The sequence below is a fragment of the Bradyrhizobium sp. CFUWI genome (genome assembly GCF_056429085.1).
In genome coordinates this window covers 110388-167767 of the sequence record NZ_JBWJZE010000013.1, presented here as the reverse complement: position 1 = coordinate 167767, position 57380 = coordinate 110388, and the positions used below count along the sequence as shown (strand labels likewise).

General features: G+C 65.0%; 51 protein-coding genes (2 of these 51 cut by a window edge). 34 read left to right on the top strand and 17 right to left on the bottom strand.

The window, feature by feature from the left end:
* Window positions 1-418 carry the 5' end (the start) of a dicarboxylate/amino acid:cation symporter gene (locus AC066S_RS26545; protein ID WP_478271013.1) on the bottom strand. It extends 917 nt beyond the left edge of the window, so the window shows 418 of its 1335 coding nt (coding positions 1-418); its start codon is at window positions 416-418; its stop codon lies beyond the left edge, outside the window.
* Between the two features lie 349 nt (window positions 419-767).
* On the opposite strand from AC066S_RS26545, the gene AC066S_RS26540 reads away from it, so the two are divergent.
* From AC066S_RS26540 to AC066S_RS26500, 9 genes are all read left to right on the top strand, one after another.
* Window positions 768-1604, top strand: coding sequence for an SDR family oxidoreductase (locus tag AC066S_RS26540; RefSeq protein WP_478271012.1), 837 nt, complete (start codon window positions 768-770; stop codon window positions 1602-1604).
* 117 nt (window positions 1605-1721) lie between these two features.
* Window positions 1722-3524 carry a cation:proton antiporter domain-containing protein gene (locus AC066S_RS26535; protein WP_478271011.1) on the top strand — a complete coding sequence of 601 codons (1803 nt, stop codon included), beginning with the start codon at window positions 1722-1724 and terminating at the stop codon, window positions 3522-3524.
* 37 nt (window positions 3525-3561) lie between these two features.
* On the top strand, window positions 3562-4368 hold the full coding sequence (locus AC066S_RS26530) for an NAD-dependent protein deacetylase (RefSeq protein ID WP_478271010.1): 807 nt from the start codon (window positions 3562-3564) through the stop codon (window positions 4366-4368).
* A gap of 141 nt (window positions 4369-4509) precedes the next feature.
* Window positions 4510-6594 carry a hydantoinase/oxoprolinase family protein gene (locus AC066S_RS26525; protein WP_478271009.1) on the top strand — a complete coding sequence of 695 codons (2085 nt, stop codon included), beginning with the start codon at window positions 4510-4512 and terminating at the stop codon, window positions 6592-6594.
* 2 nt (window positions 6595-6596) lie between these two features.
* Window positions 6597-8255, top strand: coding sequence for a hydantoinase B/oxoprolinase family protein (locus AC066S_RS26520; RefSeq protein ID WP_478271008.1), 1659 nt, complete (start codon window positions 6597-6599; stop codon window positions 8253-8255).
* Window positions 8256-8289: 34 nt separating this feature from the next.
* Window positions 8290-9291 (top strand): TRAP transporter substrate-binding protein, encoded by a 1002-nt coding sequence (locus AC066S_RS26515; RefSeq protein ID WP_126258756.1) that lies wholly within the window; start codon window positions 8290-8292, stop codon window positions 9289-9291.
* A gap of 10 nt (window positions 9292-9301) precedes the next feature.
* Window positions 9302-9895: a TRAP transporter small permease subunit gene (locus tag AC066S_RS26510; RefSeq protein ID WP_135165601.1), complete on the top strand. Its 594-nt coding sequence runs from the start codon at window positions 9302-9304 to the stop codon at window positions 9893-9895.
* 31 nt (window positions 9896-9926) lie between these two features.
* A complete protein-coding gene (locus AC066S_RS26505; RefSeq protein ID WP_478271007.1) occupies window positions 9927-11231 on the top strand; it encodes a TRAP transporter large permease in 1305 nt (434 codons plus the stop codon).
* A gap of 262 nt (window positions 11232-11493) precedes the next feature.
* On the top strand, window positions 11494-13644 hold the full coding sequence (locus AC066S_RS26500) for a methyl-accepting chemotaxis protein (RefSeq protein WP_478271006.1): 2151 nt from the start codon (window positions 11494-11496) through the stop codon (window positions 13642-13644).
* Between the two features lie 116 nt (window positions 13645-13760).
* On the opposite strand, the gene AC066S_RS26495 is transcribed toward AC066S_RS26500, so the two are convergent.
* Window positions 13761-14405: a glutathione binding-like protein gene (locus tag AC066S_RS26495; RefSeq protein ID WP_478271005.1), complete on the bottom strand. Its 645-nt coding sequence runs from the start codon at window positions 14403-14405 to the stop codon at window positions 13761-13763.
* A gap of 103 nt (window positions 14406-14508) precedes the next feature.
* On the opposite strand from AC066S_RS26495, the gene AC066S_RS26490 reads away from it, so the two are divergent.
* On the top strand, window positions 14509-15153 hold the full coding sequence (locus AC066S_RS26490) for a TetR/AcrR family transcriptional regulator (RefSeq protein ID WP_478271004.1): 645 nt from the start codon (window positions 14509-14511) through the stop codon (window positions 15151-15153).
* A gap of 89 nt (window positions 15154-15242) precedes the next feature.
* On the opposite strand, the gene AC066S_RS26485 is transcribed toward AC066S_RS26490, so the two are convergent.
* Window positions 15243-17210, bottom strand: a complete 1968-nt coding sequence (locus tag AC066S_RS26485; RefSeq protein ID WP_164718745.1) for a methyl-accepting chemotaxis protein — start codon at window positions 17208-17210, stop codon at window positions 15243-15245.
* 223 nt (window positions 17211-17433) lie between these two features.
* Window positions 17434-18399 carry a 2-hydroxyacid dehydrogenase gene (locus AC066S_RS26480; RefSeq protein WP_126258761.1) on the bottom strand — a complete coding sequence of 322 codons (966 nt, stop codon included), beginning with the start codon at window positions 18397-18399 and terminating at the stop codon, window positions 17434-17436.
* A gap of 140 nt (window positions 18400-18539) precedes the next feature.
* Here AC066S_RS26480 and AC066S_RS26475 point away from each other — a divergent pair, with 140 nt between their 5' ends.
* The 4 genes from AC066S_RS26475 (at window position 18540) to AC066S_RS26460 (ending at window position 21355) form a co-directional block, all read left to right on the top strand.
* Window positions 18540-18908: a YciI family protein gene (locus tag AC066S_RS26475; RefSeq protein ID WP_028138414.1), complete on the top strand. Its 369-nt coding sequence runs from the start codon at window positions 18540-18542 to the stop codon at window positions 18906-18908.
* Entirely contained in the window at window positions 18905-20179 is a 1275-nt protein-coding gene (locus tag AC066S_RS26470) for an RNA polymerase sigma factor (RefSeq protein ID WP_126258762.1), read from the top strand. Before AC066S_RS26475 ends, AC066S_RS26470 begins: the two co-directional genes overlap by 4 nt.
* 195 nt (window positions 20180-20374) lie before the next feature.
* The gene (locus tag AC066S_RS26465; RefSeq protein ID WP_478271003.1) at window positions 20375-20914 is read left to right on the top strand and encodes an SRPBCC family protein; all 540 of its coding nucleotides are present in this window, start codon (window positions 20375-20377) and stop codon (window positions 20912-20914) included.
* Between the two features lie 30 nt (window positions 20915-20944).
* A complete protein-coding gene (locus AC066S_RS26460; RefSeq protein WP_126258764.1) occupies window positions 20945-21355 on the top strand; it encodes a VOC family protein in 411 nt (136 codons plus the stop codon).
* A 111-nt stretch (window positions 21356-21466) separates the two neighbouring features.
* On the opposite strand, the gene AC066S_RS26455 is transcribed toward AC066S_RS26460, so the two are convergent.
* The 3 genes from AC066S_RS26455 to AC066S_RS26445 form a co-directional block, all read right to left on the bottom strand.
* Entirely contained in the window at window positions 21467-21826 is a 360-nt protein-coding gene (locus tag AC066S_RS26455) for a hypothetical protein (protein ID WP_135170744.1), read from the bottom strand.
* A 538-nt stretch (window positions 21827-22364) separates the two neighbouring features.
* Window positions 22365-22802, bottom strand: a complete 438-nt coding sequence (locus AC066S_RS26450) for a hypothetical protein (protein ID WP_126258766.1) — start codon at window positions 22800-22802, stop codon at window positions 22365-22367.
* A 112-nt stretch (window positions 22803-22914) separates the two neighbouring features.
* Complete coding sequence (locus AC066S_RS26445; protein WP_478271002.1) at window positions 22915-23703, bottom strand: SDR family NAD(P)-dependent oxidoreductase; 789 nt, start codon at window positions 23701-23703, stop codon at window positions 22915-22917.
* Between the two features lie 268 nt (window positions 23704-23971).
* On the opposite strand from AC066S_RS26445, the gene AC066S_RS26440 reads away from it, so the two are divergent.
* The 4 genes from AC066S_RS26440 (at window position 23972) to AC066S_RS26425 (ending at window position 26329) form a co-directional block, all read left to right on the top strand.
* Window positions 23972-24376 (top strand): YciI family protein, encoded by a 405-nt coding sequence (locus AC066S_RS26440; protein ID WP_478271001.1) that lies wholly within the window; start codon window positions 23972-23974, stop codon window positions 24374-24376.
* A gap of 57 nt (window positions 24377-24433) precedes the next feature.
* A complete protein-coding gene (locus AC066S_RS26435) occupies window positions 24434-24799 on the top strand; it encodes a YciI family protein (RefSeq protein ID WP_126258769.1) in 366 nt (121 codons plus the stop codon).
* Window positions 24800-24976: 177 nt separating this feature from the next.
* A complete protein-coding gene (locus AC066S_RS26430) occupies window positions 24977-25717 on the top strand; it encodes a TetR/AcrR family transcriptional regulator (protein WP_126258770.1) in 741 nt (246 codons plus the stop codon).
* 120 nt (window positions 25718-25837) lie between these two features.
* Entirely contained in the window at window positions 25838-26329 is a 492-nt protein-coding gene (locus tag AC066S_RS26425; protein WP_126258771.1) for a DUF2852 domain-containing protein, read from the top strand.
* Window positions 26330-26490: 161 nt separating this feature from the next.
* Here the strand turns inward: AC066S_RS26425 and AC066S_RS26420 are convergent, their stop codons facing one another.
* On the bottom strand, window positions 26491-27654 hold the full coding sequence (locus AC066S_RS26420) for an acyl-CoA desaturase (RefSeq protein ID WP_478271000.1): 1164 nt from the start codon (window positions 27652-27654) through the stop codon (window positions 26491-26493).
* A gap of 319 nt (window positions 27655-27973) precedes the next feature.
* Between AC066S_RS26420 and AC066S_RS26415 the strand changes: the two genes are divergently transcribed.
* The gene (locus tag AC066S_RS26415) at window positions 27974-28741 is read left to right on the top strand and encodes a serine acetyltransferase domain-containing protein (protein ID WP_478270999.1); all 768 of its coding nucleotides are present in this window, start codon (window positions 27974-27976) and stop codon (window positions 28739-28741) included.
* A 111-nt stretch (window positions 28742-28852) separates the two neighbouring features.
* On the opposite strand, the gene AC066S_RS26410 is transcribed toward AC066S_RS26415, so the two are convergent.
* Entirely contained in the window at window positions 28853-29371 is a 519-nt protein-coding gene (locus tag AC066S_RS26410) for a DUF2231 domain-containing protein (protein ID WP_478270998.1), read from the bottom strand.
* Between the two features lie 485 nt (window positions 29372-29856).
* On the opposite strand from AC066S_RS26410, the gene tolQ reads away from it, so the two are divergent.
* The 11 genes from tolQ to AC066S_RS26355 all read left to right on the top strand — a co-directional run bounded on the left by tolQ (window position 29857) and on the right by AC066S_RS26355 (window position 43905).
* Window positions 29857-30573 (top strand): protein TolQ, encoded by a 717-nt coding sequence (tolQ, locus tag AC066S_RS26405; RefSeq protein WP_018641591.1) that lies wholly within the window; start codon window positions 29857-29859, stop codon window positions 30571-30573.
* Window positions 30574-30616: 43 nt separating this feature from the next.
* Window positions 30617-31066 (top strand): protein TolR, encoded by a 450-nt coding sequence (tolR, locus tag AC066S_RS26400; protein WP_126258775.1) that lies wholly within the window; start codon window positions 30617-30619, stop codon window positions 31064-31066.
* Between the two features lie 3 nt (window positions 31067-31069).
* Window positions 31070-32029, top strand: coding sequence for a protein TolA (locus AC066S_RS26395; RefSeq protein ID WP_478270997.1), 960 nt, complete (start codon window positions 31070-31072; stop codon window positions 32027-32029).
* Between the two features lie 23 nt (window positions 32030-32052).
* Window positions 32053-33417 (top strand): Tol-Pal system beta propeller repeat protein TolB, encoded by a 1365-nt coding sequence (gene tolB / locus AC066S_RS26390; protein ID WP_478270996.1) that lies wholly within the window; start codon window positions 32053-32055, stop codon window positions 33415-33417.
* Between the two features lie 239 nt (window positions 33418-33656).
* A complete protein-coding gene (locus AC066S_RS26385; protein ID WP_126258778.1) occupies window positions 33657-35987 on the top strand; it encodes a putative bifunctional diguanylate cyclase/phosphodiesterase in 2331 nt (776 codons plus the stop codon).
* A 144-nt stretch (window positions 35988-36131) separates the two neighbouring features.
* Entirely contained in the window at window positions 36132-36872 is a 741-nt protein-coding gene (locus tag AC066S_RS26380; protein ID WP_478270995.1) for an N-acyl amino acid synthase FeeM domain-containing protein, read from the top strand.
* 249 nt (window positions 36873-37121) lie between these two features.
* On the top strand, window positions 37122-37610 hold the full coding sequence (gene pal, locus AC066S_RS26375) for a peptidoglycan-associated lipoprotein Pal (protein WP_018317777.1): 489 nt from the start codon (window positions 37122-37124) through the stop codon (window positions 37608-37610).
* Between the two features lie 202 nt (window positions 37611-37812).
* The gene (gene ybgF / locus AC066S_RS26370; RefSeq protein WP_478270994.1) at window positions 37813-38928 is read left to right on the top strand and encodes a tol-pal system protein YbgF; all 1116 of its coding nucleotides are present in this window, start codon (window positions 37813-37815) and stop codon (window positions 38926-38928) included.
* Window positions 38929-39010: 82 nt separating this feature from the next.
* Window positions 39011-40069 (top strand): tRNA lysidine(34) synthetase TilS, encoded by a 1059-nt coding sequence (tilS, locus tag AC066S_RS26365; protein ID WP_478270993.1) that lies wholly within the window; start codon window positions 39011-39013, stop codon window positions 40067-40069.
* Between the two features lie 271 nt (window positions 40070-40340).
* Entirely contained in the window at window positions 40341-42266 is a 1926-nt protein-coding gene (gene ftsH / locus AC066S_RS26360; RefSeq protein ID WP_097659839.1) for an ATP-dependent zinc metalloprotease FtsH, read from the top strand.
* A 193-nt stretch (window positions 42267-42459) separates the two neighbouring features.
* Window positions 42460-43905 (top strand): hypothetical protein, encoded by a 1446-nt coding sequence (locus AC066S_RS26355; protein ID WP_478270992.1) that lies wholly within the window; start codon window positions 42460-42462, stop codon window positions 43903-43905.
* A 2-nt stretch (window positions 43906-43907) separates the two neighbouring features.
* On the opposite strand, the gene AC066S_RS26350 is transcribed toward AC066S_RS26355, so the two are convergent.
* From AC066S_RS26350 to AC066S_RS26335, 4 genes are all read right to left on the bottom strand, one after another.
* The gene (locus AC066S_RS26350) at window positions 43908-44591 is read right to left on the bottom strand and encodes a class I SAM-dependent methyltransferase (protein WP_164718746.1); all 684 of its coding nucleotides are present in this window, start codon (window positions 44589-44591) and stop codon (window positions 43908-43910) included.
* 8 nt (window positions 44592-44599) lie between these two features.
* Complete coding sequence (locus AC066S_RS26345) at window positions 44600-45595, bottom strand: glycosyltransferase family 2 protein (protein WP_478270991.1); 996 nt, start codon at window positions 45593-45595, stop codon at window positions 44600-44602.
* A gap of 161 nt (window positions 45596-45756) precedes the next feature.
* On the bottom strand, window positions 45757-47259 hold the full coding sequence (locus tag AC066S_RS26340) for a hypothetical protein (RefSeq protein WP_478270990.1): 1503 nt from the start codon (window positions 47257-47259) through the stop codon (window positions 45757-45759).
* Window positions 47260-47291: 32 nt separating this feature from the next.
* The gene (locus AC066S_RS26335; protein WP_478270989.1) at window positions 47292-48797 is read right to left on the bottom strand and encodes a hypothetical protein; all 1506 of its coding nucleotides are present in this window, start codon (window positions 48795-48797) and stop codon (window positions 47292-47294) included.
* 409 nt (window positions 48798-49206) lie between these two features.
* On the opposite strand from AC066S_RS26335, the gene AC066S_RS26330 reads away from it, so the two are divergent.
* Both AC066S_RS26330 and AC066S_RS26325 read left to right on the top strand, forming a co-directional pair.
* Window positions 49207-49371 carry a Flp family type IVb pilin gene (locus AC066S_RS26330; protein ID WP_126258786.1) on the top strand — a complete coding sequence of 55 codons (165 nt, stop codon included), beginning with the start codon at window positions 49207-49209 and terminating at the stop codon, window positions 49369-49371.
* Window positions 49372-49883: 512 nt separating this feature from the next.
* Window positions 49884-50564 (top strand): TetR family transcriptional regulator, encoded by a 681-nt coding sequence (locus tag AC066S_RS26325; RefSeq protein WP_478271028.1) that lies wholly within the window; start codon window positions 49884-49886, stop codon window positions 50562-50564.
* Between the two features lie 160 nt (window positions 50565-50724).
* Here the strand turns inward: AC066S_RS26325 and pyk are convergent, their stop codons facing one another.
* On the bottom strand, window positions 50725-52161 hold the full coding sequence (gene pyk / locus AC066S_RS26320; protein ID WP_126258789.1) for a pyruvate kinase: 1437 nt from the start codon (window positions 52159-52161) through the stop codon (window positions 50725-50727).
* The gene (locus tag AC066S_RS26315; protein WP_478270988.1) at window positions 52158-52739 is read right to left on the bottom strand and encodes a DUF1036 domain-containing protein; all 582 of its coding nucleotides are present in this window, start codon (window positions 52737-52739) and stop codon (window positions 52158-52160) included. The genes pyk and AC066S_RS26315 overlap by 4 nt, the downstream gene beginning before the upstream one ends.
* 177 nt (window positions 52740-52916) lie before the next feature.
* Here AC066S_RS26315 and AC066S_RS26310 point away from each other — a divergent pair, with 177 nt between their 5' ends.
* Together AC066S_RS26310 and AC066S_RS26305 are read left to right on the top strand one after the other, a co-directional pair.
* Window positions 52917-53222, top strand: coding sequence for a DUF1244 domain-containing protein (locus tag AC066S_RS26310; protein ID WP_126258791.1), 306 nt, complete (start codon window positions 52917-52919; stop codon window positions 53220-53222).
* Window positions 53223-53411: 189 nt separating this feature from the next.
* Window positions 53412-53684 carry a DUF2312 domain-containing protein gene (locus AC066S_RS26305; protein WP_008546273.1) on the top strand — a complete coding sequence of 91 codons (273 nt, stop codon included), beginning with the start codon at window positions 53412-53414 and terminating at the stop codon, window positions 53682-53684.
* 142 nt (window positions 53685-53826) lie between these two features.
* On the opposite strand, the gene mepK is transcribed toward AC066S_RS26305, so the two are convergent.
* A complete protein-coding gene (mepK, locus tag AC066S_RS26300; protein WP_478270987.1) occupies window positions 53827-55452 on the bottom strand; it encodes a peptidoglycan L,D-endopeptidase MepK in 1626 nt (541 codons plus the stop codon).
* Between the two features lie 266 nt (window positions 55453-55718).
* Window positions 55719-57380 carry the 3' portion of a L,D-transpeptidase scaffold domain-containing protein gene (locus AC066S_RS26295; protein WP_478270986.1) on the bottom strand. 519 nt of this gene lie beyond the right edge of the window, so the window shows 1662 of its 2181 coding nt (coding positions 520-2181); the start codon falls outside the window, past its right edge — the gene reads right to left on this strand; the stop codon is at window positions 55719-55721.

Genomic DNA, 57380 nt, shown 5'->3' with positions numbered 1-57380 from the left:
CTTCCTCATTGGCCTTGGTGACGTAGGTCGCGACCGATTTGGGATCGATCGTGGCGGGGTCGATGTTGAAGCCGTGCCCGGGCTGGAGGATCTCGCCGACCAAGAGGCCAACCGCAAGCGCGACGGTCGAGACGGTCTCGAAATAGATCAGCGACTTCAGCCCGACCCGGCCGACGCGCTTGAGGTCACCCATCGAGGAGATGCCGTGCACGACGGTGCAGAAGATCACCGGCGCAATCATCATCTTGATCAGCGCGATGAAGCCGTCGCCGAGCGGCTTCAAGGCCTTGCCGAGATCGGGATAGGAATAGCCGATCAGCACCCCGAGCGCGATCGCGATCAGCACCTGGACGTAGAGGATCTTGTACCAGGGCTGGCGGCGGCGGAGGATGGCTGGCTGGATCGCGACTTGTGTCATAGAGTGGGCCCCGGAACGCATTGATCATGCATGATTTGAATCATGCATGACCTGCACCATGTGATGGCCGCCGCAGAAGTGACAATCACATTTTTGTCTGTTTGCACGAAGATCGATCGCGGAGTCGCAAGCGCGCTTGTTGTCGATCGCCTGCGGCGCTGCCTGCCGATCATCCTCGGTGCGATCGGCGGACGCCTCGGGTCCTTGGTGAACGGCCTCGCCTCGGCATGCCGATCGACTCCACCCGGCTGCCGGCCGCGCCGTGTGTCCAGGGATGCGTGCAGCGTATGCACAACCGGCTGGAACAAAACGCCGGTTCCATCCATGATGATGCATCTGGAGAGAACACATGCCGCAAACCGAACGTTCGACTTCGTTTCCCTCGCGCCTTGTCGGCCAATATGCGCTGGTGACCGGCGCCTCGCAGGGCATCGGCCGCGCCGTCGCCGTCAGGCTTGCGCAGGAAGGTGCGACCGTCGCCATCAATTATTTCGAGCACGAGGAGCGGGCGGAGGAGACGCTGGCACTCGCTCGGGCGGCTTCGAGCGACCGCGGCCACGGCGAGCCCGATCATTGTATCGTCAAGGCCAATGTCGCCGACGAGCAGGACATTGCTGCGATGTTCGAGGCGATCCTTTCGCGCTGGAAGCGCCTGGATTGTCTCGTGAACAATGCCGGCTTCCAGAAGGAATCGCCGAGCGAGGCGCTGGACGTCGAAACCTATCGCCGCATCATCGACGTCAATCTGAACGGCGCTGTGCTCTGCGCGCAGAGGGCACTTGCGCATTTCGTCAAGCGCGGCGGAGGCGGCAGCATCATCAACTGCTCCAGCGTGCACCAGATCATTCCCAAGCCCGGCTATCTCGCTTATTCGATCAGCAAGGGCGGCATGGCCAATTTGACCCGCACGCTGGCGCTCGAATTTGCCGGCCGCGGCATCCGCGTCAATGCTGTCGGGCCCGGCGCGATCGATACGCCGATCAATGCGGCCTGGACCGGCGACCCCGAAAAGCGCGGCGTCGTCACCAGCCACATTCCCATGGGGCGCGTCGGCACGCCGGAGGAGATCGCCGCCGTTTTCGCCTTCCTCGCCTCCGACGATGCGAGTTACATCACCGGGCAGACCCTCTATGCGTGCGGAGGCCTGACACTGTTCCCGGAATTCCGGGAGAATTGGGCAAGCTGAACGTCGGCTTCGGACCTCCGGGATGGTGGTCGCGACCGGGCAGGGGCCTGCGGCGCCGTGTGCTATCGACCCTCGACGACGCTACCGCTATTGCGGGTGCCGACACATGAAGGGCTCGTGACCACACCCATCAACATCAACGCTTACAGTGACGCACTGGTGGTCCTCGCGACCGCCGGCGTCGTGGTACCGATTGTCCGCCATTGGGGCATCAATCCCGTGCTGGGCTATCTCGGCGCCGGCGCCATTCTCGGTCCGCTCGGGCTCGGCTCGCTCGTTCGAGAAATACCGTTCCTGTACTGGTTTACGGTGACGGATGCGCAGAACGTCGAGGGTATCGCCAATCTCGGCATCGTATTCCTGCTCTTCCTGATCGGCCTCGAACTGTCTTTCCGGCGGCTCGTCACGATGCGGCGTCTGGTGTTCGGGCTCGGTGGCCTGCAGGTGCTGGTGACGTCCGCGATGATTTTCGGCGTGGCGCTTCTCTCCGGGCAGAGCTCCGATATGGCCGTCATCCTCGGCGCCAGTCTTGCGCTGTCCTCTACCGCGATCGTGCTCGAGCTTCTGTCCGGCGAGAAGCGGCTTGCGACCACGACCGGGCGTGCCAGCTTCGCGGTGCTGATTGCCCAGGATCTCGCGGTGGTTCCCATTCTGGTTTTCGTCTCGGTGCTCGGCGCAGACAGCGGCGGCTCCGTCCTGGCGCACATCTCCAGTGCAATTCTCAAGGCCGCGCTGGCGGTCGCTGTCCTCATTCTGCTCGGACGGCTGCTGATGCGTCCGCTCTTCCAGATGGTTGCGGGCACCCATTCGACCGAGTTGTTTGTCGCCGCGACCTTGTTCGTCATCGTCGGCGCAGGACTGGCCGCCCACCAAGCTGGCCTGTCGATGGCGCTCGGAGCCTTCGTTGCAGGACTGATGCTGGCGGAAACGGAGTATGGCAAAGCCATTGAGGCCACCGTTGAGCCGTTCAAGGGCCTGCTGCTCGGCATCTTCTTCTTCACCGTCGGCATGGCCATCGACTTTCGCGTGTTCTTGCGCGAGCCGGGTTGGCTGCTGGCCGCCGTTATCGGTATTCTCGCCGGCAAGGCGATCGTGCTCATCGTCCTGGGCCGCCTCTTCAGGCTGTCATGGTCCGCGGCGATCGAGATCGGATTCCTGCTGGGTCCAGTCGGCGAATTCGCTTTCGTCAGCATCGGAATGGCGGCAGCCGGCGGCCTGATCGAGCCTGGTGTGTCGAGCTTTGCCGTTGCCGTCACCGCCGTGACGATGGCATTGACGCCGCTCCTGGGCATGCTCGGGCAACGATTGGCCGCGAAGTTGGGTCGCGAGCGCACGCCAGATCCTGAACTGGCGGTTCGCCCGCCCGGCGACCGGGCGCAGGCCATCGTGGTCGGCTATGGCCGCGTTGGCAAGGTCGTCTGCTCGCTGCTGACCGGCCACGGCCTGAACTACATCGCGGTTGATCACGAGGCAATCGCCGTGGCACGCGACCGCCGCGACGGTCACAAGGTCTATTTTGGCGATGCGACGGAGCCGGGCTTCCTCGAAGCTTGCGGCCTGATGCAGACGACCGGCGTGATCATCACCATCCAGTCGCGGTCGGCGATCGACGCCGTCGTCGAGCGGGTTCGCGCGGTGCGCCCGGATGTGCTGATCGTCTCGCGTGCGCGGGATGCCGAGCATGCCCGCCACCTCTATGCGATCGGGGCAACCGATGCTGTGCCCGAAACCATCGAGGCAAGCCTGCAGCTTTCCGAAGCCGCGCTGATCGGCCTCGGAGTTGCGGTCGGGCCCGCGATAGCCTCGGTGCACGAGAAGCGGGACGAATTCCGGCTGACGCTGCAACAAGCCGCGCGCAAGGCAGACCCGGAGATATCCCGCCCATCCGCTATCGCAGGCCGCCACGATGGGCGGCATTGATCTGGCAAGACCGCGGCGCGCAGACTACATAGGGGCCATGTCAAACCCGCCGCTCCAGGACTTCATCGACCGGCACGACAAACTGTTCGTGCTGACCGGCGCCGGCTGCAGCACCAATTCGGGCATTCCTGATTATCGCGACAGCTTTGGCAAGTGGAAGCGGACCCAGCCGGTCAACTTCCAGTCCTTCATGTCGGACGAGCATACGCGGCGGCGCTATTGGGCACGCAGCCTGATCGGCTGGCGGCGGTTCGGCCAGGCCAAGCCGAACGACGCGCATCACGCGCTGGCCCGGCTCGAGGCGAACGGGCGGTGCGAGATGCTGCTGACCCAGAACGTCGATCGGCTGCATCAATCCGCCGGCCACCGCCAGGTGATCGACCTGCACGGCCGGCTCGACTTGGTTCGCTGCATGGGCTGCGGCCGCAAGACGCCGCGGAGCGAATTCCAGGATGCGCTCGGCCGCGCCAATGCGGAATGGCTGACACTCGATGCCGCCGATGCTCCCGATGGCGACGCCGATCTGGAGCACGAGGAATTCTCGTCCTTCCAGGTGCCTCCTTGCGAAGCCTGCGGCAGCATTCTCAAACCTGACGTCGTGTTCTTCGGGGAGAACGTCCCGCGCGACGTCGTCGCCACAGCGCAGGATCATCTGGCTAAGGCCGACGCCATGCTGATCGTCGGCTCGTCGCTGATGGTCTATTCCGGATTTCGGTTCGTACAGGCTGCAGCGCAACGCAGCATTCCGATTGCGGCCGTCAATCTCGGCCGCACCCGCGCCGACGATCTGCTGACGCTGAAAGTCGAGGAGCGCTGCGAGGCGGCGCTTGCATTCCTGCTCTGATCGCGCCAGTGCCGAACACGCCTTGCCTATTGCATAGGTGCCAAGCAGAATAGCCGGACGCGGCTTGGTCCTTGCCGTTCATGGCATGGAAATTGCTGCGTTTTCGACCGCAGTCTTGACGATCAGCACGGAGAATTTGGAATGCTTGAGGGAGCCGAAGTGCGGCTTGCCGTCGATATCGGTGGCACGTTCACCGACATCGTGCTGGACGTTGGCCTGGATCGCAAGACGCGCAAGGTGCTGACGACGCCGCAGCGGCCCGAGCAGGCGGTACTGGACGGCATGCGTCTCATCCTCGCCGATGCCCGCGCCCATATCAGCGACATCGATGTCTTCATTCACGGCACCACGCTGGCGACCAACGCGATCATCGAGCGCCGGGGTGCCAAGACTGCCCTGATTGCGACCGAAGGCTTTCGCGACGTGCTCGATATCGGCACCGAAAGCCGCTACGACCAGTACGATCTCAGTATCGACAAGCCCAGGCCTCTGGCGCCGCGCAGCCTTCGTTTTACCGTGCCCGAGCGCGTCGACGCCCACGGCGCCGTCCGCCTCCCGCTTGACGAAGCTTCAGTGCGCGCACTCGCGCCGAAATTGCGCGAGCTGGGCGTCGAGAGCGTCGCCATCGCCTTCCTGCACTCCTACGCCAATCCCGAGCATGAGCGACGTGCAGCTGCGATCCTGGCGGAGGAGATGCCAGGCGTCTCCGTGACCGTGTCCTCCGCCGTCTGTCCCGAGATCCGCGAGTATGAGCGTACATCGACTGCGGTCGCGAATGCCTATGTGCAACCCCTGATCGACGGTTATCTCGCCCGCATGGCCGACGCCTTGCAGGTCGAGCAATTCCGCGGCGCGATCTACCTGGTCACTTCAGGCGGCGGCGTCACGTCGATCGAGACCGCGCGGCGCTTTCCGGTGCGCCTCGTCGAATCCGGCCCCGCCGGCGGCGCGATCTTCGCGGCGCAGATCGCGGCAAGGCTCGGCGAGAGCAAGGTGCTGTCCTTCGATATGGGCGGCACCACCGCAAAGATCTGCCTGATCGAGAAATACCAGCCCGAGACCTCGCGCGTGTTCGAGGTCGACCGCGCCGCGCGCTTCCTCAAGGGCTCCGGCCTGCCGGTGCGCATTCCCGTGATCGAGATGGTCGAGATCGGCGCCGGCGGCGGTTCGATCGCGCATGTCGACGCGATGAAGCGTGTCACTGTCGGCCCGGAGAGTGCCTCGTCGGAGCCTGGCCCCGCCTGTTACGGTCGCGGCGGCCAGCGTCCGGCGGTAACGGATGCCGATGTTGCGCTGGGCATGATCGATCCCGATGCATTCGCGGCGGGCACGATCAAGCTCGACCCTGAGCTTTCGAAGCAGGCACTGCTGCGCGACGTCGGCGAGCCGCTCGGCCTGTCCGCGGAAACCGCGGCCTATGCGGTGCACGAGGTCGTCTGCGAGAACATGGCGAGTGCGGCGCGCGTCCATGCGGTCGAGCGCGGCGAGATCGTCGGCCAGCACACGCTGATCGCCTTTGGTGGTGCTGCGCCGCTGCATGCGGCGCGTGTCGCCGAGAAGATCGGCGTCTCCCGGGTGATCGTGCCTTCGAATGCCGGCGTCGGCTCGGCCGTCGGCTTCCTGGCCGCGCCGATCGCCTATGAGCTGGTGCGCAGCCGCCATGTCCGGCTCGACGATTTCGACACCGAGGCGGTCTCCGACCTGTTGCAGGACATGGTGACCGAAGCGCGCGCGCTGGTTGAGCCTGGCGCGGCCGGCGCGCCGGTGCGCGAGCGTCGTGCTGCCTTCATGCGCTATGTCGGTCAGGGCCATGAGATCTCCGTCGAGCTGCCGAACCGGCGGCTGACGGCGGCCGATCTCGCCGGTTTGCGCCGGAAGTTCGAGGCCGATTATGCAGCGATGTTCGAGCGGTCGATTCCGGGGGCGGCGATCGAGGTGTTGAGCTGGTCGGTGCTCGCGACCACCGAGGCGCGCAATCCGCCGACCGTTGCGGCCGTCGCGCGCAAGCCCGCCGGCAAGGCGGCCGGCAGCCGCAAATTCTTCGACGGCCGCGCCGGCGAGGTGATCGAGATCCCGCTCTATCGCCGCGAAGACATGGCGCCGGGCGCGACTATCGCGGGCCCTGCCGTGATCGCGGAGGATGAGACCTCCACCTTCGTCTCCACCAGTTTCGACGCGCATATCGACGGTGCCGGCAGCATCGTCATGGAACGAAAGGCGGCCTGATCATGAGCAAGGCAAATGGCGCGAGCCTGATCGACCTTCAGATCATGTGGCACCGGCTGATCGCCGTGGTCGAGGAGCAGGCGCAGGTGCTGCTCCGCACCGCCTTCAGCCCGATCGTGCGCGAATGCGGCGACCTCTCGGCCGGCGTGTTCGATCTCAAGGGCCGCATGCTGGCGCAGGCGGTGACCGGCACGCCCGGCCACGTCAACTCGATGGCGGAATCGGTCAAGCACTTCATCGCCCACTTTCCGATCGAGACGATGAAGGAAGGCGATGCCTATATCACCAACGATCCCTGGATGGGGACCGGCCATCTCAACGACTTCGTCGTCACCACGCCCTGCTTCAAGGACGGCAAGCCGGTGGCGCTGTTCTCCTGCACCAGCCATCTCATGGATATCGGCGGCATCGGCTTCGGCCCCGACGCCACCGACGTGTTCATGGAGGGGCTCTACATCCCCATGCTGAAGCTGATCGACCAGGGCGTCGTCAACGAGACGCTGATGGCGATGATCCGCACCAATACGCGGCTGCCGATCGATACGGAGGGCGACACCTATTCGCTGGCCGGCTGCAACGACGTCGGCTGCGAGCGACTGGTGGAGATGATGAGCGAGTTCGGCATCGACACGCTCGACGAGCTCGGCGATTACATCTGCGATCGCTCGCGCGAGGCCGTGCTGGCCGAGATCGCGAAGCTGCCGAAGGGCAGCTGGCGCAACACCATGGTGGTCGACGGCTATGATGCCCCGGTGACGCTGGCGGCGACGCTGACGATCTCGGATGCGGGCATTCACGTCGATTTCGACGGCACATCCGCAGCCTCGAAGTTCGGCATCAACGTGCCCTTGTCCTACACCACCGCCTACACCGTGTTCGGCCTCGGCTGTGTGGTCGCCTCGCAGATTCCGAACAATGCCGGCTCGCTCTCGCCGCTGACGGTGTCGGCGCCGGCGGGTGCGATCCTCAATGCGCCCAAGCCCGCGCCGGTTGCCTCGCGCCATATCATCGGCCAGATGCTGCCGGATGTGGTGTTCGGCTGCCTGCGCCAGATCATTCCGGAGCGTGTGCCGGCGGAAGGCACCTCCTGCCTGTGGAATCTCAACGTGCGCGGCCAGACCCGCTCCGGCGTCGGCGGCAATTACGGGTTCTCGATGGCGGTGACCTCCAATGGCGGCACCGGCGCGCGCTTCGGCAAGGACGGCCTGTCGGCCACCGCCTATCCGAGCGGCGTGCGCGGCACGCCGGTCGAGATCGCGGAGACGCAGACGCCTTTGATCTTCTGGCGCAAGGAGCTGCGCCCGGATTCCGGCGGGGCAGGGCGCACCCGCGGCGGTCTCGGCCAGATCATCGAGGTCGGCAGCGGCGTCGATGCGCCGTTCGACATCCTGGCGGCATTCGACCGCATCGATCATCCACCGCGCGGACGCGATGGCGGCCGAAACGGCGAGGCCGGCTATGTCGGCCTCAAGTCCGGCAAGAAGCTGCGCGGCAAGGGCTTTCAGCAGGTGCCGCCGGACGATCGGCTGGTGGTGCTGACGCCCGGCGGCGCCGGCATCGGCGATCCCGCGACGCGCGAGCGTGCGGCAGTCAAGGAAGATATCGAAAGCGGGCTCGTGTCCGCCGGCAACGCCGCTGCAGTTTACGGGTACGCGCGCTGACGTGTCAGGGCGCTTGGATCAACGGAGGGGTGCAATGATCACGAGACGGAACTTCACCGCGGGCGCAGCGACGCTGCTCGCCGCAGGTCACATCTCGACCCGTGCGCGGGCGGCGACGACGAGCTGGGACATGTCGACGGTCTGGCCCGACGGCAATTTCCACACCCAGAACGCGATGGCCTTCGCGGAGGAGGTGAAGAAGCAGACGGGCGGTTCGGTCGCGATCACCGTGAAGGCCGGCGGCCAGCTCGGCTTCAAGGGGCCCGAGCACCTGCGCGCCGTGCGCGACGGCCTGGTGCCGCTCGCCGACGTCCTCAACATCCAGCAGGTCGGCGACGAGCCCTTCATGGGCGTCGAGAGCATTCCGTTCCTCTGCGGCTCGGTGGACGAGTTGAAGGTCCTGCACAAATACGTGCGGCCCGAATACGAGAAGATCGCCGCGCGCAACAACCAGAAGATTCTCTACATCGTGCCATGGCCGACGCAGTACCTGCACCTCAAGGCGAAGGTCGCCGACGTCGAGGGCCTGAAGAACATCAAGATTCGCGTGCCCGACAAGAATGCGGTCGACATGTTGAATGCGGTCGGCATGGCGGCCGTGATGATCCCCTGGGGCGAAACGATCCCCGCGCTGGCCTCCGGCGCGGTGGCCGGCGTCTCCACCTCGTCGGTGTCGGGCGTCGACGGCAAGTTCTGGGAGTTCCTGAAATACGTCTACCCGACCAATCACGTCTGGTCGTCGCAGATGCTCACCGTCAATCTCGAGTCCTGGAAGGCGCTCAGCGCCGACCAGCAGAAGCTCGTCGCGGATATTGCGGCGAAGATGGAGCCGGGCTTCTGGGCCAATTCGCTCAAGGCCGACGTCGACAGCCTCAACCGCCTGAAGGAAGGCGGCATGGAGGTGGTGCCGGTCTCGCAAGCCATGATGACGGACATTCGGGCCAAGACTGCGCCGCAGCTCGACGCCTTCCTCAAGCGCGTGCCGGCAGCGGACAAGCCAGTGCGGGCCTATCTCGCCGAAATGAAGCGTGGCTGAGGATGATGTCGTGGTGAGCATCTCGCCCGAAGCTCCGCAGAGCCTGAATGCAGCGGCGCCGGCGCCGCTGCGCATCCTGCTCGACGGCATCGATCGCCTTGGCCGGCTCGACGGCTGGATCGGCGGCGGCTGTCTCTTGATGCTGACGCTGCTGATGCTCTGCGAGGTCGCGACGCGCTTCCTGTCGAACTTCCTGCCGTTCTTCCCGCCCAGCATCTCGATCGCGTGGGAATACTCTTCTTATCTCATGGCGGCGTCCTTCACCTTCGGCGCCGCCATGACCTTGCGCGTCGGCGGCCATATCCGTGTCGTGCTGCTGCTGAAGAACGTGCCGGCGCCAGTGCAGCGCGCGCTGGAGATCCTTTCAGCCGCGGCCGGATTCGCCTTCATGGCGTTCCTGACCTCGGCCATGGCGAAGTTCGCCTGGAGCGCCTTCGTGCGTGGCCAGGTCTCGACCTCGAGCGACACGCCGCTGTGGTTTCCACAGGCGATCGTCACCTTCGGCATGCTGCTGCTGACGCTCCAGTTCCTGGCGCGCGCGATCCAGGCCGCGCTCGGCCTGCCCCTGGAGGATCATCGCATGAAGGCCTCGCCCGTCGAATGATCGCCTTGCCCGCACCCGGATTCAAGATCGCATGACCATCGAAGTCGTCGCACTGTTCGCGATCCTGTTCGCGCTGCTGGCGTGCGGCGTCTGGATTGGCCTCACGCTGGCACTCACTGCGACGCTGCTGCTCGCGATGTTCCGTTCGATCCCGCTCGACAAGCTGCTGCCGCAATACGCCTGGAACATCCTGACCACGCAGGAGCTGCTGGCGCTGCCGCTGTTCATCCTGATGGGCGAATTGCTGTTTCGCACCCGCCTGTCACGGTCGCTGTTCCAGGGCCTCGCGCCCTGGGCCGGCCTGCTGCCGGGCCGCCTGCTGCATGTCAATGTGATCGGCTGCACCATCTTCGCCGCGATCTCGGGCTCGTCGGCGGCGACCACGCAGGTGATCGGCCGCATGTCGCTCAACGAGCTGCTGCGCCGCGGCTATTCGCGCGACATCGCGATCGGCTCGCTCGCCGGTGCCGGCACGCTCGGCTTCCTGATTCCGCCCTCCAACATCATGATCATCTACGGCGTGCTCGGCGACGTCTCGATTTTGAAGCTGTTCACCGCGGGCGTGCTGCCGGGGTTCCTGCTCGCCGCCACCTTCATGGCCTGGGTGATGCTGCATACGAGTCTCGACCGCACGATGGTGCCGGAGACTGAAGCAAAGCTTTCGCAGGTGCCATGGAGCGAACGCTTCGCTGCGCTGAAGGACCTCGCGCCGGCACTGTTCCTGATCGCCTGCGTGCTCGGCTCGATGTATGGCGGGCTCGCCACGCCGTCAGAAGCCGCCGCCGTCGGCGTGCTCGGCGCGGCGCTGGTGGCCTGGGCGCAGGGCGCGATGTCGCAGCAGGTGATGCGCGACGTGCTGATCGGCTCGGTCGTCACCTGCTCGATGATCGCGCTGATCGTATTAGGGGCCTCGATCCTCGGCAATGCCGCGGCCTTCCTCGGCATCCCGCAGGCGGTCGCCGCCTTCGTCAAGGGGCTCGGTTTGTCGCCCTTCATGTTGATCGTCGTGCTGATCGTCTTCTACCTGATCCTCGGCTGCTTCCTCGACGGCTTCTCGATGATCGTGATGACGCTGCCGATCGTGCTGCCGATCGTGAAGGGAGCGGGCTTCGACGAGATCTGGTTCGGCGTGTTCCTCGTGCTCGCCGTCGAGATGGCGCAGATCACCCCGCCGGTCGGCTTCAATCTGTTCGTGATCCAGGGCCTGACCGAAGACGGACTCGGCTACATCGCGCGCGTCACGATGCCGTACCTGATGATCATGATCGGCTTCGTGCTGCTGCTGACGCTGTGGCCGGGCATCGTCACGATCCTACCGCGGCTGCTGTACGGGTAGGAGCCGCAAGCGCGCCGCGCGACCGCGCATGTCGTAGGCCGACGATGTGTCACGACCGCAGCGCCGTGATTCTCTTTTGACCATCCGCTGGTTGCCTGGCTCTCTCCGGCTCGCGCGTTGAGTGCGTTTTTGCCGAAAATAGTCAGTTGCAGCGTCATTTCAGCGTGCGATGAGTTCGGGAAATTTAGGCAAATTAAATCCTTTCGGCGCTTACCTGAAGTTCACAGGTTCGATTTTTGCGAATGCCGCGCTGGAGGCTCTCATGCGGACCAATCTTCCGGTCACGCCCGTCGAATATCCGATTACCGATGAGACACTCATCGTCTCTCACACCGATACGAAAGGAAAGCTGACCTACGTCAACGATCACTTCGTCGAAGCCTCCGGATTTTCCGAAGCCGAGCTGATGGGGCAGCCTCACAACATTATCCGCCATCCGGATATGCCGCCCGCGGCCTTCGAAAATCTGTGGGCCACGCTCCAGCAAGGCAAGCCCTGGTCGGGCGCGGTGAAGAACCGGCGCAAGAACGGCGACTTCTACTGGGTGTTGGCGACCGCCTCTCCAATTCGGCAGAACGGACAGATCGTCGGATACAGCTCGATCCGCACCAAGCTGCCCGCCGACCAGCGCGCCGAGGCCGAGCAGGTGTATGCGAAGATCCGCGAGAACAAGCCGCATGACTACAGGTTGGATGCCGGCGTGCTCCGCCGACGTTCGTTTGGCGATCGATTGGCCATCTTCACCGGCACGCTCAATGCGCGCCTGGTCACGCTTGTCACCATCCTCTCGCTCTTCCTGCTCGTGATCGGCGTCATGGGCTTGCAGGGCACGCGCCAGAGCAATTCGCGGCTGAAATCGATTTACGAAGATCGTGCGGTGCCGCTGGCACAGCTCTTCGAGATCAATGACCGGATGAGAGACAACACGGTGCTGCTGTTCGAGGCGGCCACCAACGGACGGGCTGGAAAGCCGGTCGACGAAATTGCAGCCAAGGTCAATGCCAACGTGGAGAAGGTCGGAAAGGCCTGGGCTGACTACATGGCGACCTACCTGACGCCGGAAGAAAAAAGCGTTGCCGACAGCTTCACGCCCAAGCGCATGAATTATGTCGAGCAAGGTCTGAAGCCGGCGCTGTCGCTCTCTGCCGAGCGAAAGTATGAGGAGCTCGCCACCTTGCTGGCCGGGCGGGCGCGCGAACTGTATCAGGCGGCGAAGGCCGACCTCGACAGGCTTGTGGCAATCCAGGTCAAGGAAGCCAAGGCGGAATACGATGCGGCCGAGCGCGAATACGGCTGGCTGGTCGGCGGTGCGCTTGCCCTCCTCGTGGCGAGCATCGCCATCGGCGGACTCGTCAGCCGGCAGACCATCCGTGCCATCGTCCGCCCGCTTCAGCGCCTGAACGACGCCATGCTCAGCATCAACCAGGGCAAGCTCGACAACCGCATCGTCGTCGAGCGAGACGACGAACTCGGCGAGGCTCTTCGAAATCTGCAGACGTTGCAGGCCATCGTTCGATTTGATCGCGACGAGCTGAAGGCGACGGAGAGACGGTCGGCTGCCCAGCGCAAGATGGAGATGAACAAGCTCGCCGGCAGCTTCGAGAGCGCGGTGGGCGAGATCATCGAGACCGTCTCGTCGGCCTCGACGGAGCTGGAGGCTTCGGCGAACACGCTGACCTCGACCGCGGAGCGCGGAGAGAAGCTTGCAACGATGGTTGCGGCGGCTTCCGAAGAGGCCTCCACCAACGTGCAGTCCGTCGCGAGCGCGACGGAGGAGCTGTCATCCTCCGTCAACGAGATCGGCCGGCAGGTGCAGGAATCCGCGCGGATGGCCAATGAGGCGGTGGAGCAGGCACGCCTCACCGATCACAAGGTCGGTGAGCTCTCCAAGGCTGCGGCGCGGATCGGCGACGTCGTCGAGCTGATCACCACCATCGCAGGCCAGACCAATCTGCTCGCATTGAATGCAACGATCGAGGCCGCGCGGGCGGGCGAAGCCGGCCGCGGCTTTGCCGTGGTCGCTTCCGAAGTGAAGGCCCTGGCCGAGCAGACCGCCAAGGCCACCGGCGAGATTTCCCAGCAGATTTCCGGCATTCAGAGCGCGACCCAGGATTCGGTCAACGCCATCAAGACGATCGGAAGTACGATCAAGGCCTTGTCGGAGATCTCGTCGGCCATCGCGGCGGCGGTCGAGGAGCAGGGCGCGGCGACCCAGGAGATCGCGCGCAACGTCCAGCAGGCTGCGCAAGGCACGCACCAGGTCTCGTCGAACATCGCCGACGTCCAGCGTGGAGCGACCGAAACCGGCTCCGCGTCCGCGCAGGTGCTCGATGCAGCTCAAGCGCTTTCAACCGACAGCAATCGGCTGCGAACGGAGGTCGGCCGCTTTCTCGACGGCGTCCGCGCCGCCTGAACGAACGCAGCTCTTCCCGGCCGCCGGGAAAAGCGGCGATCTCAAAGAAGGGTCGTTGTCCCCGCCTCGTGGGGACAACGACTTGATCGGCATGGCTATGCGGCGTTGAATCCAACCTATGCCGCCGCCTTCTTGCGCGCCAGCTCGGCCTTGTACAGCTCGAACTCTTCCGCGATCGCTCTTGCGACTGTGGGCCGCTGGCGCAGACGCTCGTAATAGGCCTTCACGTTCGGCCATTTCGCAAGCTCGATCGGCGGCGTCGCCATGGTCCAGTTGATGACGGTGACGAGATAGGCGTCAGCCACGCTGAAATGATCGAGCAGGAAGTCGCGCCCCTTCAGGTAATTGTCGAGATAGTCGAGCCGCGACAGGTTCTTCTCCAGCACATAGGCCTTGACCTCCTGCGGCGCCTTGCGGTCGAGCACGGGCACGAACAGGCCCTTGTGCAGCTCCGTGCCGATGAAGCACAGCCATTGATGCAGGCGCGTGCGATCGATGCCCTCCGCGGCGCCGAGCCCGGATTGCGGGAAGCGGTCGGCGACGTATTGCAGGATCGCCGCGTTCTCGGTCAGAACCACGCCGTCGTCGGTGCGCAGCGTCGGCACCAGGCCGATCGGATTGACGGCGCGGAAGTCGGAGCCGTCGCTCAGCACGGTCTTGGTCGGCGGGTCGACCTCGAGATAGTTCGCCTCGGCGCCGGCTTCATACAGCGCGACGCGCGTCGCCATCGAGCAGGCGAGCGGCGAGAAATAGAGATCCATCTGTAGCCTCCTTGGGCAATTCTTGAGGTTTCGCTCAACCTGGCCAGATTGATTTTTGTACTGTCTTGCATATTATATGGTCGGTCAAGGATTATTTTGCGAAATGGTACAAAAGTCAAAGCCGCCGATTGCCGCCAATGAGCCGAAGCGCCGCGGCCGTCCGCGCGCTTACGAGCCCGATATCGCGCTCGGCAAGGCGCTGGACCTGTTCCGCAAGCAAGGTTTCGCCGCGACCTCGCTCGACGATTTGAGCGAAGCGACCGGCATGAACCGACCGAGTTTGTATGGCGCCTTCGGTGACAAGCGGGAGCTCTATATCAAGAGCTATCAGCGCTACCGCGAGGAAGCGCGCGCATCCATGGCTGCGATCTTTCGCGAGGAAATGCCGGTGCGCCAACGGCTGGAGCGCATCTTCGCCTCGGCGCTGAACATCTATCTGTCCGGCGAGACCGGCCCGCGCGGCTGCTTCACGGTGGTGACGGCGGCGTCGGAAGCCGTCGGCGATCCCGAGATCCGCGCCATGGTGCTCGACGGCCTCAGCGAACTCGACAAGGCCTTTGCGGGCTGCTTCCGCCGCGCCAAGGAGAAGGGCGAGCTGCCGGAGAATGCCGATCCGCTCGTGCTGGCACAGATCGCATCAGCCACCGTCCACAGCATCGCCGTCCGCTCCCGCGCGCGCGTGTCGCGCCAGGAGCTGGAGGCAATCGTCAAGGGCGCGATCGATCTGATGGTGGGGGCCAAGCCCTGAGCTGTCGTCCCGGACGAGCGCGCCTAAGCGCGCGCAGATCCGGGATCCATAACCACAGGAAGGAGTTTGGCGCGGCGGTCTTCGCCCACTTACGCCGCGCGGATTTGCGCGAGGAAGCGATCCACCTCGTCCCGCAGCCGCTGCGATTGTTTCGACAGCTCGATCGCCGAACCCAGCACTTCCTCTGCCGCCGTGCCGGTGGCTGCGATGCCGTCGGTGACGCCCGCGATGTTCTGCGAGACCTCGCCGGTGCGGGCGGCGGCCTGCTGGACGTTCTGTGCGATCTCCTGCGTCGCCGTGCCCTGCTGGCCGACCGCAGCCGCAATCGCGGCGGAGATCTCGTCGACCTGCTGTATCGTCGCGCAGATCGACTGGATGCCATCCACCGCGCCGGTGGTTTCGCCCTGCACCGCGGTGACCTGAGCGCCGATCTCCTCGGTCGCCTTCGCCGTCTGTGTCGCCAGTGCCTTGACCTCGGAAGCGACCACGGCAAAGCCGCGGCCGGCTTCGCCCGCGCGCGCCGCCTCGATCGTCGCGTTCAGCGCCAGCAGGTTGGTCTGTCCGGCGATGCCGTTGATGAAGGAGACGACGTCGCCGATCTTCTGTGCGGCTTCCGCCAGGCTCTGCACGCGAGCATTCGACTGCCGACCGTCGCTGGCGGCCTTGCCGACCACCTCGGTCGCATGGGCGAGGCGGCGGCTGATCTCGGTCATCGAAGAAGACAATTCTTCCGCCGCTGCCGCGACGGTCTGCACATTCTCAGAGGCCAGCGCCGATGCGGACGACACCGCGCCCGTTTGCTGTCGAGACTGCTCGACGATGGCCGACATCGAGCGCGCCGTATGCTCCATCTCGACCGCAGCCGAGGACACCGTGGTGACGACGTCGCGGATGCTGGCCTCGAAATTGTCGGCAAGCGCGGCGAAGGCGCGCCGCTTCTCCGCTTCCGACTTCGCCTTGGCTTCCAGCTGCTCGGCCTGAAGCTCGTTGAATCTCACGGCATTGTCGCGGAACACCGTGACCGCCTTCACCATCGCGCCGACCTCGTCATTCGCCTTGCTGGCGGGGACGGCGACGTCGAGGCGCCCGTCCGCAAGCTCGCGCATGACGGAGGTGATGGAGAGGATCGGACGCGAGATGCTGCGGGCAATGAGATAGCCGACGATCGCGGCCAGCACGAGGCCGAGCGCGGCGATGCCGATGGCGAGCAGCCAGGCGCGGTCGGCCGAGGCTTCGTAATCGGCGTTGTCCATCACCAGCTCGACGGCGCCGAGCGGCTTGCCGGAGAAGTCCTTGATCGGCCCAAGCAGCGCCGCGACCGGCGTGTTGTCGAGCTTGGCCTGCCTCACGGTGAACCCGCCTGCGGTGGCGCGGCCATAATCGGCCGCGTCGAAGAAGCTCTTGCCCTTCAGCGTGCCGCCGAACAACTTGAAGCCCGAGCCGTCGGCGAGATGGAAGGCGACGTCGACGCGGCGATTCGCCTTGAAATCGTCGAGGAAGGTTTGGCCGAAGGTCAGGCCGAATTCGACCGTGCCGAGATGCTTGGCCCCTTGCGCGATCGGTGCCACGCCGCGGATGCCAAGCCCCGCGACGCCGCCTTCGAGCCCGACCACGACCTTATGCTCCTGATTGGCGACCAGAACGGTCTTGCGGAAGCCGGAGAGGTCGTCGCCGAATTTGGCCGGCTGATGCACGCGCAGGAACGAGGTCGCCGGCGCGATATGGAACTGGAACTGATCGACGCCGTACTCCGACTTGGTGGCGGCAAACACCGGCCCGAACAGGCCGACCAGGGCGGTGCGGTCCTGTTTGGCCATCGCGTCCTGCGTCGCCGGCATCGCGGCGACGACCGCGCTCATGGCGGCGGCGCGGTGGGATTCCTCGGCAATGCGCGACTGAAGGGCATCATAATGGCTGCGCAGCTCGCGCTGATCGGCGCGGTCGATGATCCCAGCGATGATCCACATCGCCCCGAGCACGGCAAACAGGGCAGTCGCCGCCGCCGTCACCGCAAGGGCAACCGTGATCCGCATCCTGAGGCCGAGGCTCGCGCGCATGTCCGACTCGTTGTGTGAGCGTTGGTTGACGACGCTTATCAACTTCTCGCTAAGAGAGGGTGAACGGGATACCGGTGGAGCGCGGAGGTTGTGGGGGATCGTTAGGATGGCCCGGGCTGCCAGCCCAGCCAATGGTGTCATCCCCGCCCCCGTGCGCAATTGCGCACTAGGCGGGGACGACAGCGAGTATGGAGCGGCAGCGCCTCTTCCAGCCAGCCAACGCCTAGTACCCCCGCGCTCGGTCCACCACGTTCTCCAGCGCACCGCCAGCCTCGAACCGCGCGATCTGCTCGGCGACGTAGGCCGAGATCGCGTCCGCATCGGTATCGGCTGCGTTGTGCGGCGTCAGCACCACCTTGGGATGGGTCCAGAACCGGCTGTCCGCCGGCTGCGGCTCCTGCACGAAGACGTCGAGCGAGGCTGCGCCCAGCGTGCCGTCGTCAAGGCAGGCCAGGATGTCGGCTTCGTTCTGCAAGCCGCCGCGGCCGGCATTGATCAGCACGGGCGCGCCGAGCGGGCTGTTGCGGTTGAGTTTGGCGAAAGCGTCGCGGTTGAGGATGCCGTGCGTCTCCGGCGTCAGCGGCAGCAGGCAGACCAGGATGTCGGTCTTGCGCAGGAAGGCATCGATCTGCGCGGCGCCATGGAAACAGTCGATGCCGTCGATCGTGCGCGGGCTGCGGCTCCAGCCGGCGACACCGAAGCCGAGCCGCCGCAGCACGTCGGCGGCATCGGCACCCAGCGTTCCCAGCCCCATGACGCCGACCGTCACTGCGCTCGCCGGCCACTGATATTTCGGCTCCCAGCGCTTCTCGCGCTGTGATTGCCTGAGATAAAGCTCCTGGCGGTGGTGCATCAGCACGTGCAGCACGACATATTCGGTCATGCGGTTGGTGAGGTCGGGCACGGCGACGCGCACCAGCGGCACGTCAGGCAGGCTCTTGTCCGCCATCAGCGCGTCGACGCCGGCGCCGAGATTGAAGATCGCGCGGAGATTGGTGAAGGAGGCCAGATCGCCCGGCACCGGCTTCCATACCGCGGCATAGTGCACCTCGGCCGGATCGAGCCCGGCATCCGGCAGCAGCACCACGCGGCGATCGCCGCAGACCGCGTCGAACCGGGCCTTCCAGCGTTCCGGCAACCAGTTCTGCTGCGTGCTGTTGATCAGGACGGCCAGTGTGCCCGTGGTCATTCGAAGTGCCTCGTCAAGGTTCCGCTCAAGAAGGCCTTCCTTGGCACGATCTGCCGGATTTTTCTTGCAAATTTTTTCCGCAGTCCTGTCGGGGCGGGGCATATTGGCGCGTCTTAGAACAGACGAGGAAAGTGCCGCCCATGCTTTACGCCATCCTTTGCTATCACGATGAGGACTTCGTCGGCTCCTGGAGCAAGGAGCAGGACGAGGCCGTGATGAAGAAGCTCGCCGTGGTGCAGGAGAAGCTCACGAGCCAAGGCCGGCTCGGTCCGGTGGCGCGGCTGTTGCCGACCACAGCGGCGGCGACCTTGCGCAAGGAGGACCCACCCTTGGTGCTCGACGGCCCCTATGCCGAGACCAAGGAGCAGCTGCTCGGCTTCTACATCGTCGATTGCAAGAATCTCGACGAGGCTCTCGACGTCGCGCGCGATCTCGGCGCCGCCAATCCGGGCGGTGCCTATGAGGTGCGCCCCGTCGGCGTGTTCCGGCCCGGAGGAAACCTGACGTGAGCGAGGCCGACACCGCCTGGATCGAGACCGCGCTGACCTCGGCGCGCCCCCAGGCGGTCGGCGCGCTGCTGCGCTATTTCCGCGACCTCGATACGGCCGAGGAGGCTTTCCAGAACGCGTGTCTGCGCGCGTTGAAGACCTGGCCGCAGAATGGGCCGCCGCGCGATCCTGCGGCCTGGCTGATCATGGTCGGCCGCAATGTCGCCATCGACGAGGTGCGACGCACGCGCAGACAGCAGCCGCTGCCGGAGGACGACCAGGCGATCTCCGATCTCGACGACGCCGAGGGTGCGCTGGCCGAGCGGCTCGACGGTTCGCACTACCGCGACGACATCCTGCGGTTGATGTTCATCTGCTGCCATCCGCAATTGCCGGCGACGCAGCAGATCGCGCTGGCGCTGCGCATCGTCTCGGGCCTTACCGTGAAGCAGATCGCGCGTGCCTTCCTGGTCTCGGAGGCGGCGATGGAGCAGCGCATCACCCGTGCCAAGGCGAAGGTCGCCGAGGCGGGGACGCCGTTCGAGACGCCCGGCGCGGTCGAGCGCTCCGAGCGGCTCGCCGGTGTCGCGGCGATGATCTACCTGATCTTCAACGAGGGCTATTCGGCGAGCGGTGACACCGCAGAGATCAGAAAGCCGCTCTGCGAGGAGGCGATCCGGCTGGCACGGCTGCTGCTGCGGCTGTTTCCGAGCGAGCCGGAGATCATGGGGCTGACCGCGCTCATTCTGTTGCAGCATGCACGCAGCGCCGCGCGTTTCGCCGGGGATGGCACGCTGATCCTGCTGGACGATCAGGACCGTTCATTGTGGAACGGGACCATGATCGCGGAGGGGCTTGCCTTGATCGACAAGGCGATGCGCCATCGCCGCAGCGGGCCCTACCAGATCCAGGCCGCGATCGCCGCGCTGCATGCCCGCGCGTCGGCACCGGAGGAGACCGACTGGGCGCAGATCGACCTGCTCTACGGCGCGCTCGAAGTCGTGCAACCTTCTCCTGTGGTCACCCTCAACCGCGCGGTCGCGGTCTCCAAGGTGCGGGGGCCGCAAGCCGCGCTCGATCTGATCGAGCCGCTGGCCCCGAAGCTCGCCAATTATTTCCATTTCTACGGCGTGCGCGGCGCCTTCCTGATGCAGCTCGGCCGCAACGACGAGGCCCGCATCGCCTTCGACCGCGCCATTGCGCTCGCCAACACGTCCGCGGAAGCCGCTCATATCCGCATGCATCTCGATCGCCTGATCCGGGACAGCCAGCCGAAGGCAAAGGGAGCGTGAAGGTGAAGTGATGGTCGCCGTCATTCCGGGGCGGTCCGCAGGACCGAACCCGGAATCTCGAGATTCTCAGGTGCGCAATTGCGCACCATAGTTCACCCTTCGGGTGCCCCGGAATGACGGTAGAATAATTTCGCCTTCGAATTGTCGGCCCCAGCCATTCCCGTTCGTCCTAGGCCCGTATCCACGGAGCCTCTCATGCTGAAAGCCATTGCCATCATCGCCATCCTGCTCGTCGCCGGAATCGCGGGCGTCCTCGTCTTCGCGCTGACAAAGCCCGACACCTTCCGCGTCGAGCGCAGCCTCGCGGTAAAGGCGCCAGCCGGTGCGATCTATCCGCTAGTCGCCGATTTCCACCGCTGGACCGGCTGGTCCCCCTATGAGAACCGCGATCCCGCCATGACGCGCAGCTTCGGTGGACCCTCGGAAGGCAAGGGCGCGACCTATGCCTGGGACGGCAACAACAATGTCGGCGCCGGCCGCATGGAGATCCTTGAGGCGAACGGGCCGTCCAAGGTTCGCATCAAGCTCGATTTCGAGCGGCCGTTCGAGGGTCACAATACCGCCGAGTTCACCTTTGTGCCGCAAGGTGATGCCACACTCGTCACCTGGGCGATGTACGGTCCGGCTCCGTTCATGTCCAAGATCATGCAGGTGTTCATCAACATGGACAGCATGATCGGCAAGGATTTCGAGGCCGGTCTCGCCAGCCTGAAGAAGCTGACCGAGAAGCACTAAGCCTCAGCGCAAACGAAGAGGAGAGAAACGATGCTCAATCCGTATCTGTTCTATCAGGACAATTGCGAAGCGGCGTTCAATCATTACGCCAGGATTCTCGGCGGCAAGATCGACGCCATGATGCGGTCATCGGACGCGCCGCCGGACATGCCTGCCGCGCCCGGCCGCGAGAAGATGATCATGCATGCGCGAATGTCGCTGCCCGACGGCAGCGTGCTGATGGCTTCCGACGTGCCGCCGGAGCATTTCAGCAAGCCGCAAGGCTTTTCGATCTCGTTCACGGTCAAGGATCCCGCCGATGGCGAGCGCAAGTTCAACGCGCTCGCCGACGGCGGCACCGTCACCATGCCGTTCAGCAAGACCTTCTGGGCCAAGGGCTTCGGCATGTGCGTCGACAAGTTCGGCATTCCCTGGATGGTGAATTGTCCCGAGGAAATGTGACGCGCGCGACCGCGCGCATGATTGGTTGAGCCGCGATCCCCTCTCTCCATCTTTGCGCGAGAGGGGATCCATGGGCCTATCGCATCGTGCCCGGATCTGTGGTGGGCTTGCTCAGCGGATCGATCCGGTCACGTCTTCGTCCTGCCGCGGCTGAACACAGCGGGGGCAGATCACGAGCTTGGTGCCGAGCTGCCTGTCGTTCTCCGCTTCGATCTCGTCGTGAACCGCCCACCACGCCTCGGAATATGGCCGCAAGGTGCCGAGCACGCGCTGCCGCTCCTGATTGGGATCGCTTGCTGCGGGCGGAGGATTTGTTGCGCGCTGCTTCGCGATATGAGGGCGCCTCGGGCTCTTGTTCGGATCTTGGCCGAGGCCATCCCAGGCGATCGGACGACGCTCCTGCGCGGGCGCGACTGCACATCCAAGCAGCGCTGTGCAGAAAGTGAGCAAGATGAAGCCGTGTCGCATCATGCCGGGACCCAAATTTCACTGCGCAATGCGCAAGTCCCGCACAGGAAACTTGCACAGCGTCGGTCAAATGGAACTTAAGGCAAACGAGTTGGCCGGCATGGCCGAGGAATGAACTTACGATTCGCATACTTTGCGGGAGCAGTGAGGCCGCTTCGTGAAATCGTGCGGACTGCATCGCACAACAATTGGCGCAATATTGGGCTGTGATCTGCACGTCAGAATCGCTATTTGTGATTCATAAAATCTACAAACTGGGGTGGACGTCACTTGCAAGGGAGCGACCGATGGCGGCGGCGCTACAGATCAATTTTGCTCTTTGGGGGATGCTCATCTGCGCCAGCATGAAGCTGGTGCCGGTGATTCAGACTCTTTATTGAAGGCAGCCAAAGCGTGATGGCGTAGAGACCCGGTGCGCACATTGGGTGCGAGCACAGGGAACCTGTCTTATGGCCTCGGGCCAGCCACGCCAGATGCCTTTGATGTGACGCGGTTCACATAAGAGCTCATTCGCCTTACCTGCCTGCGGCTGGCGAATTCGTCAGCGGCAGCGCGGATAGATCGCGGCGAGATCACGGCCCTTGAGCAGAAGCAATCGCGAGCTGAGGCCGCCGCGGCGGCTGATCCAGTCGCGGACCGGGCCGGGATAGGCGGCAAGCACCGCGACCGATGCTTCCGGTTCGGCATAAAGGCGCCCGCGGCGGTCGACCGAACGTGCCGCATGGAAGCCGAGCACGGCGCGCTTGGTGACGCAGATGCGCTCGCCCGGCACGATGCTCAGCACCAGCGTGCAGGCAGACAGGCAGGGGCCATCGATCACCACGCGCTCGCCGCTCTCACGCACCTTCTCGAACAAATCGAGGAACGGCCCCACTTGTCCGCCCGGCGACTGAATGATGCGGATTTCCGCGGAGGCGGGCGTGGAGGCCAGCAGCGTGGCTGCAAGCATCAGAGCTTGGACAAGAGCAGCGCGTCGCATGGAGCACTCCACAAGCTCGGTTTTCGTAGGGTGGGCAAAGCGCAGCGTGCCCACCATTGTGATGTGGTGGGCGCGGCGCTCACGCGCCTACGCTCACCCTACAATTCCGTGTCTACCCGTTCCGCCTTTGACCGCGCAGCGTCGGCAGGCCGATGCCGGCCGCATCGAAGCCGCCATCAACGGCCAAAATTTGGCCGGTGATGTAGCTCGCATTTGCCGAGCACAGGAAGTAGATCGCTTCCGCAAGTTCCTCCTCCAGGCCGTAGCGGTTGAGCGGAATGGCGTCGTGATAGTCCGCGCGGATCTCCTTGGTGTGCACCTGCTTGGCCATGGCCGTGTCGACCGGCCCCGGCGCGACCGCGTTGACGCGGATGTTGAGAGAGGCAAGCTCGACCGCGAGCTGCTTGGTCAGGTGCGCAAGCCCGGCCTTGCTGGTGCCGTAGGCCGAGCGCAGCGTCGAGGCGCGCACCGCCGAGATCGAGGTGATGTTGACGATGGCCCCGCCATGGCCCTCGCGCATCAAGGGCACGGCCGCCTTGGTGCAGAGGAAGGGGCCGGTGAGGTTGACCTCGAGGACGCGCCGCCAATCGGTCTCGGATGTCTCCATCAGCGGCGCGAACACCGCGATGCCGGCATTGTTGACGAGCGCATCTAACCGGCCTAACCGGCGCTCGACCGTCGCCATCGCATCGCTCACTGCGGCTGCGTCCGAGACGTCGCAGGTCAGCGCCAGCGTCGCCTCACCTTGGTCAATCTCGGCGACCGCCCGGCCGAGCAACTCGCCCTCGATGTCGAGCAGCGCCACACGCCAGCCCTCGGCCAAAAACTTCTTCGCGGTCGCAAGCCCGATACCGCGCGCAGCTCCGGTGACGAGGGCGACTTTTTGCGGGGGAGGGGGCATCGGCTGATCGGTCCTTTGTCGAAATTGGTCGCGCGAGCGCGGGATTCCTTTTACTTCGCTTTGGTCTCGATGAGGAACCTGGCCGCCCAAAATAATTCCTGCCCCAATGTCGGTTCCGGCAGAGATCGTTCGTCTTGCAGGGGAGCGCGGCCTGCTTGGCCCGCGCACGAGGAACGTTACGCGCAGGCGGCGGGCGCAAATCTGCCGTCATCCCGAGCATGCGCCTTTCGACGCCTCGGGAAACGACGAGGAAGAACAAGGACATTTCATGCGATTCATGATGCTGATGATCCCGCTCGGTTACGAAACGGCGCCGCCGGACGTCCAGCTCGATCCCGAGCGGGTCGCGGCGATGATGCGCTACAACGAGGCGCTGAAGGATGCGGGCGTGCTGATCACGCTCGACGGCCTGCACCCGCCCTCGATGGGCGCACGGGTTTCGTTTGCGACCGGCGCGCCGATTGTCACCGACGGCCCATTCGCCGAGGCCAAGGAAGTCCTGGGCGGGTATTGGATGATCGAGGTTGCCTCGCGGGCCGAGGCGATTGCCTGGGCAAAGCAGTGCCCGGCGTCGGCGAACGAAATCATCGAGATCCGGCAGGTGCAGGAGCTGGCCGACTTTCCGCCTGACGTGCAGGCCGCCGCGGCCGGTTTCGGCGACCTGAAGAGGTAGCGGCGCGGTCGCGATCAGATCGCGGCTGGCGTCAACATATCACCAAAGGAGAGACCGATGAGCACCGAACACAAATTCCTCGCCGTCTATCTCGGCAGCATGAGCGGCGAGAAGATGAAGGCGTGGCACGCGATGCCTGAGGCCGAACGGAAGGCAAAAGAGCGCGAGGGCATGGCCGCCTGGCATGGCTGGGTCGAGAAGCACAAGGACGTCATCGTCGAGCTGGGCGGTCCGCTCGGCAAAACCCGCAGGATCGACGGAAGCGGCATCACCGAGATCAGCAACGCACTGACCGGCTTCACGGTGGTGCGAGCTGCCTCGCAAGAGGAAGCCGCAAAGCTGTTCGAGAACCATCCGCATTTTGCGATCTTCCCGGGCGAGGCGATCGAGGTCATGCCTGTCTTGCCGATTCCGCAGATGTAGTCTCCGCGATCGCCATTCCGGGGCGGCTTGACCCGAAATCCCGAGATTCCCTGGTGCGCCATTGCAGCACCAGGGTTGGAGGCTTTGCATCGCCCTGGAACGACGGTGAAAATACGGGTTAACCAATCCGCCTCGCGCTAGTGACCTTCACGCCGGGCTCATGTAAAGCTCGTTCACATGAGCTGGCGCAAGGAACAGCGCCGCGCCGAGCGCGGCTATCACCACGGCAATTTGAAGGAGGCCCTGTTGCAGGCCGCTCTCGGGCTGATCGCCGAGAAGGGCGCCGCCGGCTTCACCTTCGCCGATGCCGCACGCATGGCCGGCGTCAGCGCGGCGGCGCCCTACCGGCATTTCCGCGACCGTGACGAACTGCTGTCCTCGATTGCCCAGCGCGGCTTCGAGCAATTCGAGGCGCGCCTGACCGCGGCCTGGGACGACGGTCGTCCCGACACGGTCACCGCGTTCGAACGCGTCGGCAAGGCCTATCTCGCCTTCGCCCGCGAGGAGCCGGCCTTCTACAATGCGATGTTCGAGTCCGGTCTGCCGGTCGATGTCAATCCGGCGCTGCAGGCCGCGAGCGAACGTGCGTTCAACATCATTCGCGCCGCAGCCGAGCGGCTTGCAGCGCTAGCGCCGCCCGGCATGCCGCGGCCGCCGGCGATGATGATGGCGCTGCACATCTGGACCATGGCGCACGGCGTGGCTTCGCTCTTCTCCCGTGGCGACGCCGCGCGACGAAAACTGCCGATGTCTCCGGACGAGCTGCTCGAGGCCGAGGTGCTGATCTATCTGCGCGGTCTCGGCTTCCCGACCGATCGCCGTCCGCCGGCGAAAGGCGCCGAGCCGCCGCCGGTGCCACCGGAGGCCTCCTCCGGTTCCGGCGTGCCGCCCGGGGGCCCCTGGGGCAAGCCGAAATAATGTGACGCAATAATCACGCGGGCGTGTCTTGCGCCCAGCTTGACAAAATCCGTGGATCGTCTAGCTATGTAAATGTTATTTACATTCACAACGGCGCAGGTGCCGTGATGGAGATGGGAAATGGCCTACACCGCTGATGTCAATCGATGGCGCGGCCCCTCGGATCAATACCAACAGTACGAGCGCCCCCGGATGCTGGATACGCCCTGGCATCCCGGCTGGATCGCCGTGACCATCCTCGGCTTCATCATCTGGTGGCCGATCGGACTTGCCCTTCTCTTTTTCACACTCGGGAGCAGAAGAATGTCGTGCTGGAGCAGCCAGGATCGCTGGCAGAACAAGATGGAGCGGATGCAGTACAAGATGGACCGCATGCGCGGCCGCATGGAGCGCAGTGGCTTCGGCTTTGGCTTCGGCCCGCCGTCCTCCGGCAACCGTGCCTTCGACGAGTACCGCTCTGAAACGCTGCGCCGGCTCGAGGAAGAGCAGGTCGAGTTCAGGAACTTCCTCGACCGTCTGCGTCACGCCAAGGACAAGGAAGAGTTCGACCAGTTCATGGCGCAGCACAAGACGCGTCCGACCCCGCCGCCGACTGACCAGCAGCAGGGCTGACCTTCAAGCCTGACCTCTCAAAGCCTTCAGGCGCATGCCCCCAAAGTCCTGATGGCCCCGAGCCGCCCGTCTGCGCAACCCGCAGGCGGGCGGTTTGGTTCTGGGGGAGCGTGGGCACAGGCCTGCGACCCGTTTGATGGAAGGCGCATGACCCCGAGAGTTCAGCGCACTGTCACGAGCTGGGCGTGAACCGAAGCCAGGAAGTGCTCGTAGGCGTGATCCACGATCTCGTTGAGCGATCGTGTTCGCGCGAAGATCGCCTTGGCCTCGGCGAGAAACTCTTCGCGGGTCGGGATCTTCGGCAGATGCAGATGCGCCAGTGCATCGACGCTTTCATGCGCGCGATTGAGGATGTCGTGCAGCGTCGGCAGTTGCAGCTGGGCGAGATCGGCCCGACGTCGCGCCGATGAGATCGCTTGCGCCAGCTTCTGTGCATCGAACCGTTCGGCGAGCTCGATGGCCGCCCGATTGATGACCCGGGCGCCGAGCGGCTGCTCGTTGCGCAGCACCTGTTCGGGCGGCGCTTTCATGTTCCAGACGATTCCGAGCCAGGACAGCACTTTAAGGATGTAATAGGTGACGTCGATCTCCCACCAACGAAAACCCTGTCGCACGCTGCTCTGGTAGGCGTGGTGATTGTTGTGCCAGCCTTCACCCAGGGTGAAGAGCGCCAGCAGCCAGTTGTTGCGGGAATCATCGCCGGTCACATAGCGCTTGCGTCCGTGCACATGGGCGAGCGAATTGATGCAGAAGGTCGCGTGATAGAGCAGCACCGTGCTCCACAGGAAGCCGACCACCAGACCCGACCATCCCGCAACCAGGAAGCAGAGCGACGCAAGCACAACGGCCGGCAGCAGCTCGAGCCGATGCAGCCACATCAGCTCCGGATAGGCCGCGAGATCGGAGACCTTGACGAGATCGGTCGCATCGTGCCGGCGGTAAAAGATCCAGCCGAGATGGCTGTACACGAAGCCGCGATGACGCGGCGAATGCACGTCGATCTCGGTGTCGGAATGCAGATGATGGTGCCGATGCTTGGCCGCCCACCACAACACGCTCTTTTGCGCGCTGCTTTGCGCGAGGCACGCCAGGATGAATTGAAACACCCGGCTGGTCGCGAATGTCCGATGCGAGAAATAGCGATGGTAGCCGGCGCCGATGCCGAACATCCGCGCGACGTACAACGAGATGCAGATTGCGACGGCCTGCCACGTGACGCCCGACCAGATCGCCGCAACGCAGCCGAGGTGGACCAGCAGGAACGGCACGGCCGAGGGATACATGATGTCGTCGTGGTGGTCGTCGGCGGGCGCGTTAGGCGACATGTCTTGGTGTGACCTCAGGTATTGGAATGCGGGATTCGTGTCGGCAGCAGCGAGGGCCACCGGGGTACGAAAAACCCGCGGATGGCGGACCACCGCGGGGCTCGAAAGAGCTGCTTTGCATGGACATCCCGGCCAAAGCAGCATCGGCCGAGGATTAAACTGACTATATGGTTGCGGATGCCTGGCATGCAAGCTCGTAGCCTCACGGGGAGCTGCGGCGTGCTGCTCAGGTCGCGCCGCTCCGCCTGCGGCATGGCGCGCAGGGGGCGCGCGGACTATGTTTGAGACGTGAAGCAAGCCCGACACCCCGGAGGCGGCGATGACGGCAGCTCTGACCGCGACGAACGATCGCCTCTGGCAGCAGATCCGCGACGAGGCGCAGCGTGCGGCTGCATCCGATCCCGTCTTCGGCAAGTCGCTTGCCGGGGCCGTCCTCGCCCATGACGGCCTTGCGGCGGCTCTGGCCGATCTCATCGGGTGCAGGCTTGGCGGCAACGCCGCCGAGCAAGCGCGTTTCGCTGCCTTTTCCCGCGACGCATTTCAATTTTCGCCGGAACTGATCGAAGCGGCCGGCCGCGACCTGCAGGCCATCGTGCGCAACGATCCCGCCATCGCCGGCCTGTTGGCGCCGCTGCTGCATTTCAAAGGCTATGTCGCGCTGCAAGCCTGGCGCGTCTCGAACTGGCTCTGGCATCGTGATCAGCGCGATGCGGCGCTGCTGTTTCAGAACGAGGCGTCGAACGTCCTGCAGGTCAGCATTCATCCGGCGGCCAGCATCGGCTCGTCCGTCTATCTCGATCATGCCACGGGCGTCGTGATCGGCGCCAATGTCGTGATCGGTGACGCGGTCACCATCCTTCAGAATGTCAGCATCGGCCGCAGCAATGAGCTGCCGCCGCGCTCGCCGCGCATCGGCCGCGGCGTGTTCATCGGTGCGGGCGCGACCATCTTGGGCGATGTCCGGATTGGCGATTTCGCCAGGATCGGCGCCGATACAATTGTGACCTCCGACGTTCCCGGTGGCTGCACCGCGGTCGGAAATCCCGCACGATTGATCAACTGCCCCGAGCCCGCTTCCGCGGCCTGACGCCCATCGATGAAGGCGGGCGGCGGCTGGCTCTGTGCGCTCGGACTGCGCCAGCGCGCCAGCCAGTAGCGCGCGGATCGTCGCCGGTGCCGGCCGCGACGTGCCGTTGATTCAGGCCGCGCGGCGGCGGCTCTCGCCGCCGTGCTGCGGCGTGACCGGCTCCGAACTGGTCTGTCCCGGCGCATCCAGCACCGCGACGTGATGCCGGTAGACCATCTCCCAGCCCTTCCATCCCGTGAACAGGAGGATGCCGACGACGATCAGCGACAGCACCACGCCCCACGGCGTGACGGCCGCTTCCGTGCCTTGCGCGTAGCGCAGGTAGAAATTGACCAGGGCAAGCACGACCGCGGCGAGATTGCCGACCATGTGGTACCAGGCAGTGTCGAGGCGGCGGATGCGCGGCTCGCTGAAGAAGTCGGTAAAGCCGGCCGCGGCCGCAACGAGCGCCATGACGATGCCGGCGCCGATCAGCCACATCGCGGCCCTGGCCCAGAAATTGTCGCCGGTTCCGATGAAGGCGAGGTCAGCGATGGGCGCGCCGACCAGACAGGCGATGGGGAAGGGGATGAGCATTGGGTGGAGCGGGTGATCGCCGATGGCGGCGGTCGTCTTGGGGTTGATGGTCATGGCAAGACCTCGCGGAAAGTGATTTTCGGGACAATTTTCCGGAGGAGGGGTGGTTCCTCCGGTCCACGGTGCAGGGATAACCATCGTGCCGCGGCTCAGCGCAGCATCTGCCCGACGATGCGCTGCCGAGCCGGGACACGGCCCGAGCTCGTCCGGGCGCCAACCGCCTGCGCCGCCTGCCCTTCCTGCAGCCCAATTCACCCCTGGTAACCTCGCATTAACCAACGCCGGGCTCTGGTAAGGGCGGACAGTCGTGCCCAAAGCCCGAAGCCGAGGCCCGTCAAGGCCCGGGGCCAAAGGCCCATAGTTTTGACATCTTGGCAGGGAATGCAGGCGGCCGGCTTTGGACGAGCCCCTGCACCCCAGAAAGACAAGGCTTTGAGCGGGCTTGCCGGCCGCGCCGGTTCTAGCGCGGTCATTGGGGAACCGGCAGCCATTTGCTGGCCGGCACATCGGGTAACGATCGCCTTGAGAGGATGCTGCTTATGAATCCGGCCGACGTGGCTCAGTCAGCCCTTCCGGTTGCCGCTTCCGCGGACGTGTCGCTGATCGCGCTGTTCTGGCAGGCTCACTGGATCGTGAAAGCGGTGATGCTGGGACTTCTGTCCTGCTCGGTCTGGGTCTGGGCCATCGCCATCGACAAGATCTTTTTGTTTGCCCGCACCCGCCGCTCGATGGACCGCTTCGAGCAGGCGTTCTGGTCCGGCGAATCGATCGAGGAGCTCTATCGCACGCTCTCGGCCAAGCCGACGCATTCGATGGCGGCATGCTTCGTCGCGGCGATGCGCGAGTGGAAACGGTCGTTCGAGAGCCACGCCCGCTCGGTCGCGGGCCTGCAGATGCGCATCGACAAGGTCATGAACGTCTCGATCGCCCGCGAGGTGGAGCGGCTGGAACGGCGCCTGCTGGTGCTCGCGACGGTCGGCTCCGCCGGCCCCTTCGTCGGCCTGTTCGGCACGGTCTGGGGCATCATGTCGAGCTTCCAGTCGATCGCGGCGTCGAAAAATACCTCTCTGGCGGTGGTGGCGCCGGGCATCGCGGAGGCGCTGTTTGCGACGGCCGTCGGCCTTATCGCCGCCATTCCTGCCACTATCTTCTACAATAAGTTCACGTCCGAGGTGAACCGGCAGGCCCAGCGGCTGGAAGGCTTCGCCGATGAATTTTCCGCCATTCTGTCGCGTCAGATCGACGAGCGGGGCTGACCGGCGGCATGTATAGTGTGAAGGGCAATTTGGGCACGCGATCATGGCGATGAACGTTGCGAGTTCGTCCGGCGGCGGCGGGCGCCGAGGCCGGCGCAAGCCTGTCATGGCCGAGATCAACGTCACGCCGATGGTCGACGTGATGCTGGTGCTGCTCATCATCTTCATGGTGTCGGCGCCGATGCTCACGGTCGGCGTTCCGCTCGACCTGCCGCAGACCCAGGCCAAGAGCCTCGAGAACAACGACCAGAAGCCGATCCAGATGTCGGTCGACATCAAGGGCAAGGTGTTCATCAACGATTCCGAGATCGCAATCAACGAGCTGATCCCCAAGCTGAAGGCGATCACGGACGCGCGCGGCGGCCTCGAGGAGCGCATCTATCTGCGCGCCGACAAGAAGGCGGATTACGGCACCGTGGCCAGGGTGATGGGCCTGTTGTCCGGCGCCGGATTCAAGAAGCTCGCCCTCGTCACCGAAGCGGATCAGGGGTAAGCCGTGAAGGTGAACGTCGACAAGACACTCGTTGCGTCGATTGCCCTCCATGTCCTCGTGCTGGGATGGGGGCTCGTCACCTTCAGCAGCAAGGCCTACATCGCGCCGGAGGAGTCGCTGCCGGTCGACATCATCTCCACCGATCAGCTCGCCAAGATGATGGCCGGGCAGAAGACCGGCAAGAAGGAAGAGCCGAAGCCGAAGGTCGAGAAGATCGCGGAGCCCAAGCCCGAGGAAGACGCCGTCGGCAAGGTCACCGAGAAGAAAGAGCTGATCAAGACCAACTCGCAGCCCGAGCCGCCGCCAAAGCCCGTCGAAAAGCCGGTCGAGAAGAAGCCCGAGCCGCCGAAGCCGGTCGCCGAAGCGAAGCCGAAAGAGGAGCCGAAGCCGCAGGAAAAGAAGCCTGATCCGGCCAAGGAAGATCCGATCGCCGAGCTGCAAAAGAAGCTGGACACCAAGAAGCCGCCGCCCAAGCCGGTGGAGCAGAAGATTGCGGCGGTGCAGCCGCAGCAGCAGCCGAAGCCCAAGGAGCGCAGCTTCGATCCCGCGCAGATCCAGCGCGACCTCGACAAGCGTGCCGCGACCCGGCACGAGCTGACTGGCTCCGCGCTGAATGCGTCGGCCGCGCTGGGATCGGCGACGGGAACTGCCGCCAACAACGTCGCGACCTGGCGCGGTGCATTCCAGGGCGCGGTCAAGCGCTGCTTCACGCCGACCTATAATGGCCAGGATGCCGATCAGTACGAGGCCGACATCGACATTCCCATGAAGATCGACGGATCGCTCGCCTCCGAGCCGATTGTCGTCGCGGTGCGAGGACCGTCGCGGTCGATCGCGCAGGCGGTGGCGGAGAGCGCCAAGCGCGCCATCGTGCAGTGTCAGATCTACTCGTTCATGCCGAAGCAGCAGTACGAGAGCTGGAAGCTCATTCCGATGACTTTCGGCCTGAAAGATATGTTGTGACATCCGAACAAAAGAACTTTGCAATGAATGACGTTCGATCGATGAACCGCCGCCGCTTCATGACACTGACCGGATCGACGCTCGCGATGCTCGGGGGCGGACAGGCCTTCGCGCAGGCCCAGCCGAGACTTCGTATCGATCCGACCGAGTTTCAGCCGATCCCGATCGCGATCAGCAATTTCGTGCCGGGCTCGCCGTCGGACGGCGACGTCGGCAACGGCGTCACGCAAGTCATCACCAACAATCTCAAGCGTTCGGGCCTGTTCGCCCCGATCGACCAGGCCGCATTCATCGAGCGCATCAGCAACATCGACGTCGCGCCGCAATTCCAGAACTGGAAGACCCTCAACGCGCAGGCCCTCGTCACCGGCCGCATGACGCGCCAGCCCGATGGCCGCCTGAAAGCCGAATTCCGTCTGTGGGACGTGATCTCCGGCCAGCAGCTCGCTGGCCAGCAATATTTCACCTCGCCGGAATATTGGCGCCGCATCGCCCACATCATTTCCGACCAGATCTACGAGCGGATGACCGGCGAGAAGGGCTATTTCGACAGCCGCGTCGTGTTCGTGGACGAAAGCGGCCCGAAGGAGCGCCGCGTCAAGCGGCTCGCGATGATGGATCAGGACGGCGCCAATGTGCGCTATCTGACCCGCGGCTCCGACCTCGTGCTGACGCCGCGCTTCTCGCCCAACTCGCAAGAGATCACCTATATGGAGTTCGGCCAGGGCGATCCGAAGGTCTATCTCTTCAACATCGAGACCGGCCAGCGCGAGATCGTCGGCAACTTCCCCGGCATGACGTTCGCGCCGCGCTTCTCGCCGGACGGCCAGCGCGTCATCATGAGCCTGCAGCAGGGCGGCAATTCCAACCTGTTCGTGATGGACCTGCGCTCGCGCTCGACCACGCGCCTCACCGACACGCCGGCGATCGACACCTCTCCATCCTACTCGCCGGACGGCACCCGCATTTGCTTCGAGTCCGATCGCGGTGGCCGGTCGCAGATCTACGTGATGGCGGCGGGCGGCGGACAGGCGCAGCGCATCTCCTTCTCCAAGGACGACACCAACGCCAGCTATTCGACCCCGGTGTGGTCGCCGAAGGGCGACTACATTGCCTTCACCAGGCAAGGCGGCGGGCAGTTCTCGATCGGCGTCATGAAGCCCGACGGCTCCGGCGAGCGGCTGCTGACCTCCGGCTTCCACAATGAAGGTCCGACCTTCTCCCCGAACGGCCGCGTGCTGATGTTCTTCCGCGATCCCGGCGGCAATGGCGGGCCCTCGCTGTACAGCGTCGACATCTCCGGTCGCAACGAGCTCAAGGTGCCGACGCCGGGCTTCGCCTCCGACCCGGCCTGGTCGCCGTTGCTGTCCTCGACGGCGGGTCAATAGATCGCGCGTTGGGAATGCGCGATCTTGTCGAAAATCGCACCGATTTCCTTGCGTTTGGCGAGGAAGGTAAGCTTTTCTTTACCTTGCGCCCGGCAGGACTTGCCTAATTGCTTGATGGGTAAGCCGAAATCGGTTCGGTGGTGCGGAAGAACAACTCGACTTTAACGATGTTCCCTCAGAAAGACTTCACCTGAGATGGGTAAAAGTACGCGCCAAACAGGACGCGCGTACAAACACCAATGCAGTTCGCAAGCCAGAGCGGAGAACCTGAGCCGGCGTCGCCGAGGATTTCGGCCGCGCTGATCGATTCGCTGTTCGAAACTCCTGCTCCCTTGCTGACGGGGCTTATCTTCGGCGTCGTTGCGGCGGCCGCGACCGCGCTGAAGACGGGAGAACCTTCGATCTGGGCGTGTGTCGGGCTTCTGATCCTCGCCGGCGCTATTCGGGCATTCGACTTGCGGCGGTACCAGATGCGCAAATCGACGCTGACCGCCGACGAAGCTGCGCGATGGAAGAACCGGCATCAGATCGGGGCGATGATCCAGGCCGCCGCGGTCGGCATCTGGAGCACGACCACGCTGTTGGTCAGTGACGATGCCGTCGCCCATATGATTTCTCTCTCCACGACCACGGGCTTCGTGGCGGGAGGCGCAGGCAGGGCCTACGGACGGCAATGGATATACCAGCTGCAGGCTACGCTTTGCTTCGGTTCGACGGTGGTCGCGCTGGCGTTACGCGGCACACCCTATTACATCGTCATGTCAGTCCTGTGCGCCGCGTTTCTGGTGGCCGTCATACAAATCTCGGCCAACTTGCACAGGATATTCATGCGCGCGCTCGTCGCGCGTGAGCGCGAAGCGGCCCTGGCGGGCCAGTTCGACAGCGCGTTGAACAACATGCCCCATGGCCTGTGCATGTTCCGTGTCGACGGACAGCTTGCGGTGATGAATCATCGTTTCAGCGAAATGATGAATCTGCCTGACGATCTCGTGCAGAGCGGCCCCAATGCGTCTGAAATCATCGCGGCGTGCGTCAGCGGCGGCTCTGTCTCGAGCGAGAACGGCAATCTGATCCTCCGGGAGATCGAGGATCGACGGGTCCGCGAGCTCCTGACCACGGATCCGGATTTCGCGCGTGGGCGCGCGCTGTCCTGGACCTTCCAACCAATGGCCGATGGCGGCACGGTCGTGCTGCTCGAGGACATCACCGAGCGAAAGAACGCCGAGGCGAGGATCAGCCATCTTGCCCGCTACGACGAGCTCACGGCACTGCCCAACCGGGTCAGCTTCCACGACGAGATCCAGCGCCTGCTGGCGAATTCGCATCATTCCGAGCGCCTCTCCGCGCTCCTGTTCGTCGACCTCGACCAGTTCAAGCAGGTCAACGACACGCTCGGCCATCCCTGTGGCGACCAGCTGTTGTGCGCGGTTGCCAATCGCCTGCGCGAGATGCTGCGGCCCGAGGATTTCGTCGCCCGCTTCGGCGGCGACGAATTCGTCGTGTTCCAGCAGAACATCTCCTCGCCCGAGGACGCTGCCAGCCTCGCCCGCCGCATCGTCGAGCGCCTCAGCGAGCGCTATCGCATCGACAATCACCTCGTCGAGATCGGCGCGAGCGTCGGCATTGCGCTGACCTCGCCTGATGGCGGCGCCAGCGCCGACACGTTGCTCAAGAACGCCGACATGGCGCTGTACCGGGCCAAGGCCGACGGCCGCGGTACTTTCTGCTTCTTCCGCGACGAGATGGCGGCGACCGTCGAGGCGCGCCGGATCCTGGAGCTGGACTTGCGCAAGGCGCTCGCCAACGAGGAATTCGAGCTGTTCTATCAACCGCTGGTCAACCTCAAGTCGGGCAAGATCACCACCTGCGAGGCGCTGCTGCGCTGGAACCATCCCGTGCGCGGCACGGTCTCGCCGGTCGACATCATCCCGGTCGCCGAAGACATGGGCCTGATTGTCGATCTCGGCCGCTGGATCCTGCGGCGGGCCTGCATGGAGTGCATGAAGTGGCCGGACGGCGTCAGCGTCGCGGTCAACTTCTCGCCTCAGCAATTCCACCAGCGCGACGTGCTGAGCGAAATCCGCTACGCGCTCGAAGTCTCGGGCCTGCCGACGCATCGGCTGGAGATCGAGATCACCGAGTCCTCGCTGCTGCGCAACACCCAGCTCACGCACGACATCCTCTCGCAGCTTCATGCGCTCGGCGTGCGCATCTCGCTCGACGATTTCGGCACCGGCTATTCCAGCCTGAGCTATCTGCACAATTTCCCGATGCAGAAGGTGAAGATCGACCGTTCCTTCCTCGAAGGCATCGATGCCGATCGGCCGCTGACGCTGTTGCGCGGGGTGGCGCGGCTAGCCGCCGATCTCGGCATGTCGGTCGTGGTCGAGGGCATCGAGACCAACGAGCAGCTCGAGCTGATCAGTGCCGACGGTACCATCACCGAAGGGCAGGGCTATCTTTTCAGCCGGCCGGTGCCCGCCATTCGGGTTCGGCAGTTGCTGAATGCCTCGCACGGCCGCCGCTCGCCCGACGATCAGCTGACCATCGCCTCGCGATCGATCGCCTGACACCTCCGTAGAATTGCGGGAAAATCCCTGAATCTTTGCAACCGGCAGGGTTAACCCTAACGGGGCGCTTCAATTGCGCCGGCGTTAAGAAGGTGTTAATCCTGTTCCACCCGCAAGGGTTGTTTGTCAGTTGAGGAATGTTGGATGAAGCCCGAAGCCGAACCGCGTGCTTCGCTCTCTGTGCGGGGGGGAGCGCTGTTCGATCGCGTCGACTACCGATCCATCGAGACTCCTGAGGAGAAAGATCAGCTCTATCAGATGCGCTATAGGGCCTATACGCGCGGCGGATTGATTCCGCCGTCAGAGTCCGAGCGCTACAGCGATAGCTACGACGATGCCCCCAACGCCCGGACGTTCGGAGTGTATGTTGACGGAGAGCTCTGCAGCTCCATCCGTCTCCACGTCCTGACGTCAGAACATCGGGCGTCCTGCACGACCGACTTGTTCGGCGACGTTCTTCACCCCCGCCTTGATCGCGGCGAAGTTTTCATCGACCCGGCCCGCTTTGTTGCGAGCCCGGAAAAAGCCAAGTGTTTTCCGGAGCTGCCTTATGTGACGGTGCGGCTCGTCTTTCTGGCCTGCGAGCATTTTAATGCCGATACCGGGCTCGCGCTGGTTCGTCCCGCGCACGAGGCGTTCTATCGCCGAGTCTTTCTCAACGAGACCATCGCAGAACCGCGCTTGTTCCCGAATGCATTGGCAAAGGTCGCATTGATGGCGTCCAACTTCCGTGCCGTGCGGGAAAAGGTCTTAACGCGTTTTCCGATCATGCGCTCAAGTGCATTCGAGCGACGAATGCTGTTTGGGCCCAGCGGTGAGCCATCCCAGAGCATCGTCTCGCCGAAATTGGCCTCCGAACGTCCAAAGCTGGTCGTCTATTCCTGAGAGCCCTCGGGCTCCGGTCCGGCACCAGGCCCGGACCGGGCTTAATTTTAGCCGGTTTGCGCCGGTGCCGACGCTTGCCTTCACCCTCGCGCCACATTTACAACCCATTAACCATAACGGGTGCTTTTCGAGGGTTGGGGGCATTTGATCGGCTGAGGCAAGGTTCCGTCAAGGTTGACGGAACGTTCGCTTAACCAACCCCCTGTAGACCGGACAGCAGTGGACTAACGTGAGCGTGGAGGCTCCGGAATGAAACATCCTATGCGTATCCTCCAGGGATTGAAGCTGGTCGCGGTGCTGGCCGTCGCGCTGTCGATGGGCGCCTGCGCCAACAAGAATGCCGCGACGGATGCGATGGCCAATGCGGCGACGCCGGGCAGCCAGCAGGACTTCGTGGTGAACGTGGGCGACCGCGTGTTCTTCGAAAGCGACCAGACCGATCTGACTCCGCAGGCGATCGTGACCCTGGAGAAGCAGGCGCAGTGGCTCCAGACCTATCCGCGCTACTCCTTCACCGTCGAAGGTCATGCCGACGAGCGCGGCACCCGCGAATACAACATCGCGCTCGGTGCCCGCCGTGCCCAGTCGGTGCGTTCGTTCCTCGCCTCGCGCGGCATCGATCCGAACCGCATGCGCACGATCTCCTACGGCAAGGAGCGGCCGGTCGCCGTCTGTAACGACATCTCGTGCTGGTCGCAGAACCGTCGCGCCGTCACCGTGCTGAACGCGAGCTCCTGACGGAGATCCTGACGCTCAGTCAGGCGCCGTTCATTTTCAGAAACCGATTATGCCGGCGCCCTCTCGGGCGCCGGTTTCGTTTCAGCAATCCGTGACCTAAAACCCCTTGGTGGCAGTCACAGTTTTGGCGTACTCCCTTCCTCATTGTGTGGCGCGGCGAATGGTCCGCCGCGCGCCACGTCGCTTTCGTCGTCAGGGCAAGATGTCATCGAAATTCAAGGCAATTACCGGCACCGTGGCGACCGCCGCGCTGCTCTCTTTGTGCTCGCCCGCACCCGCGCAGTCGATCTTCGCGCAGTCGGATGATGCCGACCCCGAGATGCGGATCGAGCGGCTGGAGAACCAGCTGCGCCAGCTCACCGGCCAGAACGAAGAGCTGCAATACCGCAACCGCCAGCTCGAAGAGCGGCTGCGGGCGCTCGAGGGCGGCGCGCCGGCCGCGCCCGGACAGGCGCCCAATGTCGCCGCCATGCCGCCCGCCCAGATCGCACCAAGTCAGGTCGCGCCGGGCTATCGCCACCCGCAGCAGCAGGCCGTGCAGCCAACTTACGAGCAGCCGCAGATCGCGTCTCCCGCGCCGATCGTTCAGGAGCAGCCGGCGCCCGGCGCCCCTGGCACACGCCGCCGCGGCGATGCCTTCGACCCCAACCAGAACCCGAATGCGCCCGGCGCGCCGCGCGCGCTCGGCGGCGGGCAGCAGCCGATGCCGGCAGGCAGTCAGGTCGGAGCACCCGGCGGCCAAATCGGCTCGCCCAGCGGCCAAATCGGCTCGCCCAGCGGCCAGATCGGCTCGCCCGGCGGTCGCGGCGCCGGCGAGCCGCTCGATCTCGCCAACACCAGCCCGCGCTATCAGCCGCAGGCAGCACCCCCGGCGGCCCAGCCTGGCTATCCGGCGCCTGCGGGCGCCACCGGTTTGACCACCCTGCCGCCCTCGGCAACGCCGCGCGACGAGTTCGACCTCGGCATCGGCTACATGCAGCGCAAGGACTATGCGCTCGCCGAGCAGACCATGAAGAATTTTGCGCAGAAATATCCGAGCGATCCGCTGCTCGGAGACGCGCAATACTGGCTCGGCGAGAGCTACTTCCAGCGCCAGCAATATCGCGACTCCGCGGAAGCCTTCCTCGCCGTCACCACCAAATACGAAAAATCGGCCAAGGCCCCGGATGCGCTGCTCCGGCTCGGCCAGTCGCTCGCCGCCCTGAAGGAGAAGGAGGCCGCCTGCGCCGCCTTCGGCGAGGTCGGCCGCAAATATCCGCGCGCCTCTGCCGGCGTCAAAGCGGCCGTGGACCGCGAGCAGAAGCGGGTGAAGTGCTGATCCACCGCGCGGATCACTGACAAAGCCGATGGCGCTGCGTTAGATTGCGTCCGCCTTTCGCTGGCGATTGCTGGGCAGCGTCATGTCAGACGATGACAATTCTCCGATCTCCACCCGCGAGGCGAGCCGCCTCTTCGCCGGCCTCAAGAGCGCGCCGGCGCTGGTGCTCGCCGTCTCCGGCGGGCCCGACTCGGTCGCACTGATGTGGCTTGCGGCGCGCTGGCAGCGCAGCCTTGCGCGCGCGCCGCTGCTCACCGTCGTCACGGTCGATCACGGCCTGCGGCGCGAGGCGGGGTGCGAGGCGCGCAAGGTCGAGCGGCTCGCCGCCGAACTCGGACTGCCGCACCGGACCCTGCGCTGGCGCGGCGCCAAGCCGAAGACGGGGCTGCCGGCGGCCGCGCGCGAGGCGCGCTACCGCCTGCTCGCGGAAGCCGCACGTGCCGTCGGCGCGAGCCATGTGCTGACCGCCCATACCCGCGACGACCAGGCCGAGACGCTGTTGATGCGCCTGTTGCGCGGCAGCGGACTTGCGGGACTGTCGGCCATGGCCCCTCTCAGCGAGCGCGACGGCATCGTGCTGGCGCGGCCGCTGCTCGACGTCCCGAAGGCGCAGCTGGTCGCGACCTTGAGGCGGGCCAAAATCGGCTTTGCCGACGATCCCACCAACCGCGACCCCGCCTTCACCCGGCCGCGGTTGCGAGCGCTGCTGCCGCTTCTCGCGGCCGAGGGCGGCGATAGCAGGAATCTGGCGCGGCTTGCGACCAGGCTTGCGCGGGCCAATGCGGCGGTCGAGGTGCTGGCCGATGGCGCCGAGCGCTTCCTCCGTTTGCGGGATCGCGGCGAAGCGCCGCAGGCGGGGGAGCGAAGCTTCGAGGCTTCGGCCTTTGCCGCCCTGCCGGATGAGGTCCGGCTGCGGCTCCTGCTGCGGGCCATCAACGCGCTCGGGCATGAAGGGCCTGCGGAACTCGGCAAGGTCGAAACCCTGATGTCCGTGCTGGATCAGGCCATTGCGGCAAGTCTGCGCGCCCGCGCCAGTCGTCGCCCGGTCCTGAAGCAGACGCTTGCGGGAGCCTTGATCAGCCTTGCCGGCGGGCGTATCCACATCGCACCGGCGCCGGCTAGGCGCCGCAAGGGCGGATAGGCGTGGGCGGATCATGACACCAGCCATTTCGGGCCCGCACCGTCAGGACACCTTAACCAGGCAGGAAAAACCCCGCTCTGGGCGCCATTTTTTCAGCGGGAATCGCGCTAAGATGGGCTAAATAGTCCCATCTCATTCCCTTGGCAGCGACCCGGGCGGCACCTAGATTGTATGCGTCTAACCGAGAGGATTCCTTGGGGATTTTCTCTAGCTTGCCCAAGTAACTCCTGAAGGACCAGGCCGCGATCCGCGCGACCACGAAGGAAGATCGATGAACGCCAATCTGCGCAATTTCGCCCTCTGGGTCATCATTGTTTTGCTGCTATTGGCGTTGTTCACGCTCTTCCAGAATCCGGGCCAGCGGGCCTCCTCGCAGGACATCGCCTTCTCGCAGCTCTTGAGCGAGGTTGACCGCGGCAATGTGCGCGACGTCGTGATCCAGGGGCCGGACATTCACGGCACCTTCACTAATGGATCGAGCTTCCAGACCTATGCGCCGAACGATCCGACGCTGGTGAAGCGTCTCTACGACAGCAAGGTGCAGATCACCGCGAAGCCGCCGGGTGACAACGTCCCGTGGTTCGTCTCGCTGCTGGTCTCCTGGCTGCCGTTTATCGCGCTGATCGGCGTGTGGATCTTCCTGTCGCGGCAGATGCAGGGCGGCGCCGGCAAGGCGATGGGCTTTGGCAAGTCGCGCGCCAAGATGCTGACCGAAGCGCATGGCCGCGTCACCTTCGAAGACGTCGCCGGCGTGGACGAAGCGAAGCAGGACCTGCAGGAGATCGTCGAGTTCCTGCGCGACCCCGGCAAATTCCAGCGCCTCGGCGGTCGCATTCCGCGCGGCGTGCTGCTGGTCGGCCCTCCCGGCACCGGTAAGACCCTGATCGCACGTGCGGTGGCGGGCGAAGCCAACGTGCCGTTCTTCACCATTTCCGGTTCGGACTTCGTCGAAATGTTCGTCGGCGTCGGCGCGAGCCGCGTCCGCGACATGTTCGAGCAGGCCAAGAAGAACGCGCCCTGCATCATCTTCATCGACGAAATCGACGCGGTCGGTCGTCACCGTGGTGCCGGCCTCGGCGGCGGCAATGACGAGCGCGAGCAGACGCTGAACCAGTTGCTGGTCGAGATGGACGGCTTCGAGGCGAACGAGGGCGTGATCCTGATCGCTGCGACCAACCGCCCCGACGTGCTCGATCCCGCGCTGCTGCGTCCGGGCCGCTTCGACCGCCAGGTCGTGGTGCCCAATCCTGACGTCGTCGGCCGCGAGCAGATCCTCAAGGTTCACGTCCGCAAGGTGCCGCTGGCGCCGGATATCAACCTCAAGACCATCGCGCGCGGCACTCCGGGCTTCTCCGGCGCCGACCTGATGAACCTCGTCAACGAGGCCGCGCTCACCGCCGCCCGACGCAACAAGCGGATGGTGACGCAGGCCGAGTTCGAGGAGGCCAAGGACAAGGTGATGATGGGCGCCGAGCGCAAGTCGCTCGTCATGACCGAGGAAGAGAAGCTGCTGACGGCCTATCACGAGGGCGGCCACGCCATCGTCGGCCTCAACGTGCCCGCGACCGATCCGATCCACAAGGCGACCATCATCCCGCGCGGCCGTGCGCTCGGCATGGTCATGCAGCTCCCCGAGCGCGACAAGCTGTCGATGTCTTTGGAGCAGATGACCTCGCGCCTCGCGATCATGATGGGCGGCCGCGTCGCCGAAGAGTTGATCTTCGGCCGCGAGAAGGTGACCTCGGGCGCCGCCTCCGACATCGAGCAGGCCACGCGGCTGGCTCGCATGATGGTGACGCGCTGGGGCCTGTCGGAAGAGCTCGGCACGGTCTCCTACGGCGAGAACCAGGACGAGGTGTTTCTGGGCATGTCGGTGTCGCGGACGCAGAACGCCTCCGAGGCGACGGTCCAGAAGATCGACTCCGAGATCCGCCGTCTGGTCGAGGAAGGCTACAAGGAAGCGACCCGCATCCTCACCGAGAAGCATGCCGACCTCGAGGCGCTGGCCAAGGGCCTCTTGGAGTTCGAGACGTTGAGCGGCGACGAGATCGTCGATCTGCTCAAGGGCAAGAAGCCGAACCGCGAATCCGTGCTCGAGCCGACCACGCCGCGTGCCTCCGCGGTGCCTCCGGCCGGCAAGTCGCCGCGCCCGCGGCCCGATGCGGATCCCGGCCTGGAGCCGCAGCCGCAGGCCTGATCGCAAGCGGCAGATGAGATTGAAAAACGCGGCGGAAACGCCGCGTTTTTTGTTGGCCGGCTGCGCGTTCCAGGCGCGAGCGCAGCGCGACGCCTAAGGGCGGCCGACGCGGAGCGCCTGAACCCGCCTTCGCGCGGCAAATGCGCGAAACACTCAAGAAGAACTTAACGCTTGCGGCCTACTTTGGCCCGCCATGACTGACCAGGTCGTCCACAGCGCGGTTCAACCGTTTTCGGCACGTGCAACGCTGCCTTGGGCCGTAGGGCTGGTGGTCTATGCCATGCTGCTGGTGGCCGGGCCGCGGCTGCTCGGTGATCCCGACAGCTATTCGCACATCGAGGTCGGGCGGTGGATCATCGCACACGGCACGCTGCCGGCGAGCGACCCCTTTTCCTTTTCGATGCACGGCGCACCCTGGATCACCTTCGAATGGCTGTCCGAGGTCATCTATGCCGGGATCTATGCGCTTGCCGGCTGGCCAGGCGTCGTTGCCCTCGCGGCCGCGGCGATCGCGCTCGCTTTTGGCCTGTTCACGTCCTTCCTGCTGCGCGAGCTCTCGCCAACCCTGACGCTGCTCATGGTGATCGCGGCAATCGTGCTGCTGGCGCCGCATATGCTGGCGCGGCCACATGTCTTGGTACTGCCGCTGATGGTAACCTGGGCCGCGGCGCTGGTCCGCTGCATGGACGGCGGCGGCCCTCCGCCATATTGGGCCCTGCCGCTTCTGGTGCTGTGGGCCAATCTGCACGGCAGCGTGGTGCTGGCGCTTGGCTTGATCGGCCCGGCGGTGCTCGAGGCATTGCTGCGTGAAGAGCGCGCCCAATGGCCGCGCGTGCTGCTGCGGTGGCTGCCATTTGGGGCACTTGCCGTCGCGGCGTCCTGCCTGACGCCGCACGGGCCGGAACCGTTGCTGATGCCGCTGACGACGCTCGGCCTCGGCTCCGCGCTCGCCTGGATCGGAGAATGGCGGCCGCAGGACTTCAGCCACGTCAGTGGCTTCGAATTGCTGCTGCTCGCCGGCATCTTTGCGCTCTCGCGCGGCGTCACGCTGCCGGTCGTGCGGGCCTTGGTGGTAATCGGCTTGCTTCATTTTGCGCTGGCGCAAATCCGCAATGCGGATCTGCTGGCCACGCTGGCGCCGCTCTATCTGGCGGCTCCGCTGGGTCGGACGTTCGGCGGGCCGACCGAGAATGGTGCAACGGTCTTGCCGCGCGGCCTGAATTGGGTTGGGCTCGGTCTGTCGATTGCAATCAGCGGGCTGGCCTTGGCGCGTGACGTCCGGCCGGCTCCGGCCATCACCCCAGAGGCCGCCGTCGCCCAAGCCAACCTCGCCAAGGCGGGGCCCGTGCTCAACGATTATTCCTTCGGCGGCTATTTGATCTTCGCCGGCATTCCCACCTTCATCGACGGTCGCGGCGAACTGTACGGGGGCCCGTTCATCGAACGCTACAATCGCGCCCTGGCGCTGATCGACCTGGACGATTTTCTCAAGCTGCTCGACCAATACAACATCGGCGCGACGCTGCTTGCACCGCGCACACCGGCGGTCGCGATGCTCGACCGGCTGCCGGAGTGGCAGCGCGTCTACAGCGACGATGTGGCGGTTGTGCACAAGCGGCGGGATACGCCGCAACGATAGGTTCAAGCGGTCCCGAAGGCGGCGTATTGGCCTCCGAGCCACACGCCGCTCAAGGCGTCTTCGAGGCGCCGGGCCGGCTTGCTGTCCCAGGGCAGCAGCAGGAAATGCCGCGCGCCGATCTCGCGCAGGCCGCTAGCTGCCATCAACTTCCGCGTCGTGCCGGCCCCGAGCAAGACGGCGTCCCGGTCGAACTCACAGCGCGCAACGGCAAGCCGCGTCAGCGGGTTGTACGGATTGTGCTCGATCACGCAGACGAGTCCCCCGGGACGCGTCACGCGGCGCATCTCGGCGATGAACTGCGCCCATTGCGCCGGCACGATATGGTGCATTACGCAGATGGTCGTAACCAGATCGAAGCTGGCATCGCTAAACGGGAAAGTAGCGCCGTCAAACTCCCGGTAGTCGACGCCGTGGTTGTGAGCGCGCGCCTGCGCCAGGCTGGCCGAGGAAACGTCGATGCCGCTCAATCGGCCGACCATGCCGTGCAGCAGCGGATGAAGACTGCCGACGCCGCAGCCGACGTCCAGCATGTCGGGCTTCTCAACGTCCAGCCGCTGCGCGATCAGATCGCGCAGCAGATCGGCCTTTGCGCGCATGAAGAAATCATGCGGCAGACCCGAGAAGTCGATCGAGGACTGGACCACATCACGGTAATTGTCGTGATAGCCGTCGAACAGTTCGGCCATGCGCTGGATCACTCGTTGACGGCGTGGATCGCGGGCGTCGCCGCCGTCTCGTCGCGATCGAAGCCGATTCGTGCCTGCACCACGTAGAGCGGGCGGCGTTTCACCTCGGCATGGATGCGGCCGACATAGAGCCCCACGATGCCCGTCATCAGCATGTTGATGCCACACAGCAGCGACACGACGACGATCGTCGAGGACCAGCCGGTCACGAGATGGCTGTCCTTGCCGAGCCATAACAGGACAACCCAGCCGCCGTAGAGCAGCGCGAGCCCGGACACCGTCAATCCGCACCAGATGGCAAGCCGCAAGGGCAGATCGGAAAAGCCGAGCGCGGCGCTCACCGCCAGCCGGACCATCTTGAACAGCGGGTATTTGGTTTCGCCGGCGGCGCGCTCGAGGCGGTGGAAGGCAACCTCGGCCTGGCGGAAGCCGAGCCAGGCGATCATACCGCGCACGAAGCGATCCTGCTCCGGCATCTGCCGGAGTGCCTCCAGCACCTTGCGATCGATCAGGCGGAAGTCGCCGACATCGGCGGGGATGCCGACGGAGGACATCCTGCCGAGCAGCCGGTAGAACAGATGCGCGGTCGCACGCTTGAAGCGGCTTTCGCCCTCGCGCGACAGGCGGCGGGCGTGGACGATGTCGTTGCCCTCCTTCCACCTCGCGATCAATTGCTCGATCACTTCGGGCGGATCCTGCAGATCGGCATCCATGACGATGATCGCGTCACCTTGCGCGGCGTCCATGCCGGCGGTGATAGCGATCTGGTGGCCGAAATTTCGCGACAGGCCGATGTAGCGAAAGCGCGAGTCGCGCGCAGCGAGCGCCCGTAGCACGATCGAGCTGGAATCGCTGCTGCCATCGTCGACGAAGATCGCTTCTGCCGGCCCGTCGAGCCGGAACATGACCTGGTCGAGCCGGCGCAACAGGACCGGCAGCACGGCTTCCTCGTTGAACACGGGGATGACGAGGCTGTAGCGGATCGATCTGGAATTGGCCGCCATGCGAAGGGTTCCGGCTGGGTTGCAGGGGCGGGAGTCTACAAGCCGGTGGTTAAGGTCGCCTTGCCGCAAATGTTAAGGGTCTAGGGCCCGGGACATTGGCTGGAGGGACGGACCGAGAGGTGGAGGTCGGTTAACCACGCGTGGGACGCGCCGGCTTCGGTCTAGGATTTGCGCCGGATCCTGTAGAGAACAAAGCGCGCCGAGGTCTCCAGCACCTCCAGCCGATCCGGCAGCGGATTTGCGGCCGGCGATCCCAGCACATAGAGGTAGTCGAAATCCTGGTACCAGGTGCGGACAAATGGCGGAATGTCCGCCGGTGCCTGGCCCGTCGCGATCGCGGCCAGCAGGCCCGACGGTACCGGCCCTCCATAGGGAATGGAAATCTTGCGCACGGCCTCATGCGGCCGCACGGGCTGCTTGCCCACCTCCGTGAACAGGTTGGGGACGAATGCGCCAGCGTAGTGCACCGCCAGCGTCGGCGCATAATACATCGGATACGAGGTGAGGTCGGCGAAGGGCGGGTCGCCATTGTCGTCCGTGCTGCCGACGAGGATACGTGAGCCGCGATCGATCTTCTGGAACGAGGCGATGATCGACGCGTAATCGGCGCGGTAAGGCAGCCACACCGAGAGAACGACGGCGAGATTGAGCAGTATAATGCCGCTGATACCGGCGAGCGCAGCCATTCTCCACGCCCGGTTCGGCAGCGACAGTGAGCAGAAGGCGGGCAGGATCAGAGCCGCGGCGGGAATCACGCGAAGATCGACGAACGAGGTTCCGAACAGCTTCGAAGGAATGACAAAATAGAGCAGCGTAAAGCCGACCGCGAGCCAGATCCCGGCCGTATCGAGCCTGAGGGCGCCGCGTCTTGCGGCGAGAAGCAGCGCGATCGTCAGCGCCAGCCCGGTCGCTGCCGCGATCGTCAGATTGTAGCCGTTCATGATGCGGAGCGGCCAGACCGGCTTGAATCCCAGGAACCAGCTGGTGCCTTCGCTTCCGACCGAGCCTGCAGTGACGTGCATGATCGCAAACAGCGCCAGCGCCGGGAGTGCCAACGCGCCAAGCCGCGCGGCCGCGACGGGATAGGCGACTTGCCGCTGGCGAATGCGCGACAGCTCGAAAAGGCCGAGCGTCGCGCCGTAGATGCCGAGCGAGAAGAAATGCGCCACGTACAGCGCGGCGACGAAGATCAAATTGGCGGCGAAGCGCAGCGGCCATGGGCCTTCTGCCAGCATCAGATAAACGGCGATGCCCCAGAGCGCGAGGCCGAGGCCGAACTCGAAGTTCACGAAGCCCCAGCTGAACGGCAGGCAGTAGAGGAAAGCCAGTGCAGCGAAGCCGGCAAGCTGAATCCGTCCCTTCCGGACCCATTCAAGCAGCATCGCGCCGGAGACGATCAGCAATTGGCTCAGCAGCAGAAACAGCCGTGTGGCGCTCTCGACGCTGATCAGCCGCGCCATTTGCGGGACCAGCAGATCCATTCCAAGGTTGGGATAGAACGCCCAGGCCACCTCGTAATGCGGATTGGCATCGGGGGTGCCGCTTTGGCTCAGAATGTACATACGGGCGAGGTGATTGGGATAATCGACCATCGCGGGAATGGGGGTCAGCAGCACCGGAAGAAGCGAGACGGCCGCCAGCATTGCAAGAACGGCAATCGCCACCGATCGGTCCGAGCCGACAGGAGCCGGAATTGTCAAGGCCGGCCTGTCGGATCCGGAGGCGTCGCGGCCGCGCCCTCGGTGTGGTCCCGGACATGAATGACGGCAATGTCGTCCGCATAGATGCGCTTCCAGCCCTTGAGCTGGTCGAGGATCTGCGGGCCGGGCGCATCGGCGACCAGGAGCGTTGCGTCGATCTTGTACTCATCGAGCAGGCGCGGCAGCAATTCGGGCTTCTTGCCTTCCGTCGCCTTGAAGAAGTCCACCACGAATTTCTCGCCGTAGAGCTCGGCGCGGCCGTCGATGAAGACCGGAATATCGCGCGAGATCAGATAACCGCCGAACTGATAGGCGTTGAAGATGCGCTGCACCTTGCGTTGCTCGAGCAGGTCGACCGCCGCAACCGGGGTGTGCGTCATCGTGAAGCTGAAGCGGTGGTGCGCCATGTAGAGCGACGTCGAGGTCCAGCCAGCCGCCACGATCATCAGCGCGCCTGTCACGGTGACATAGCGGGCCGGCCAGCGATCGGCGCCCGTGGCGTCAGCCGGCGCGCGCTGGAACATCTCGCCGAGCGGCTTTGCCAGCACCAGCGGTACCAGGAACGCAAATGCCTCGATGCTCCTGACATGGGTCAGTGCGCTCCAGGTCAGGAACAGGATCAGGAAGATCCGGGGCGCCGACAGCACCAGACCGCGATAATAGCCGAATGCGATCAGGCCGAGCAGGGCGCCTTCGAACGGGGTGAAGGTGGCGAAGTTCGCCGGCATCCATTCGAAGATCAGCGACAGCAGCTCGCCGAGGCCGAGGATGCTGGTCGCGCCCTGGAGCGTCCGCCAGCCGTAGGGCGTGCAGCAACTCGCGATCAGCGCGCCGATTCCGAACAGCACCCAGCGCATGAACAGTCGAAGTCGTCGTCCCCTCTCGGCATGCTCGACCGCCTCGAGCGAGATCGGGCCGATCAGCGCCAGGCCCAGCACGAAACCGCCGTGCAGATTGGCCCAGAGCGCCATCAGCGGCAGCCAGTACCAGGACGGCGCGCTCCTGCGGTCGGCGGCCGCCATCAGCAGGCCGATCCACGCCACCATGACGGGCAGCGCCAGGATATGCGGACGCGCCAGCACGTGGTGGGCCGACAGCAGCAGCGCCAGCATCGCGAACAGCACGGCGCGTGGGGCCTCGATCTGGGCGCCGAGCAGATGGACGAAGATCGCTACCGCGAGCGCGACCCCGAGCGCGGTGAGGATGACGGGACCTGCCCAGTCCCATTGCGCATGGGAGGAGGCGAACAGCACCTGCGACAGCCACGACGTCGAAATCCACGGCGTGCCCGATCGCGTGAAGGAATAGAAGTCGATGGTGGGCATGGCGCGGTGATCGAGGATCCATTGCCCGATCTTGATCTGCCAGAACGTGTCGGAATCCTGCAGCCGCGTATCGCCGAGATAGAGGAACAGCAGATAGGCGGCGGCACCGGCGCACAGCGGCACCAGGGCCCTCGCGCGGCTCTGCACCGCGATGCCGTCGGCAAAGGAAAGCGACATGCCGCCTCGTCGTCCTGTTGTTCTTGTCGGTCGAGCATGATCCGGACCCGCAGCGCCGCGTTAGCGCAAAGTGTGGTGCGGCCTTTCCGAGAGATCACGCTCGAACAACGACGTGAAACGCGACGAACGATTGATCTCGTCGCGCTTCAGTTCGAGCCGGTGGCATTGGACCACGGCGGTCATAACTTCGGGTAAACCCGCAGCGCCATGCCATGTCCCGACAATTTAACAGATTGTTTTAGATTCGATTTTACCATCGACCCACACACGCGATCCGCCCGGTGTTTACGCAGTCGAATTAACTGCGGCGCAATTCTTTGCCTCTACGTTCGGTTCCATGGTCGGCGGCGCTGGGAAGCCGGAGAGACCAGATCAGTTGTAAGCCTCGTGTACTCATTTGGAGCACTCTATGAAGAACCTCGTTGCGCGTTTCGTGAAGGATGAATCCGGCGCCACCGCCATTGAATACGGCCTGATCGCCGCCGGCATCGCGCTGGCGATTATCACCGTCGTCAACAATCTCGGCAGCACGCTGAACACCAAGTTCACCGCGATCTCGACCGGCCTCAAGTAAAGCCGGACGACCTTAGAATTTCGGAGAGCCTCGTTCTTGACGGGGCTCTTTTCTTTTTGACGAGACTTGTCCGTAGGGCTTGCCAGCTGCATTGCCTCCGTATTGTTACGAGCCCGCTTTAAGATCTCGGTAAGAAGTGTAGTTATCGATCTTACAACCCTGGCACGGTAGTTTTATGTGTTGGCAGCGGCTGCGCTGCGGAGCGTGCCACGCGTTTGGTTCGTCACTGTCGCGCCATGCATCTCGTCGCGAATCCCAGGAACCCCGCGGGGCGGCATCTTGGCTATTTTCGGGAAGCAGGATCCGCAGCGAGGGAGAGCGAGCAAGGCCTGATCAGCCTTCGTCGTCAGGGCTGGCGCTCCAGTCCCGGTCGCCGCGACGCACCACGCATTTCCCATCTTGTCATCTCCCCTGAATAGTTGTTCAGTCCTTGCGGGGCGATTTGCATCTTTGACGTGACGAAGCGTTCGGCCGCAGGGCGTGCGGCCGGCGTGTGGGACAGGAAGCGCGCCATGGTTTATCGGCGGACGCATCAAGTGGTGAAGCGCCTTGCGGCGCGGCGCAGCGCGATTCTGGCGGCGGCGCGGGAGGCGGCAGCGGAGGGCGGCATGGCGGCGGTGCAGATCGCGCCGGTCGCGGTCCGGGCCAACGTCGCGGCCGGGACGGTCTACCGCTACTTCCCCTCCAAGGCCGAGCTGATCTCTGAACTCATTGCCGAGGTCTCCCGGGACGAGCTCGCGGCGATCCGGCGGGCGGCCGACGCCGCCCCGGGTCCGTCCTCGGCATTGGCCGCGGCCGTGACGACTGTTGCGGTCCATACCCTGTCGCAGCGCAGGCTCGCCTGGGGCATCCTGGCCGAGCCCGTCGATGTCGATGTCAGCGCCTCGCGCCTGGCCAGCCGGCGCGAGATCGCGGGCGAGATGGCCGCCCGGATCGATGCTGCGGTGCGGGCCGGTCACCTGCCGGCGCAGGACACCGCGCTCGCCGCCACCGCCTTGCTCGGCGCGCTGCATGAGGCGCTGGTCGGGCCGCTGGCGCCCGACAATCTCGACGATCCCGCCAAGCTGCGCGATGCGGTGCAGACCGTGACCCTGCTGGCGCTGCGCGCGGTCGGCGTCATGGACGCCCGTGCCCGCGGCCTGGTGGTGCAGCAGACACTGCTGCCGACGACGAAGGCGCTGGTTGGCGCGTAACATCGCCGCGCGAGCGAGGCGGCGGCCTGATCCCGCTCAGGTCGTTGAACGGGCAAGCTTTTTCGTGAAACCGCAGCAATCGTCCCGGACGCTCCGGCTACTTTGCATGGGGTTGTTTTGCGATATTTGTGTTGGCCGGGGTCGCGGCCGACCTACAGACCTACATATTCGCGTCGCCCTCGGGGCCGACCGAGGCGATGCGCACCATGTTGGTGGTGCCGGGAATGCCGAGCGGTACGCCGGCGACGATGATCACGCGCTGGCCGGCGCGGACGAAGCCGTCGCGGAACGCGATCTGGCCAGCGCGGCCGACCATGTCGTCCTGATCGCGTGCGTCCTCGGCCACCACGCAGTGCACGCCCCAGACCACCGCGAGCCGGCGGCCGGCGGTGATGTTCGGGGTGATCGCCACGATCGGCGGCTTCGGCCGCTCGCGCGCCACGCGCACCGCGGTCGAGCCCGACGAGGTCCAGCAGATCAAGGCGGGCAGATCGAGCGTCTCGGCGATCTGCCGCGCGGCATCCGCAATGGCATCGCCCGCGGTGGATTCCGGCGCCGGGCGCTGGGCCATGATCACCGACCGGTAGGTTGGGTCGCGCTCGACCTCCTCGCCGATGCGGTTCATGGTCGAGACCGCCTCGACCGGGAATTTGCCGGCGGCAGATTCCGCCGACAGCATGATGGCGTCGGCGCCTTCATAGACGGCGGTGGCGACGTCCGAGACTTCGGCGCGGGTCGGGACCGGCGACTGGATCATCGATTCCAGCATCTGGGTCGCGATCACCACCGGCTTGCCGGCGCGGCGCGCCATGCGCGTCATCTGCTTCTGCAGGCTCGGCACGCGCTCCAGCGGCAGCTCGACGCCGAGGTCGCCGCGCGCCACCATCAGCGCGTCGGAGGCCTCGATGATGTCGGCGAGGCGGTCGATCGCCTGCGGCTTCTCGATCTTGGCCATCACGGCGGCGCGGCCGCGGATCATCTTCTTGGCTTCGAGCACGTCGTCGGCGCGCTGCACGAAGGACAGCGCGATCCAGTCGACGCCGGTGACGAGCGCGGCTTCGAGGTCGGCGCGGTCCTTCGGCGTCATGGCGGAGACCGGCAGGTCGGTGTCGGGCAGGCTGACGCCCTTGCGGTCGCTCATCTTGCCGCCGACCACGACACGCGTCACCGCGTGCTCCTTCGAGGTCTCCTCTGCGATCAGACGCACCTTGCCGTCGTCGAGCAGCAGCGCATGGCCGGGCCTGAGCGCGGCCAGGATCTCCGGATGGGGCAAGTGGACGCGCGTGGCATCGCCTGGCGTCTTGTCGGAATCCAGCGTGAAGGTCTGGCCGTTCTGGAGCTGGACCGAGCCTTCGGCGAAGGCACCCAGTCTGAGCTTCGGGCCCTGGAGGTCGACCAGGATGCCGATCGGCCGGCCGTAGCTCGACTCGACGTTGCGGATCGTCGCCACCAGCTCGCGCATCTTGTCATGCGAGGTGTGGCTCATGTTGATGCGAAACAGGTCGGCGCCGGCCTCGAACAGGCGGCGGATCATGGCGAGGTCTGACGACGCCGGTCCCAGGGTCGCGAGAATCTTGATACGGCGAAGACGCCTCATGGCTTATTTCCAGACGGGGGTGGCAGGCCGGGCGAGCCGGGGGGCGTAGCACCGGGCGGACCATTGGGCAAACCGGGAACTCCGCCCGGGCCAACCGGGCCGGGCAGGCCAGGCACGCGCTGTTGCGTCGGCTGTTCGTTGGCGTCGGTCAGCTGCACCGTCCACGCCCGCTGCTCGCCGGTATCGACCTCGAAATAGCCGGTCCGGTCGTAGCCGCGCGCGAGGCAATCCTCGGTGCCGCGGATGGTGAACTCCTTGTCGCGCGAGCACATGAAGGCCTGCCCCGACCACTCGCCGCCGCGATCATAGTCGATCGCGTAGATGTAATAGTAACGGGCGACCAGCGTTCCCCGCAGCAGGGTCTCGCAGGAGCGGGAGGAGATGTTCCACCAGCCCTCGGTGGTCCAGCCCTCGGCGTCCTTGTAGCCGAGCGCAATGCCGACCCGGCTCGACGTGTTGTTGCAGAGGCGGAAATCGGCGGAGGCCGGGCTGGCGCAAAGGCACAGCCAGACAACCACCAGCACCGGGACCAACCGGGCGAGCAGGCGAAGCGGGGAGCGGGGAGATTCGGCAATCATTGTCGCGGAAGCTATACCAGATCATTGACGATTTGGCGTAGGGCCAGGAACCACCCCCAAAGAGCGGCAACGCCAGTTTCGGGGCGGTTTGCGCCGGGATATGGCAAAATCTGTGACAGTGCCCACCTGATCCCGTAAGGGTGACCTCCATCGGGGCAGGGTTAAGGGGATACAGCCATGGCAATCGACGACAAGACCAGAACCGAGCTCGAGGCGGCCGCTTTCCGGCGTCTGGTCGATCATCTGAAGACGCGGACGGATGTCCAGAACATCGACCTGATGAATCTGGCGGGCTTCTGCCGCAACTGCCTGTCGAACTGGCTCAAGGAAGCCGCCGACGCGCAAGGCGTCGCTTTGAGCAAGGACGAGAGCCGGGAGGCCGTCTACGGAATGCCCTACGAGACCTGGAAAGCGAAATACCAGGGCACGGCGACGCCCGAGCAGCTCGAGACGATGAAGAAGGTGCATCCCCACGGCCACTGAGTTCGCGCACACCTGAGTCGCACCACACAACAGCTTTCTGCGCCCCGCAGCAGGAAGGTGTGGGCGCGCTGTGGACGAGCACGATGGTGCCTTGAACGCAGTCGGCGCCGACCCTAAGGGTTCTAGCCAGCACGCGCGGTGAGGATGCCGGCGTCACCTCGTTTTGCCAGTTCCATTGGGAGTACCTAGATGGCCACCTCCGCCGCCGTCCGCGACGACGAGCCCGCGACGAAATTTGCCAAGGACCAGCTCAAATCCATCATCGAGCGCATCGAGCGGCTGGAGGAAGAGAAGAAGGCGATCTCCGACGACATCCGCGACGTCTATGCCGAGAGCAAGGGCAACGGTTACGACGTCAAGGCGCTGCGCACCATCGTGCGCCTGCGCAAGCAGGACCCCAACGAGCGCGCCGAGGCCGAGACGATCCTCGAGACCTACATGCAGGCGTTGGGAATGATCTGAGGCGTCCTGCCTCGGACACCGCTGCCGCAGCCCGGATGGAACGCAAGCGAAATCCGGGATGTTTCGGCGTGCGCAGCTTTTCCCGGATGTCGCTTCGCTCATCCGGGCTACGAGACCGAGTCTGTGGAAACAGTCGCTTCGATCAGCGCAACGCGGCGGTGCGCACGACGAATGACGTCGTCTGGAGCTTGGCGGTGGCGCTGCCGGAGAAGGTCTCGCAGGACAGGCCCTGCATCGGATCGTCGGCAAAACCCATCGCGATCACGGCTCGCGGCTTGACGAAATAGGCGCGCAGCGCCGCCGTATCCAGCTCGCCCATCAGCGTGACCGACATCGCACGGCTGGCGCTCGGCGACAGCATCACGATCTTGAGCCAGATGCTCTCGCCCTTGGCGGCGGAGAGGCGCGTCGCGGTCGCGACCATGCCGTCGGTGCTCTTGCCGACCACCGTGTTGATCTCGGTCGCTTGAGCGAAGCTGCGCGATGCGGGGCGGGCCGAACGCGGGATCGGCGCGGAGGCTGCGACGACATTGGCGCGGTCAACCGGAGAGGCGGCCGGCGCGTAAGCCAGCGCCTGAAGAGCCGCGTTGGGCAGGCTCGCGGTTGGTTGCGGATCGGTGGCGGCGGCAAGGGCCTGGCGGGCCTTCAGTGCGGCGACCTGGGCCGGCGTCGCCTGCTGCGGCGCGGCCGGGACATCATCCCAGAAGCCGCGTGCATTGATGATGTCGGCCGGGGTTTCCGGCTTGCCGTCAACGGATTTGCCGGCAGCGGGCTTGTCAGCCACCGGCGCGGGCTTCGGCTTGGGCGGCGCAACGAGCTGCGCATCGGCCGAAGCGAGCTGGAAGGTTGCGGCGATCTGCGGCTTGGCGCGGGGCGTCGGCACCAGCTCGGCGGGCTTGGCGGCGGCTGCGACCACGGTCGGCGCGGACGGCTTCGCGGCCGTTGCGGGCGCGCCCTCGTCATCCTCGTCGCTGCTCGCGGCGGGAGCCGGCTTGCTCCTGAACAACGCGGCGAAGAAATTCGGCTTGCTGCCGGCGTCGTCGCCGCTGCCGCGTCGCTCGATCTCGGCCTTGGCGACCTCATAACCCTTCAGGGGCACGCCGTCGGTCGGCAGATGCACCGTCTTGCCGTCCGGGAAGACGCGGGCGAGCTGGTCATGCGTCATGCGCGGCCAGTGCCGGACGCTGCCGGTGTCCAGATGCACGAAGGGCGAGCCGGAGGTCGGATAGAAACCGACGCCGCCGCGCTGCAGGCGCAGGCCGGCGAAGCGGATCTGCTCCAGCGGCACGCCCGGGATGTAGAAGTCCATCGCATGTCCCAGCATGTGCTGGCTGGAGCGCGCCACGCCGGAGGAGCGGCGGCGGAGCATGGCGTTGGTGGCGGGGGAGCGGTAGGAGGAGATGATCTGGATCGGCTGCTTGCCGTCGACGTCGCGATAGACTTCCCAGAGGATGTCGAACAGGCGACGGTCCATCACCGTCTCGTCCTGGGTGCGCCAGTCGCGCAGGAAGTGGTTGAGCTGCTTCAGTGCCGCTTCGTCGTAGCGGCCGTCGCGCTTGAAGGTGACCGTGAGATCTTCGCCGGAATGGGTGTGATGGAAGGAGAGCGTCTTGGTCTCGTTCAGCGCGGCGGCGTCATGAACCGAGCCCGCGCCCGCAAGCAGCAATGCGGCAGTGAGGCCGATCCGCGAACCGGCCTTCACTCCCGCATGGGACAACGATAGCACAGCGAATTTGCGTGCGAGACCAGTCAGCACGTATGAGCCCACCCAGTCGACGAGCGTTCAAAATGGACTCTCCCGCCAACCCCGTTAGCAGCGTGAAGAGGATGAACGCTTTCTTAAAGCAAGAAGGTTAATTCGAGGTTGACCTTCCCGCCCCCAAACCAAGTCAGAATACGATCCTAACCGGTTGACTGTGGCAAAAAAACGCCCGCTGCCCGGACCCGGATCTACAATGGTTAACGTTAAACGGCCCCATCCATGGGAGGAGCCGTTGATTTCGTTGCGGTATTTAGAGTGGGGCCGCTTCAGGCTCAGCGGGTGAACACCCGCTGCGGGGGCCGGCGGCCGACCGGAGCCGGTGGCGGGGTGGGCGCCCCGAACAGCCGCTCGAAGAAGTTCGGACCGGAGGAGCCGAAGCCACCGCCATTGTTGGCCACCGCCACGCCTGAGGGCAGGGTGGTCGCCGGGCGCGAATAGCTCGGCTGCGAGTGCGCAACGACGGCCTCGAGATCCTTGCCGCGGTTGTTCTTCAGGATGTTGATCATGGTCGCGTCGCGGCCATAAACGTCCTTGCGGAACTGCAACTTGCCGGCATCGTCCACGAAGGCGGTCTGATAGGTGATGTTGACCGGGATCGGCGTCGGGAATTTCAGGTCGATCTCGCTCTTGCCGTACATGCTGCGCACGCGCTCGGGCGTGTACTTCTCGTTCGGCATGACGATGTTGAGCAGCACCGAGGCGTATTGATCCGGGTTCTGCACGCGCATGCAGCCATGGCTGAAGGCGCGATCTTCCCTGGCGAACAGGTTCTTGTCCGGCGTGTCGTGCTGATAGACCAGGAACTTGTTCGGGAAGTTGAAGCGGATGCGGCCGAGCGCGTTGGCCTCACCGGGCGGCTGCGAGATGTGCACCGAGCCGTCGCGGTTCTGCTCGAGCTTGAGGCCCATGCGCTGGAGCACGGTCGGGTCCTGCTGAAGCGCCGGCAGGTACTCGTTGTAGACGATCGACGGCGGCACGTTCCAGGTCGGGTTGACCGTGATGTACTTCATCGTCTCGGTCAGCAGCGGGGTCGCATGCGAACCCGGCTTGCCGGTGACGACGCGGGTGGTCCAGACCTGCTGGCCGCGCTGCATCACCTTCAACGTGTAGTCGGGGATGTTGAGAATCACATAGGCATCGCCCAGCGAGGGCGCGCCGAGGTCGCGCGGCAACCAGCGCCAGCGCTCCATGTTGACCAGCACGACGTCGATCTGCCTGTCGCGCTTGGGCGTATTGAGCGCCTTGACCGTCTTGTCGTCGAGAATGCCGGTCGGCTTCATCTCGGCGCTGCTCTGGAATTTGCGCACCGCGTCGGCGACGGCGGCGTCATAGCGGGTGTCGCTGGCGTTCTCGGCGAGGCCGAGCTTGGCGCGGAGCTGCGGCACGCGCGGATCTTCCACGACGATCTCGGCCTGCTTCTTGGTGGCCGCGGTGTATTTCAGCGCCGGACCGTCGGCGATCTCGATCACCGGGCCGTTGCCCTGACCGCGAAGCTCCGCGAGCTTGGCCTTCAGCTCCTTGTAGAGCTTGTGCGGCGGGTTGTAGCTGTCGAGCGCTGCGGAAGTGTCAGCTGCGGTCGTGACCTTGGCGAGCACCTCGTTCGGGTCGACCGGATGCTCGGGATAGAGGATGTCGCCGCTGACCTGCGACCAGTGCATGCGGCCGCTCTGCGCGTGGCGTGCATAGTCGAACATGCTGGCGGTGAGCTTGAGCTCGGCATCGGCCAGCGCATCGGGCGTGGTGGCGGCGGCGAAATCCGGCACCGGATAATCGGCGGGGCTGAGGCCGTCGGAGGCGGCGTCCTTCAGCCGGGCGATGACGCCCTTGGCTGCGGCGGTCAGGCTGCCGCCTTGCGTCCAAACCGGCGCGAAGTCCCGGGCTCCATAAAACTTCTCGATCGCCGCGCGCTCGTTCTTGCGGTCGAAATGGCGCGA

Bases quoted from the DNA above. Each gene is read 5' to 3' on its own strand.
- AC066S_RS26540 (WP_478271012.1), top strand. From the start codon at position 768: ATGCCGCAAACCGAACGTTCGACTTCGTTTCCCTCGCGCCTTGTCGGC.
- AC066S_RS26530 (WP_478271010.1), top strand. From the start codon at position 3,562: ATGTCAAACCCGCCGCTCCAGGACTTCATCGACCGGCACGACAAACTG.
- AC066S_RS26500 (WP_478271006.1), top strand. From the start codon at position 11,494: ATGCGGACCAATCTTCCGGTCACGCCCGTCGAATATCCGATTACCGAT.
- ybgF (WP_478270994.1), top strand. From the start codon at position 37,813: ATGTCATCGAAATTCAAGGCAATTACCGGCACCGTGGCGACCGCCGCG.
- AC066S_RS26465 (WP_478271003.1), top strand. From the start codon at position 20,375: ATGCTGAAAGCCATTGCCATCATCGCCATCCTGCTCGTCGCCGGAATC.
- AC066S_RS26435 (WP_126258769.1), top strand. From the start codon at position 24,434: ATGAGCACCGAACACAAATTCCTCGCCGTCTATCTCGGCAGCATGAGC.
- AC066S_RS26415 (WP_478270999.1), top strand. From the start codon at position 27,974: ATGACGGCAGCTCTGACCGCGACGAACGATCGCCTCTGGCAGCAGATC.
- AC066S_RS26460 (WP_126258764.1), top strand. From the start codon at position 20,945: ATGCTCAATCCGTATCTGTTCTATCAGGACAATTGCGAAGCGGCGTTC.
- AC066S_RS26410 (WP_478270998.1), bottom strand. From the start codon at position 29,371: ATGACCATCAACCCCAAGACGACCGCCGCCATCGGCGATCACCCGCTC.
- AC066S_RS26450 (WP_126258766.1), bottom strand. From the start codon at position 22,802: ATGCGACGCGCTGCTCTTGTCCAAGCTCTGATGCTTGCAGCCACGCTG.
- AC066S_RS26475 (WP_028138414.1), top strand. From the start codon at position 18,540: ATGCTTTACGCCATCCTTTGCTATCACGATGAGGACTTCGTCGGCTCC.
- AC066S_RS26345 (WP_478270991.1), bottom strand. From the start codon at position 45,595: ATGGCGGCCAATTCCAGATCGATCCGCTACAGCCTCGTCATCCCCGTG.
- AC066S_RS26420 (WP_478271000.1), bottom strand. From the start codon at position 27,654: ATGTCGCCTAACGCGCCCGCCGACGACCACCACGACGACATCATGTAT.
- AC066S_RS26385 (WP_126258778.1), top strand. From the start codon at position 33,657: ATGCAGTTCGCAAGCCAGAGCGGAGAACCTGAGCCGGCGTCGCCGAGG.
- AC066S_RS26490 (WP_478271004.1), top strand. From the start codon at position 14,509: ATGGTACAAAAGTCAAAGCCGCCGATTGCCGCCAATGAGCCGAAGCGC.
- AC066S_RS26445 (WP_478271002.1), bottom strand. From the start codon at position 23,703: ATGCCCCCTCCCCCGCAAAAAGTCGCCCTCGTCACCGGAGCTGCGCGC.
- pal (WP_018317777.1), top strand. From the start codon at position 37,122: ATGAAACATCCTATGCGTATCCTCCAGGGATTGAAGCTGGTCGCGGTG.
- AC066S_RS26520 (WP_478271008.1), top strand. From the start codon at position 6,597: ATGAGCAAGGCAAATGGCGCGAGCCTGATCGACCTTCAGATCATGTGG.
- AC066S_RS26305 (WP_008546273.1), top strand. From the start codon at position 53,412: ATGGCCACCTCCGCCGCCGTCCGCGACGACGAGCCCGCGACGAAATTT.
- AC066S_RS26485 (WP_164718745.1), bottom strand. From the start codon at position 17,210: ATGCGCGCGAGCCTCGGCCTCAGGATGCGGATCACGGTTGCCCTTGCG.
- AC066S_RS26495 (WP_478271005.1), bottom strand. From the start codon at position 14,405: ATGGATCTCTATTTCTCGCCGCTCGCCTGCTCGATGGCGACGCGCGTC.
- pyk (WP_126258789.1), bottom strand. From the start codon at position 52,161: ATGAGGCGTCTTCGCCGTATCAAGATTCTCGCGACCCTGGGACCGGCG.
- AC066S_RS26455 (WP_135170744.1), bottom strand. From the start codon at position 21,826: ATGATGCGACACGGCTTCATCTTGCTCACTTTCTGCACAGCGCTGCTT.
- AC066S_RS26515 (WP_126258756.1), top strand. From the start codon at position 8,290: ATGATCACGAGACGGAACTTCACCGCGGGCGCAGCGACGCTGCTCGCC.
- ftsH (WP_097659839.1), top strand. From the start codon at position 40,341: ATGAACGCCAATCTGCGCAATTTCGCCCTCTGGGTCATCATTGTTTTG.
- AC066S_RS26350 (WP_164718746.1), bottom strand. From the start codon at position 44,591: ATGGCCGAACTGTTCGACGGCTATCACGACAATTACCGTGATGTGGTC.
- AC066S_RS26440 (WP_478271001.1), top strand. From the start codon at position 23,972: ATGCGATTCATGATGCTGATGATCCCGCTCGGTTACGAAACGGCGCCG.
- tolR (WP_126258775.1), top strand. From the start codon at position 30,617: ATGGCGATGAACGTTGCGAGTTCGTCCGGCGGCGGCGGGCGCCGAGGC.
- AC066S_RS26330 (WP_126258786.1), top strand. From the start codon at position 49,207: ATGAAGAACCTCGTTGCGCGTTTCGTGAAGGATGAATCCGGCGCCACC.
- AC066S_RS26335 (WP_478270989.1), bottom strand. From the start codon at position 48,797: ATGTCGCTTTCCTTTGCCGACGGCATCGCGGTGCAGAGCCGCGCGAGG.
- AC066S_RS26355 (WP_478270992.1), top strand. From the start codon at position 42,460: ATGACTGACCAGGTCGTCCACAGCGCGGTTCAACCGTTTTCGGCACGT.
- tilS (WP_478270993.1), top strand. From the start codon at position 39,011: ATGTCAGACGATGACAATTCTCCGATCTCCACCCGCGAGGCGAGCCGC.
- AC066S_RS26425 (WP_126258771.1), top strand. From the start codon at position 25,838: ATGGCCTACACCGCTGATGTCAATCGATGGCGCGGCCCCTCGGATCAA.
- AC066S_RS26430 (WP_126258770.1), top strand. From the start codon at position 24,977: ATGAGCTGGCGCAAGGAACAGCGCCGCGCCGAGCGCGGCTATCACCAC.
- AC066S_RS26525 (WP_478271009.1), top strand. From the start codon at position 4,510: ATGCTTGAGGGAGCCGAAGTGCGGCTTGCCGTCGATATCGGTGGCACG.
- AC066S_RS26505 (WP_478271007.1), top strand. From the start codon at position 9,927: ATGACCATCGAAGTCGTCGCACTGTTCGCGATCCTGTTCGCGCTGCTG.
- AC066S_RS26380 (WP_478270995.1), top strand. From the start codon at position 36,132: ATGAAGCCCGAAGCCGAACCGCGTGCTTCGCTCTCTGTGCGGGGGGGA.
- AC066S_RS26315 (WP_478270988.1), bottom strand. From the start codon at position 52,739: ATGATTGCCGAATCTCCCCGCTCCCCGCTTCGCCTGCTCGCCCGGTTG.
- AC066S_RS26325 (WP_478271028.1), top strand. From the start codon at position 49,884: ATGGTTTATCGGCGGACGCATCAAGTGGTGAAGCGCCTTGCGGCGCGG.
- tolQ (WP_018641591.1), top strand. From the start codon at position 29,857: ATGAATCCGGCCGACGTGGCTCAGTCAGCCCTTCCGGTTGCCGCTTCC.
- tolB (WP_478270996.1), top strand. From the start codon at position 32,053: ATGAATGACGTTCGATCGATGAACCGCCGCCGCTTCATGACACTGACC.
- AC066S_RS26480 (WP_126258761.1), bottom strand. From the start codon at position 18,399: ATGACCACGGGCACACTGGCCGTCCTGATCAACAGCACGCAGCAGAAC.
- AC066S_RS26310 (WP_126258791.1), top strand. From the start codon at position 52,917: ATGGCAATCGACGACAAGACCAGAACCGAGCTCGAGGCGGCCGCTTTC.